Genomic DNA, 57,671 nt, shown 5'->3' with positions numbered 1-57,671 from the left:
TAATTGTTAGTTTATTCCTCGGCATTTTCATCGGCCAACAAATTGGATTCACCGTACCAATTATTTTAGCGGCCTTTATCATTGCCTTAATTAGTACTGGTATCTTCGTTTGGATTGAACAACATGTAGCACAGCCATTATTATCGTTTAGATTGTTTAAAAATATCGATTTTAGTTTAAGTTTACTTTGTGCGTTCTTAATTTTTATCGTTAACTTCTTCTTCAATGTCATTTCACCATTTTATTTGGAAAATGCGCTAGGCTTAGCGCCTAATCTTGCCGGTTACAGCTTAATGATTTTCCCAATTGTCCAAGTCGTGGTCGCCCCGATTGCTGGAGGCCTCTCAGATCGAGTTGGGCCGGAAAGGTTAACGTTTATCGGGTTAGTGTTGATTTCCATCAGTCAGATTGGTTATATGTTGATGAATCTGCACACTCCCATCTGGTTATTCATGTTCTTCGTTGGGTTAGTTGGACTTGGTAATGGGATTTTCCAAGCACCGAATAACACGATTGTGATGAGTTCAGTTGGTGTTGAAGACTTAGGCATCGCGGGTGGGATTAACGCCCTCGCGCGCAACCTCGGGATGGTCTTTGGGATTTCATTATCAACGACGGTTTTATACGCCGCAATGAGTCGCAATTATGGGCAAAAAGTGACGGGCTATCTTCCAGGTCACGCGAATGTTTTCATTGCTGGGATGCATGTAGCCTTCATGGTGGCCTTAGTGATTTGTTTAATCGCAACGGCTTTAACCGGTTGGCGGATGTTGAAACATCGCAAAACAGCTTAACTGGCCAAAAATAGCGCCGCTCATCAAACGAGATGGCGGTTAAAAGTAAAATAATTTAATATGATATTGTGCGGGCTTGATTCCTAATATTGATCGGAACCAGGTCCTTTTTTGCTTAGAATAAAATTATTTAGTTTATGGTATAAACTTTTGGTGCGATAAAATAGATAATATACATTTTATGGTTAAGGGATACGTATATAAAGACGGTTTATAAAAAAGAATCGAGTCAGTTGAAGAAGCTTTGATTGCGAATATGTATGTAAACTAAAACTGCTAAATCATCTTAATAGGACGAATTGTCAATCGAAGTGCAATATTTTGTCAAAAAAGACCTCTTCTGGGGTTTGATAATCTAAAACTTTACGAGGACGTTGATTTAACTGCCGTCGACAGACTTCAATGTCCTTGTTTGTATATAGTTTGAGATTACGATTCCACTGATAGTAAGTGTTCCTTCTTTAGTCGATTGTCAATTTGTTTAGGTGACCGATGTTTATTCTGGGATTAAAGCAATAATTTTTTCGCATAAACTTGTATTCTGGGCAACAGTCTTGGTTTATGGCAATTACGGTGGCTTTTAAGATACTTTCACGTTACAATTATTGTAAGATGATAAAGCTCATAACGGGTACAATGTTTTTATTGGTCGTTAACCATTGTACCCGTTATGGACCTTTTTTATTCAGTTAGTGTTTGCTTAAATTGTAAATTCGCCGGATGAAATTTGGCGGCTTTTGATTAGATACTTTGCTATCGTTATGATAATTAAAACGTTACTAAACTGAAAGTGATAGCGCTGAAGTGGCAATCCGAGAATCAGAACTAATAAGAGGACTAAGTAACCTTTTTGTTGTGCAGATTGAGTAGGTTTAAGATTGATGAATGTCGCAATAATAAGTGTGAATCTAAACATGATTGTGATGAAGAAAAATAGATTAGAGTAAAATCTTGATGGAATAGCGTGGAGTAAGTAGTTGCTTAAGATTACGCCCCATAAATTGATAATCAAGTAAAGATGACGTTTAGAAAAGGGGGATTGGTTGACGGTCATTTCTGTGAAAAAGAACCGTCTAAAAAGCCAAATACCCCCAATACCGATTAAGATTTGGCTGAGATAAACAATCATTAATATAAAAGAAATTTGAGGATTGAATAATGTCGCTACTGATATTACTCCGGTACTTGAGTTGGTGAAAAAAGCAATTATAGTAAGTGTGATATCAAATAAGCCAAGGATCAACAGACTGATTAAACTGAGTGATGCGTTAATATGGCATCTTATCTGATAGATTAAAATAGCTAACAATAAACATAGTAGGATGGCTGTTATGTTTGCTACTAATATACCTTTTGTTCCCATAATGATGACGATTGAATAAGACCATTCAAAGAAAGGAATCCCCCAGAATAGATTTTCGTTCCCAGTTAGATTAATAAGACCGGTGTACAGCATACTGGTTAGCTGAATAATGCTCGTACTAATCTGACCTAGAAGAATAATAAATACAAACCAATAACTAACTCGCGGATAATTGATCATTGACTGTTTATTCTTTTTAAGCATCTATAAGGACCTACTTTCCTATATGAAAATTGAGTATAACATAAAAAAGCACTCATATGGGTGCTTTTAATTGACATCTTTAGGACTAGCATTGGTTGTTGTTTGGTCCTGGGTATAAGCCAATAAGTGTTCGCGTAGCTCGTTTTCCATGTGATTGAGTTCTTTTTCAGCGACTTGGCGTTTTTCGTGACCTTCTTGTTGAATCTTCAGCGTTTCTTGGAGGGTTTCAACAAGGTCGTTTTGTGTCTTTTGTAAGGTTTCGACATCAACGACACCGCGCTCGTTTTCTTTGGCGGTTTCAATTGAAGACATCTTCAACATCGCGCTGTTTTTCTTCAAGAGATCATTAGTAGTTTCAGACACCTGTCGTTGGGCAGTGACCGCGTCTTTTTGACGAAGAAGGGTGAGGGCGATCGCGACTTGGTTTTTCCAGAGTGGAATGGCGGTATTAATTGAAGCCTGAATCTTTTCAGCTAGTGCCTGGTTAGTGTTTTGAATCAGGCGAATCTGAGGGGCTTGTTGTAGCGTGATTTGCCGGGCTAATTCCAGATCATAGGTCCGCTTTTCCAAGCGATTCTTGAACTGATTGAGATCGTTGACTTCTTGCACGACCATCTGGTTATCGTCATTTTTAGCGCGTTTCATGGCTTCTGGAATGGTCGTTGTCTCTAATTCTTGAATCTTCAACTGACCAGCAGCGATGTAAATGTTGAGCGCATCAAAGTAGGCCTTGTTCTTCGCATACAATGTTTCGAGGGTCTCATTATCGCGCATTAATGCCTTTTTTTCTTTATCTAATTTAACGGCAATCCCGTCGATTTGAGCGCCGATTTTCTGATATTTGGCGGTAATTTCGTAGACTGATTTCTTAATCTTGCCAAACATCCGCTTGAAAACGTTGCTGTCTTCAGCACGTAATTCGTCAGGATTGGCTTCGTTTAAACGATACATCAATGAAGTCAGGGCGTCACCAATTTCGCCTGTTTCTTGGCTTTGGACTTGATTGAGCATTGTTTGCGAAAAAGCACCGAGTTTTTTTTGCGCTTGAGCGCCATAATTCAAGACGGCTTGTTGGTCACTGACGTCCAGTTGTTGTGCCAATTGTTCGGCCTGGGCTTGTTGTTCAGGAGAGAGCTTATTGATAATTGAGGTCTCTGCCTGGGGGGTTGTTTCCTCAGTAACAACTGGTGTACTTTGGTCGAAAGGATCTTTTAATAAATCGTTCATTAAATCGTTCGTTGGATTGGGCGTTTCAGACATTAGTCTTCCTCCTTAGAATCTGGGGTAATTTGGTGTCGGGCGACGGCGATTTCTGTGTCTAAGTCAGCGACGTCTTCGGCCACGAAGTCGGCATAGTCTTGTTGAATCTGTTGACTAAGGGCATCGATTGCCGCAGCCGATTTATCTAAAACGAGGTAGGTATCAGCTGTCTTGACTTCATGATGATTAATTTCGATGTATTTGCTAGTCAGTTCGTTGATTGAAGGTAAGTGTCGATATAAAAAGTCGCCAGCATTATGAAGCCGCTTTGGTTCTTTCACAATTGCGCGGAAAAGCAATTGGCTGACCTTGGTTGTGTCGTGATTCAGGTCGATTGCCCGTAATTTAGGGAGCGCCTGCATATTGTTTGCGAGTATCTTAATTTGTGTTTCAGCTTGTTGCATCGTTTGTCTAAAAAAGTCAATTTCATCATCACTCATGTTAGCATCTTGGTAATGTTTGAGCATTTGTGGTGAAATATGCGGATCTTTTTGGTAGTGTGGTTGTCGTTTAAGCCGTTTGAACCTGATCGTGACGTAGATGAGCCCCAATAATAAACTAAGAACAAACCAGAAGAAACTATCCCAATCACCTTGAATATCAAAGCATAATGCAAGGATAGGCATTGAGACAACTGTAATAAGCATACCGGTGCACCAAATTATTATTTTTTTGAACATAATTGTCAGCTCCTGATTTAATTGATACCTTCATTTTAACAGGAATGAAGGTAAAAGAGTATCCGCCTCAGGATGGATATTTAAGTCAGTCGTACACCTGAATTTAGCATTGACGATGGCAGACGATTTTAAATGCGCGTATAATAGCGATTAAACGGTAAAGGTGGCATTAGCAGATGGATTATACAGAGAAGGTTCTCGCGGAAGAAACACTATTCAAAGGACAAATCATTGATCTAGCCGTTCAACAAGTCGCGCTGCCAAATGGGCAAACTGCTAGTCGTGAGATTGTCTATCATCATGGTGCAGTTGGCATTATCCCGATTACGGCGGATAATCGCCTGATTTTAGTACGGCAATGGCGGGCACCCATGCAACGTGAAACGTTAGAGATTCCGGCCGGTAAAATTGATCCGGGTGAAAAGAACTTAGAACAGGTCGCATTACGTGAATTAAATGAAGAAACTGGTTTAACAACGAACCAGTTAGTCCATGTGACGAATTTTTTTTCATCACCGGGTTTTTCAAATGAATTAATGAATTTATATTACAGTGATGCTTTAACACCAGTCATGCATAAACGTTCATTAGACGCCGACGAATTTTTGAATGTTGAAAAGTTAACGCTAGAAGAGGCACAAGCAGCGGTCGCAGCTGGTTTAATCTGTGACGCAAAAACGATCATGGCGTTGTATTACTGGCAATTACAAGCAAAATAGGAGCGGGATAGATGACGAACGAACCCAAGACGCGCGAAACATATCGACAACAAAAAGTGGCTGAAGAAGCTGCTTTTAAACGGCGCGATCAAGAGCGCCTCAGGGCCGAGCGCGAATATGCGCGTGAACAGCAAAAAGAAGCCCTTAAAGCGGTGACCGAAGACGAACCAGAAATGGTAACGCGTCGGACTAAGAAAAGTGATCCACCAGCCGTTAAACGAATGAAGAAACGATTGAATTGGGCGATTGGGATTACCTTTGGCTTAATTATTATCGTTTACTTGATCCTTTTTTTCCTATAGAATGATAAAGTTAATGTTTTTTTAGAATGGAGAGAATTAGTATGAAAATTAGTGTCATTTGCGCCATGGAAGAAGAAATACGGACGCTTTTAACAAAATTAGAAGATGTGCAACAACATACGGTGGCCGGGAATACTTTCTATAAAGGACAATTGTATGGGCATGAAGTGACGTTGGTTGAATCCGGAATTGGTAAAGTCCAAGCTGGAATGACAACGGCGATTTTACTGGCTGAAGAAAAACCGGATGTTGTGATTAATACCGGTTCAGCTGGTGGAATTGGTGAAGGCCTCCACATCGGCGACGTAGTGATTTCAAGCGAAGTCGCTTATCATGATGCTGAAGCAACGGCCTTTGGTTACTTACCAGGTCAATTACCCCAACAACCCCAGCGGTTTGAAAGTGACGCGGCGGTTGTTCGACAAATCGAAGCAGCTGCCAAAGCGGTTGACTTACAACCACGTGTTGGGTTAATTGTGACCGGCGATCAATTCGTTGCTAGCCAAGATAAAATCAAGGCAATCAAAGCAATCTATCCAGAAGCCCTTTCTTGTGAAATGGAAGGTGCTGCAATTGGGCAAGTTGCAACTCAATTCAAGATTCCATTCGTCGTTATTCGCGCCATGAGCGACGTCGGCGATGAAGAAGCCGGCGTTACGTTTGACGAATTCATCGTAGAAGCCGGTCAAAAATCAGCAGCAATGTTGCTTAACTTTTTGAAGAATATTAAATAAAATGAGTGCATTCAAAATTAAAAGCTATCCCATGATGCTCAAAAAGATGTGTCGGTGGGCATAAAATTAAAAAAGAAACTTTTCCTGATGGGGAAGTTTCTTTTTTTGGTTAAATGGCTAAAATTCTACTAAACTAACAACGGGGGAATGGCAATGACGCCAAAAGTGCAGTGGCATTGGTAACAATTTATGGAACAGTAACAGTTGCCACCTAACTCGCAACCAGCGGAGATCTATTTATTGGGGAATACAGAACAAATGGCCAATGAATTAGCACGATTGGAGATAATCGGTCAAAAAAGGCCACTACCTCGGCAATTGAGTTGTATGAACCCGATGAGCATGTCCCACAAGTTGGAGACTATAATGTTATTTTGGATGGACGAGACCGCCCGGTTGCGATTACGAAAACGACGATTATGTGTACGATTGTTAAAAGTATGATCAAGTTGACGTTGAACATGCCTTTTTAGAGGGGGACAATCGAACACTTAATTATTGGTGTTTGGTTTACGAGCCTTTTTTTAAAGCTCAGTATGCAGATGGAGGACGGGATTTACGCCGACAATTGCTTGTTTATGTAAGTGCTACGAAGTAGTGATGGGAAGAGTTGAGATGATTCCCAAACGATTGTTAGAAAGTGATGAAATTCGCTTTATCGCGCCCAGTGATAGCTTACAAAGTGTCGGGGCGTACGTTCACGCCAACTATAATACCATGTTTATGTGAATGACTTGTGATTGTGAAAGATTAAATGGATGCTCAAAATTGTTTTAATAGATTGATTGTTTCTTTAAAATTAATGGATATCAAAATACGATTGTCTTTTAAAAGACAGCCGTATTTTTTTAGAGTTTAAAAGTTGACAGAAATAAAATGCGTGATAACATGTAACTATTCAACGACTTCGTTGAATTGATTTTGACTTCAAAATGATATGGAGGAATACTAATGGAAAAATTATCAGTTATGAGTAAAATAGCGCTAGATACAAAATTAAAACAGGGTAAATATGTATTAGTTTTTATGGCGGATTGGTGTCCCGACTGCCATTTTATTAAGCCACACTTACCAGAAATTGAGGCTGATTTCTCAGATTATCACTTTATTCAGGTTGATCGTGATGAAAATATTGATTTGGCGCAGGACTTAAATGTCTTCGGTATTCCCAGTTTCATCGCTTATCAAGATGGTCAAGAAATCGGCCGACTAGTTAATAAAGAACGTAAAACAAAATCAGAAGTCGAACTATTTTTAAATAACGCTACTACTAAGGGAGGTACAGACAAATGATGGACTATGACGTTATTGTAATCGGTGCTGGACCTGGGGGTATGACTGCGGCGATGTATGCTGCACGGGCTAATTTGAAAGTAGCAATGCTGGATCGCGGTGTTTATGGTGGTCAAATGAATAATACAGATGATATTGAAAACTATCCGGGTTATCAGTCGATTAAAGGTCCCGAATTGGGAGAAAGAATGTATGAAACTGCTACTAATGCGGGGGTCGAATTTGTTTATGGCGATGTTCAAGAGGTGACAATCGATGCGCAACAGACCAAGCATATTCGTACTGATAGTGATGAAATCACAACCAAAGTAGTGATTATTGCGACAGGATCAACGAACCGTAAGTTGGGGGTCTTAGGGGAAGAAAAGTATTCTGGTAAAGGGATCTCGTATTGTGCAGTTTGTGATGGCGCCTTCTTTAAAAATAAAGAAGTGACAGTCATTGGTGGTGGTGATTCCGCTATTTCGGAAGGCTTATATTTAGCCAATATCACCAACAACGTTAATATTATTCATCGCCGGGATCAGTTACGCGCACAAAAGGTGCTTCAAAACCGTGCCTTTGCAAATGATAAGATGGCTTTTACATGGCATGCGAGCGTCACTGAGATTATAGGGGATGATCAACATGTGACGGGGATTAAGATGTTAGACAATCAAACTGGGGAAGAAAAAGTAGTCAATACTTCTGGTGTTTTCATTTATGTTGGGAATGTTCCTAACAGTCAAATGTTTAAAAATCTTGATATTACAGATGAAGCTGGTTGGATTGTGACAGATACCGAAATGGCAACGTCAGTTCCTGGAATTTACGCCGTTGGAGATGTTCGCCAGAAAAAATTACGCCAAATCACAACAGCAGTTGGGGACGGCGGAATCGCTGGTCAAAATGCTTTCGAATATATCGAACGGTTAAATTATGAGGTAATAATTAAACAATAGAGGATGGTTATTGAAATGGAAATTAAGTACTGGTCTGATATCGCGTGTCCCTTTTGTTATATCGGTTCAAACCGGATGAAGCGCGCAATGAAAGAAATTGGAATTTACGATGACACACAATTAGAATTTAAATCTTTTGAGTTAGACCCAACGGCTCCTAAAGAGACAACTGAAGGCTATATTAATCACTTTACGCAAGGCAATCAGGCGCTGGAAGCACAAGCAAAAGATCAAATGGCTTATATCGAACAAATGGCTAAGGATGATGGCTTACCAATGGCAATCAATCGCGTGGTCCCAACGAATACCGTTGATGCACACCGATTGATTAAGTTAGCGGAAAGTAAGGGGAATTCAACGTTGACGGAGAATGTCATCAAACGTTTCTATCAAGTCTACTTTAATGATGGGCAATCGATTGCGAATTATACCGTTTTATTAGCTGCCTCGATTGAAGTTGGACTGGATAAAAACGAAGTCGTACAGGTTTTAAATTCGGATGACTATCACCAAGCGGTACTGGATGATGAAAATGAAGCACAGCGGTTAGGCATTAATGCCGCCCCTTATTTTGTGATTAATAATAAATATGCGATTAGTGGCGCACAACCCTATGACGCTTTTGTAAAAGCACTTAAACAAATTCAATTAGAGGAGTAATATTAATGATTGATAATCAGTTTGAAACAATTGAAATTATCGGTAATAATTCTGAAGCGGGTATCTGTGGTCCGGATGGCTGCCTAATTGCCGATCACCAGGATAATGATAATCAAGAAAATGATAATAACCAAAAGGATTAGCTAAAATGGAGACCCTTGCTATTGAAAAATTGAATAGTAAGGGTCTTTATTTTGGCAAAATATAGGGTCTTATAGTAGTTTAAATTAGTATACTCAGGTAAACTAATTAAAATTGTTTGTTGAGAGTGGGGGAATTCAGATGATACCGAGTCGTTTAACAACCGGTGATGAAATTCGCGTTATCGCGCCAAGTAATAGTTTGCAAAGTGTTGGGGGATATGTTGCAAACCAACCGGCGAATGATCGGTTAAGTGCGCTTGGCTATCAGGTGACGTTTGGGCAGCATGTCTTGGCAATGGACCGATTCAACTCTAGTCCAATTGAAGCACGGATTGCCGATTTGCACGCTGCTTTCATCGATGACAATGTCAAAGCGATTTTAGCGGTGACTGGTGGCTATAACAGTAATGAGCTACTTCCCTATATCGATTTTGATTTGATTGCGAGCCATCCTAAAATAATCTGCGGTTATTCTGATTTTAGTGCTTTGGCGAATGCGATGACAGCTAAGACCGGTTTAGTGACATATTATGGACCGTCCTATATTTCGTTTAAATTAGCAGATCAATTGGGTGATTATCAGGAGCGTAATTGGCAAAAAGTCATGACGCAAGAGGCTGGACCAATTCGATTGACGGCTTCCAAAGAGTGGTCGAGTGATGCGTGGTACTTACCGAATGCAAAGCGGGATTATCGTACTAATCATTGGCAAAGTTATACGTCTGGCTGTGTAACTGGGACATTAGTGGGCGGTAATTTAAATACACTCTATACATTACAAGGGACCCCCTACCAACCAGATTATAATGATCAGATTTTGTTGATTGAGTGCTCAGATGGGTCAGATCGATTTGATTTTTCACGTAATTTAGCAGCGTTATTGCAGAGTATGAAGCAACCAAAGGCCCTGATTATCGGACGTATTCCAACCGATGTCATGCTGAGTGAGGTGGATTTAATCGCTATTTTGAATAAGTTTCCGATTTTGAAGACAATCCCCGTTTTGTACAACGTTAACGTTGGCCATACGCAGCCGACTTTAACATTGCCGATTGGACAGTCAATCACGGTCAATGCTACAGAAGAGTGGTTACAAATTGAAAGCGATTAATATAAAATGTAAAAGAGGCGGATGGCACAAAAATAGTTTTTGTGCCATCCGCCTCTTTTTAAAGTAATGCTAAAGTTTGTTGCAATACTGGTTTTTGCTTGAGTTTTGTAAGTGGTAAGTCATGAGTCACTTGGTGATTTTCATTAAACACTACCAAACGTTTGGCGACTTGTTTGACTTGAGCCAGGTTGTGACTCGCAATTAAAATCCCTTTGCCGGCTGCATTCAGTTGTTGCAATAAACGAATCAAGAGAGCTTGGTAGGCTGCTGATAGGCCATTAAACGGTTCATCAAGCACAATCATTTCAGGATTCATCGTTAGCACGCTGCCCAAAGCGACAAGTTTTTTTTCGCCACCTGAAAGTTGATAAGGAACGCGATCGGCAAGTTTTTCAATTTGCAATAGAGCTAAGCAATCGTTAACGCGCTGTTGAATAACATCTGGGGCAAGCCCCATCTGTTCGGGGCCAAAAGCGAGTTCGGCGCGGACCGTTTCGTTAAATAATTGAACATCACTATTTTGGAACACAAAACCGATTGCGCGGTGGAGGGCAGTGGCCTGTGTCGGCTTTTTGAGGAACCGGGTATCGACAAGTTGGTCTTTAAAATAGTATTGGCCAGCGCTAGGCTGAATTAGGCCATTAATTAATTTAAAAAGAGTTGATTTGCCTGAACCATTGGGCCCCATAAACGCAACAGCCTCCCCAGCATTGATGGTAAGGGAAATATCGCTAAGGCTGTCGCTTTGTGAATAGGCGTAGTGAATGTGTTGTAAGACCAACATCTAATTACCTCCGAATGAAACAGAATAGACAAAAGAGTGCTAAATCCCAACCGATTAACCGCCAATCGTAGCGATTGACAGTCAATGGCGGCTGACGCTTAATTTGGCCGGTATAGCCCCGTAGAATCATCGCGTCATATAGTGCAGCAATGTAATCGCGAGAACTCAAGTAGAGGCGACCAATCAGTGAACCAATTAAATTTTGCCGTTGGTGGCTTTTGCCGGTTGAACGTAAGCGAATTGCCCAGAGTGATTCTTGTAAAAATTGGGCAAGTAAGTGGCTATATTTCAGACTAATTTCGAGTGTTAAAATCAGCAGACTAGGGAGTCTTAATTGGCGTAAAGCAACAATAAAAGCGGGCCAAGTAATCGTCTCGAGAAAAAAGGCAATATTCAATAACATGATTTCAGTTCGTACGATAAACAAAAGCGTCGTGGTGACTTGGCCTAACCAAAAATTCGGTAGAATTAATAAAATCGCAATGATACTGATGTCACCAACGCGTTTAAAAAGCGGCCATAAATGCTGACTTGGTAAGCGGCAAATGCGGGTTAATGTTAATAAACCAATCAACCAAATCAAAAGCAGACTGTGGGTTAACACGAGAATAATGAGTGTCACCAATAAACTAATTAATTGAATACCAGGTGTTTGATGGATGGTTAAGGGTTGGAGTTTTGTTTGGTTAAAGCGGCGCAGTAAGCGATCGCTAAAGCGCAAATTTTGAATTAAAAAACGGTCGAACTGCGCGACCGTTTTGGGCGTAGCTTCCGTTGTTTGAAGCCAGGTTGGTAATTTAGGATTGGGTTGAATAATGATTCATCACCAGTTTTCCGATAAGATAAAAAATAATGACGGCTGTTACCGCTGATAAGATGTAGCCAAGTGATAATGGGATGCCAGCGACGGTGTAGTCACTAAAGATAGCGTTAAAGTTTAAACCATGGGCCATACCACTTGGCAGGCTGTGCCCTAGGTGGTCATGTTTTAGTTGGGCAACGAGTCCGCTTGCGCTCCATTCACCCCAAGCGGTCCCACTGGACAGTAAGCCGATTGGTGACAGAATAATTAAGCCGCCGATGAATAGGTAAAGGGCGTGCTGTAAACGGTGTGGGGTCTGTGGATCCACCGGTTGGACTGGTGTGGCATAGAGTTCACTGGGGGCAACACGGTAAATAAATTGATAAACGGCAAGGGTAAAGCCGGCTTCCACCCAACCAGCGACTAATAAATGAGCGAACAACATGGCTGGAATCGCAATGTGCAACGGATAAGGGGCATACAAAGGTTGGCCAGCTGCGTTATGTGCAACGAGCGGTTGTAGGCCAAGTTCGATACCGGCCATCAATGCGGCGGCATTAATTCCGAGATAAGCGCCAATCACGACCCCAATTTTGGAATGGTGTGCTTTTTGGAATAGCCGATATAGACCATAGCCGACAAACGGCATGATAATAGCCATGTTGAAAATATTGGCACCGAGTGCGAGAATCCCACCATCGCCGAATAAGAAGGCCTGCATGATGAGTGCAATCGTCACGGCTAGACTAGCGGCGTACGGTCCAATGAGAATCGCTAATAGGGTTGCGCCAACGGCATGAGCGGTGGTCCCACCAGGAACGGGGACATTAAACATCATGATTAAAAAAGAAAGCGAAGCGGAAATCCCTAACATCGGGACCGTTTCTTTTTTTTCGGCAACTTGGTATTTGACTTTCTTGAGGGCCAAACCAATGACTGGAACAGCGGCCGCTGCTAGCACGGCACATGTCTGGGGACTTAAATAATTATCAGGAATATGCATCGATAAATAACCTCCACTGAATAGTTTACACTTATTAAGCTTAGTCATCTCATGGGTGTTTACAATTACCAATGGTGTTGACAAATGTTAACGAATATTTAGTTGGCGATATTATCAAGTAAGTAACTAACGTTTTTAATTAAAAATTTATGGTCGGTCATTTCGATGACGCCGTCTTTTTTGAGATGGTTAAGCATGCGATTAACACTACTACGAGAGCTAATGCCACAAAAGCCAGCAATATCTTCATTAGTGATGACAAAATCAATGAGGATACCATTACGGCGCTGTTTGCCAAAAAGATCAATCAAACTATATAAAAAGGCGCACAGTCCACCGTTTTTACCATTCATCACCATTTTTTGTAATCGATAAATATTCTCAGATAATTTTTTTCGATAATAGTTTTTTACATAGTTTTGGAGTTCCGGAGTTGCATTTACATAGTTCCAGAAGGTCACTCGATCAATCTGATAAAAGGTTGCTTCATCAGTTTCAATGCGGACGTTAAACGGTTGATCAGTATATTTTGAAATTTCATCCCGTAAAAGTGAAATGACATCCGGTTGTGCGATGTATGAAAGATTAAATTCACGGCCATCTTGTAAAATAATCGAATTTTTGATGACTCCTTTTTTTAAAATGTAAGTGTAACGCTCTTCCAAACCGTGATATGTCAGGTATGTATGTTTCTTCTTAGTGATGATTGGGACGTGCCGTTCTTCTAAAAAGTTAATTAAAAATTCAATATCCGTTAAAACCATAATGTATCTGCCTACCCTTTGTAAATTCAGTTTAATTAATTTTGCTAATTGTTAAATAACTTTATCCTAATTATACGCGTAACAGTGAGTAAATTGTTAACATTTGTTGCATGCAAAAGTGATATTAAAATGTAGTCAATATAGTACATCGCACTCTTTTCAGAAAATCTGTATAACTATGAACGTAGCTTGAAAAAAGCGTTCAATCAGTATTGAGAAAGGAAGTCTTACAGTTTGGTAGCGATTAAATTACCTTACGATCAAAAAAGCATCACGGCTAACATTGCCGATGCTAATTTTGCTGGCAAGCTTGTTTCACAAGCTGCTACATATCAAAATCCAATGAGTGAGGTCGAAACGGTTGAAAAATCATTAGACAATCCCATTGATAGCCCGAAGTTAGAAGAGCTAGCTAAAGGGAAAAAGAATATTGTGATTATCAGTTCCGACCATACCCGGCCAGTCCCTTCACACATTATCACCCCCATCTTGTTACGGCGTATTCGGTCTGTCGCACCTGATGCACGGATCCGAATTTTGGTCGCAACCGGGTTTCATCGCCCTTCAACGCACGAAGAATTGGTTAATAAATATGGTGAAGACATTGTCGCCAACGAAGAAATTGTCATGCATGTTTCAACTGATGACAGCTCAGTTGTGAAAATTGGTCAATTGCCATCAGGTGGTGACTGTATCATCAATAAAGTCGCAGTTGAAGCAGATTTATTAATTTCAGAAGGTTTTATTGAGTCGCATTTCTTTGCTGGCTTTTCAGGCGGTCGGAAATCTGTTCTCCCTGGGGTGGCTTCATATAAAACAATCATGGCCAACCACTCAGGCGAATTCATTAACTCTCATTATTCAAGAACTGGGAATTTAATGCATAATCCAGTGCATAAGGATATGGTTTATGCAGCTAAAAAAGCCGGCTTAAAATTTATTTTGAATGTGGTCTTAGATGAAGACAAACATATTATTGGTTCCTTTGCTGGAAATCTAGAGACAGCGCATAAAAAAGGCTGTGATTTTGTAGAAAGTCTATCAAAAGTTGACAAAATTGATTGTGATATCGCGATTTCAACGAACGGGGGCTATCCACTTGATCAAAATATTTATCAAGCCGTTAAAGGGATGACTGCTGCTGAAGCAACTAACAAACAAGGCGGTGTGATTATCATGGTCGCTGGTGCTCGTGACGGTCACGGTGGTGATGGGTTCTATCACAATATTGCCGATGTTAAGGATCCAAAAGAATTTTTGGAACAAGCCATTAATACACCACGACTTGAAACTGTCCCGGATCAATGGACGTCACAAATTTTAGCTCGTATTTTGGTCCAACATCATGTGATTTTCGTGTCTGATTTGGTTGATCCACAATTGATTAAGAAGATGCACATGGAATTGGCAACCAGTTTAGATGCTGCGTTAGAACGGGCCTACGAAATTGAAGGGACAGACGCAAAAGTCACAGTTATCCCGGATGGTTTAGGGGTTATTGTGAAATAACAATAGAAAGAATGAGTAGTTTGGAGACAACAAATGACTTGCAACAGCTTTTAGAAGCCGTTGCCAATCAAAAGATAAGTGTGTCAGCGGCTCAAACACAACTGACACGCGCCCAAAATATCGATGATTTAGGCTTTGCTAAGGTTGATTTAAGCCGGTCAAAACGGAATGGCTATCCAGAAGTTATTTATGGTGCTGGTAAGACTGCTACACAAATTATTGAGATTATTGGTTCCTTAAAACGACATGCTGAAAATATTTTATGTACACGAGTCTCGCCGGAAAAATATGCTTTAATTCATGCGGCGGAACCTGAGGCCGTGTACCATGAAATGGCGCAATGCGTTGCATTAACGGTTAAACCACTACCAACTACAGCACACTATATTGCGGTAGTGACGGCTGGAACGTCTGATATGGCTGTGGCCGAAGAAGCCGCCGTGACCGCTGAAGTTTATGGTAATCAAGTCAAGCGAATTTATGATGTGGGTGTTGCTGGGATTCATCGCTTATTTGCTCATCTGGAAGAAATTCGGCAAGCTCAAGTTGTCATTGTCGTTGCTGGAATGGAAGGGGCCTTAGCCAGTGTTGTTGGTGGCCTGATTGAAAAGCCATTAATCGCAGTTCCAACGAGTATCGGTTACGGTACTAATTTCGGTGGTTTGACGGCGCTGATGACGATGCTCAATAGTTGTGCTTCCGGGATCACTGTCGTCAATGTCGACAACGGTTTTGGTGCCGGTTACTCAGCCAGTATGATTAATCATTTAAGTGACACGGAGGATGACAAATGAGGACGCTTTATTTAGATGCATTTTCAGGAATTAGTGGAGATATGTTTATCGGTGCATTGCTCGATTTGGGCATTGATTTCAAACAATTTAAAACAGAGTTGGCTAAACTGAATGTCCCAGGCTACCATCTACATGCCGAACGGATTGCCAAAAGTAGTATTTATGGTACCGATTTTGACGTGCATTTGCCAGACGCTGTGCATAAAGATGCAGGCTTTATTGAAGCAATACCAGCACAGCATCATGAACATTCACATATTCATGAAGCAGACCACGGGCATTCTCACAGTCATAGTGATGAAGTGCGGCATTTAAAAGAGGTTGAAGCTATCATTGATCACAGTGATTTAAGCGATTATGTTAAAACGAACGCCAAACGAGTTTTTACAGAAATTGCGCAATCAGAAGCAGTTGTTCATAACTTACCATTAAGTGATGTTCATTTTCATGAGGTTGGGGCGTTAGATTCAATCGTTGATATTGTTGGGGCATTTGTGGCGCTTGAATTATTAGGAGTCGACCAAGTGTATTCATCGGAATTAACAGATGGGAGCGGGTTTATCAAAGTTGCCCATGGCCTGATGCCCGTGCCGGTCCCTGCCGTTATGCAAATGCGAGTGGGCAGCAGTATTCCAATTAAACAAAATCGCAACTTGAATACTGAATTGATTACGCCAACTGGGATGGGGATTGTCAAGACAATTGTTGACCAATTCTGTCCAATCCCAAACGATCAAACGATTATGCAAGTTGGCTATGGTTTTGGTAATCGAGAAACACCACAACTTAATGCACTGCGCGTGATGTTGTGCGAAAAAAAAAACTAAGCCAACAGATTGTTAAAGCCAGTGCTGATCAGATTTTAGTGTTGGAAGCGAACATTGATGATCAGTCAGCTGAAAGTTTAGCACCGGTCTTAGAATTGTTGATGGACAATGGGGCGCTCGATGCCTTTTTCAGTCCAATTCAGATGAAGAAGAATCGGCCAGCCACTAAGTTGACGGTCATGATTCATCCAGCCGACCAACAAGCGATGACCTATTTGATCTTGAAACATACATCAACTGTTGGTGTGCGTTATCAGACAATGGAGCGCACCATCATGTCACGACATTTTATGACCGTCACGACTGGTTACGGTGAGATTCGGGTCAAAGTCGTGAACTATGACGATATTGAAAAATGTACGCCAGAGTTTGACGATTGTTTAGCCGCCGCTAAGACCTTCGATGTGGCGCTCAATCAAGTTTATCGTGCTGTTTATCAGCAACTAAAATAAGCGTGTGCCATCGCTAACCGCAGCAACATGTCTGAAAAGAGCACGTTTATGCTATAAAAATTTAGATATTAAAATAGTTATTATTTGGAGGAAATTATTCATGATTCATCAGTTATTAGCAGAATTTATGGGAACTGCGCTCATGATCGTTTTTGGGGTCGGAGTTCACAGTGACGAGGTTTTAAAGGGTTCTAAATATCGTGGTTCAGGTCACCTATTTGCGATTACCACCTGGGGTTTTGGGATTACAGTCTCATTATTCATCTTCGGGGATGTTTCAATTAATCCCGCTATGGTGCTAGCACAATGTATCTTAGGTAATATTTCATGGGCAATGTTCATCCCTTACTCAGTCGCAGAAGTTTTGGGCGGAGTGGTCGGTGCAGTCATCGTCTATATCATGTATGCCGATGAATTTAAAGCATCAGAAGGCAATGTCGATCCCGTTGCAATCCGTAACATCTTTTCAACGGCACCTGGTATCCGTAATTTACCCCGTAATTTTTTCGTTGAATTTTTTGCAACATTCGTCTTTATTGCATCCATTTTAGCAATTACTCAAGTAAAGACACCTGGGATTGCTCCAATCGCAGTTGGTCTACTTGTTTGGGCGATTGGGATGGGAATGGGCGGTCCAACCGGCTTTGCGATGAACTTAGCGCGTGATATGGGCCCTAGAATTGCCCATGCTATCTTACCAATTAAAAATAAAGCCAACTCAGATTGGCAATATGGGATTATCGTTCCCGGAATTGCACCATTTGTAGGTGGCTTATGTGCTGCCCTCTTTATGCGGAGCTTCTTTGGGCTTTAATTCAATCGGAGGAAAAAACGATGCGTGAACAAATTAAACAAACTCAAAGCATGATGCTCGACTTATTTGAAGTTGCTACGCATGCTTCACAGCAAAGCACTATTACGACCAGTTTAATTGAGGCCCAACAGGCACTATTAACAGCCCAACAGCTCTATAGTGACTCAGAAGGGACTCAACAAACGCCCAATCAATCAACCTTCAAGCACTTCGTTGAGTGTGCCACTCATTTAAACTTGATGATTGTTAAGAGCTTGGATAATCATGATTTAGCTGAGGCTGATCATATTCAAAATGAATTATCAGAATTAAAACAATTAATTTAAAAATTGAGAAAGAAGTCTTTAACAATGAATACATTATCTGAAAAAAAAGCTATGCTAATTGCCAGTTTACAACAAATGGAAAAAGTGATTGTTGCCTTTTCTGGTGGGATTGATAGCACATTAGTTTTAAAAATGGCTTTAGAGACACTTGGCAAAGAAAACGTCTTAGCAGTCGTTGCTAACTCAGAATTATTCACAGACGAAGAATTTAACAAAGCCATCGAACTAGCCACAGAAATGGGTGCTAATGTCGCAACCACAACCTTGAACTATTTAGCCGACGAACACATCGCCAATAACACACCTGAAACATGGTATTATAGTAAGCAGATGTTTTACAACCAGTTGAATCAAATCGCTGCTGAAAATGGCTTTGATCATGTTTTAGATGGGATGATTATGGATGATAACAGTGACTTCCGTCCAGGTTTACGGGCTCGTGACGAAGCTGGTGCGGAAAGTGTCCTTCAAACAGCTGGGTTCTATAAGATTGATGTCCGTCAATTGGCTAAAAAATTGAACTTGAACAACTGGAACAAGGTCGCTAGTTGCTCAGTTTCTTCGCGCTTCCCATACAATACAGCTTTAACGGAAGCAAAAATTGCCCAAGTGATGCAATCTGAAAAATTCTTGCGTGATTTAGGTTTTGCAACGGTCCGCGTACGCTACCACGGCTCAATCGCCCGGGTTGAAGTTCCAGAAGCACAAATTGCTGAGTTTTTAACCCACAGCGAACAAATCAATCAAGCATTACAACAAGCTGGTTTTGAATTTGTGACCGTTGATTTAGCTGGATTCAAGAGCGGCCGGATGAATGAAACATTAACGACCGCCCAAAAAGCAGCTTTAATGACTGCTTAATCTGGAATCAAGTGTTTTAAAGGCTGGGACAGGGTTTCTTTGTCCGGGCCTTTTTTGGTAGCTAAAAGTGTTTATCCGTGCTTTAAAAGGGAACTATGGTAAACTATTATAGATACTTTTTTAAAATGAGGCGAAAAATTGTGAAACATATTTATCTAGATAACGCGGCAACGACGCCTATGGCACCAGAGGTCATCGCGACGATGACCGAACAGATGCAAGCCGATTTTGGGAATGCATCAAGCACCCATTATTTTGGCCGACAAGCGCATACAGTGTTGGATACGAGCCGTCACACCTTGGCCCAGAGCATTCATGCTAAGGATAACGAGATTATCTTAACGAGTGGGGCAACGGAAAGTAATAATACGGCAATCTTACAGACAGCCAAGCTGCGTGCTAAAGAAGGCAAGCGGATTATTACAACGGCAATTGAACATCATTCCGTTTTAAAACCCATGGCTTATTTAGAATCTCAAGGCTTTGACGTGGTCTACTTGCCCGTTAACGAACAAGGGGTCATTGATTTAAACGACTTGAAAGCAGCTTTGACCCCCGAAACGATTTTAGTATCCATTATGATGGGTAATAACGAAGTCGGCAGTCACATGCCAATTCACGAAATTGGGGAACTTGTCCGTGAATCAAATGCCTGGTTCCACACAGATGCCACCCAAACATATGGCTTATTAGATATCGATGTACAAGCTGATAACATCGATTTACTGGCAGTCTCGGCCCACAAGATTAATGGGCCCAAGCAAATCGGATTTCTCTACGTCAATGATGCGGTTCACTTACCATCATTTGTCTTAGGCGGCGAACAAGAAAAGAAACGTCGGGCAGGAACTGAAAATGTGCCCGCAGTGGCTGGTTTTGCTAAGGCGGTTGAATTACTGACACCGGCGGTTAAAGCTGATATTCAAGCACGATATGCTGGGTTCAGACAGCAATTACTGGCGACTTTAGCGGCAAACGACATTGATTTTGCGCTGAACGCAGAAGGTGCTGATCAAGTCGGCCACGTTGTGAACCTTTGGATTAAAGGTGTTTCAACCTATGTCTTACAGATGAATCTTGATTTAGCTGGTTTTGCGATTTCAGGTGGTTCGGCATGTACGGCTGGTGATTTGGAGCCATCACACGTGTTGATTGCGATGTATGGTGAAGATAGCCCCCGCGTTGCTGAAAGCATCCGGATTAGTTTTGGTCACGAAACGACTAGTGAAGAGGTTGCCGCTTTTGCCGAAGCACTCACGAAGATTGTGAAACGCAATTTGGCAAAGCAAGTAGCTAAGGGGTAGGCAGCGTTTACGTGCTTGTGCTAAAATAGACTTATTCAGTGTATGGAGGTTAGGCAGATGGCTTTATTAAAAACAACAGCAACAATTCTTGGGAGTACGGTTTTATATCGACTAAACCCCGCTGTTAAAAAGTATACCTTAAGAGATGTTGGCTTTGTGCCCACAAATAATGGTAATTTTCAAATGGAACGACCATTAGATCCGAATTCACCATTTAACAATGCGATTAAGTTAAAGATAACGATTGCCAAAGATTTGCAGACATTGAAGATGTCGGTGACTTCACCAGATGGCTTACATCCAGTCGATATTTTTAAGAGTGAAAAAAATGCTGAGAATGTTGAACAGTTTGATTTTGTGATTAATAATCTGGTTGCACGTGAGGTGCTACTTAAAGAAGAATAAATGTTATTTCAAATGCGGTTTACCAAAGACTGATTGGTAAACCGTTTTTTTGATTAACTTATGAAAAGTGAGTGTTATAATTTGAAATATTAACCAAGATTGCTATAATGGTAAGTACTGGAATTCACGACCTTCAAATCGTAGAAAACTAGAATCTATTTGAAATGATGGTGATATTGTGGTTGACCACAGTAATACACGAGTCGTCGTTGGAATGAGCGGCGGGGTGGATTCATCGGTCACAGCCTTATTGTTAAAGCAACAAGGTTATGATGTGATTGGTGTTTTCATGAAAAATTGGGACGATACAGATGAAAATGGTGTCTGTACCGCAACGGAAGATTACGAGGATGTTGCCAAAGTTGCTTCTAAAATTGGAATTCCTTATTATTCCGTGAACTTCGAAAAAGAATATTGGGATCGTGTATTCGAATATTTCTTAGACGAGTACAAGCACGGCAGAACGCCTAATCCAGACGTCATGTGTAACAAAGAAGTGAAATTCAAGGCCTTCTTAGACTACGCAATGGAATTAGACGCCGATTTCATCGCCATGGGCCACTACGCTCAGATTGAGCGCGACGATAACGGCATCGCCCACATGTTACGTGGCGGTGATAGCAATAAAGATCAAACTTACTTTTTAAGTGCCCTCTCGCAAGATCAATTACAAAAATCAATGTTTCCAATCGGCCATATGCAAAAGGCGGAAGTGCGCCGAATCGCTGAAGAAGCTGGTTTAGCAACTGCTAAGAAAAAAGATTCCATGGGGATTTGCTTTATCGGCGAACGCAATTTCAAGCAGTTTTTAGGCGAGTATTTACCCGCCCAACCTGGTAAGATGATGACCGTCGATGGTCTTGAAAAAGGGACACACGACGGTTTAATGTACTATACGATCGGTCAACGCTCTGGTCTTGGTATCGGTGGCGGTGGTCAATCAAACGATCCTTGGTTTGTGGTTGGTAAAGATTTGGATCAGAATATTTTATATGTTGGCCAAGGTTACCATAATGAATTACTTTATGCAGATCAATTAGATGCAAGTAATATTTCTTGGATTACACCAGTTGATCACGGGACAGATTTTCATTGCACCGCTAAGTTCCGCTATCGTCAACAAGACGTTGGCGTAACGGTTCATATGACTTCAGCAACAGCTGCAACAGTTGTTTTCGATGCACCAGTACGGGCGATTACACCTGGTCAAGCAGTTGTTTTCTATGACGGTGCAGAGTGTTTAGGCGGCGGAACAATCGACGTGGCCTATAAAGCGGCAGCCGATAATGCTGATATGAAGGCTTTACAATACGTTTAAATAAATCATTAAAGAGCTGATAAAATAAATTTTATCAGCTCTTTTTTTGCCATAAGTTCTTCAAAATAATAAGCTTTTAGAATAAAATCACAAACAACGACTAAATCATAAGATACTACACATTTTTGATTGTGAAATAATTTTAATGGGTTGCTAAGATTGACTTTTCAAAACTAAATAGCGTACAATACGGTTATGCAAGATATGTGTTGTTATTCACAATTCGAGCGATGAATCGATTATTAAGATATTTCTAGGAGGTCATATGATGAAAGTAGCAGTTATTGGTTGTACACATGCAGGGACTTTTGCAACACAAGCAACATTGGCAGAACATCCTGATTGGGATGTAACGGTTTATGAAACGCATGATAATCTATCGTTCTTATCATGTGGGATTGCTCTTTGGGTGGGCGGCCATGTAGCGGATCCTAAGAAAATGTTCTATTCAAATCCAGAAATGTTAGCTCAAGCAGGTGCTCATATGAAGATGCAGCACACTGTTTTGGAAGCTGATTTAGATCATAAAAAATTACGTGTTAAAAACTTAGTGACTAAAGAAGAAACAACCGAAAAATTTGATAAAATTATTGTTACAACGGGTTCAGCACCCGTAATTCCGCCAATTGACGGTATCGATAATTCGAACGTTAAATTATGTAAAGACTGGGGTCATGCCAACGAATTAAAGAAGACTGCCTCAAGCGTAAAGAGTGTCATCGTGATTGGTTCAGGTTACATCGGTGCTGAATTGGCAGAAGCTTACGCAACAACTGATAAGCAAGTGACATTAATTGATGCGTTACCACACGCCCTCGGCAAGAACTTTGATCCTAATATCTCCGAAATTGTGGAACAGGATTACCGTGATCATGGCGTGACGCTTGCACTCAATGAAAAAGTGGTCAGCTTCTCAGGCATTGATCAAGTGACGGTTAAGACGGATAAAAATGAATATACAGCGGACATCGCAATTTTATGTGTTGGTTTCCGCCCCAATACAGGGCTTTTTAAAGAGCAAGTTGATATGTTAGCCAACGGTGCCATTTTAACGGATGAGTACATGCAAACCACTGTTAAAGATGTTTATGCAGCGGGGGATTCAGCAGCAGTTTTCTATAATCCAACGCAAAAGGCCGATTATATTCCTTTAGCAACTAATGCGGTACGTCAAGGCCTATTAATTGGCCGTAATATCGAAACACCAACTGAAAAATATATGGGGACCCAAGCAACATCTGCCGTTGAATTATTTGGTCGCACCTACTCAGGTAGTGGCCTAACAGTTGAAGGGGCCAAAGCACGTGGGATAGAGGTCGCTACAACCACCTTAGAACAAGATTATCGTCCGGATTTTATGCCATCAACGACACCGGTATTGATGAACTTGACGTGGGATCCGAAGACGCGGCAAGTATTGGGCGGCTCATTCACAAGTATGTATGACATTGCCCAAGCTGCTAACATCATCTCAATGGCGATTCAAACAAAGATGACGATTGACCAATTGGCGATGGTGGATATGTTTTTCCAACCGAACTACGACCAACCCGTCAACTATGTCAATGCAATTGCGATGCAAGCTGTTACTGAAAGCAAATAAAAGTGGGTCATTAAACGAAAAGAGATAGCTGATAGAAAACGATTAGATTGGTTAATATATGAAGTCGCTAGGATAAAAAACACTTTTATCCTAGCGTTTTTTTTAATGGTGGAATGTGTGCTTTATTAGTCGATTGACTTGAATTTAGGACGTAACTCTTTCATAATGAAAAGTAAGTTATTTTAAGGAGCGAGCGCATGACAACCTTATATTTTATCCGCCATGGTAAGACTGAATGGAATTTAGAAGGCCGCTATCAAGGAGCGCGGGGGGATTCACCATTATTAACCAGTAGTTACGTTGAAATTGAGGAATTGGCCCATTTTTTAAAACCGATTCATTTTGACCATTTATACACGAGTCCGTTAAAACGTACACAGGTAACGTCTGTAGCGCTAAAACGCGATTTAGGGCAGGATTTTCCGATTACGGTTGTTGAGGCGCTCCATGAATTTAATCTGGGTTTAATGGAAGGAATGCGCTTTACGGAAGTAGAAAAACAATACCCCGCAATCGTGAAGGCCTTTCGGGAGTCACCAGCTGACTATGATCCAACTGAAATTAAAGGAGAAACCTTTGAACAAGTGATTGCACGGACGACACAGGCAATTGATACGATTGTTAAGGCGGCTCAGCCGAATGCGCATATTTTAATTGTTAGTCATGGGGCCGCAATGGTCGCAATGATGCAATCCCTTTTGAAGACTCCTCTTGCACAAGTTCGCAAAGACGGTGGGGTAACGAATTCATCAGTGACAACGATGACGACCAATGATCAAGGCGCATCATTTAACTTAATAAAATGGAATGATACACACTTTTTGAGTAAGCAATTATCCGCCACGGATACAATATAGGAGATGATCACGTGCAAGCAATTCTAAAAAAATGGGCTGCTGGCGAGCATGAAGTCGCTGTTAAAGAACTCGTCCAATATTTACAAGAGCAACCGGATGATATAGAAGCCTACGTTACTTTAGCGACGTTTTTAACAACACTCAAGGATTTCGAACAGGCAGAAGTTCTTTTACAAAAGGCACTCACTCAATTTCCAAAGGAAAATGCGTTAATTTATGCCTTGGGCACACTGTACTATCAAGCGGAGGCTTATCAACAAGCAGCACCATTATTTATGCAATTGGTCCAAGACTCACAAGCAATTGATGCTCAATATATGCTTGCACAGACGTATCATCAACTCGAACAAAATTCGCGGGCACTAGTGTTTGCTTTGACGGTTCAAGAGCAACAACCAGATCAACTTGACGTCAATCTTTTAGTTGGGGATATCTTGACTAGTTTGGGTGATTTTGATCAAGCACAAACTTATTTAAAAAATGCATTGACCATTGATCCGCGAAATGGTGAAGTGTTGTTCAAGTACGGCCTAACACAGTTAGTTTTAGGGGCCACTAGTGATATATATTTCGAGCAAGCAAAGCAGTATGCACCGGATTATTTCCAGAAGAATAAGCAACAATTAATCGATATAGAAGGCTTCATGCAGGCCCAAGCACATAAAGAATAAGGAATGGCAATTGTGGAAATAGTAAAGACAAATGAAACGAAGCCAACTGTCACCGGAACTGTCCAGAATATTTTTTATGAGAGTCCGGACAACTTTTTTAAAATCCTGCTCGTCAAGGTGGCACATCAGACGATTGACTGGCACGAAACAGAAATCGTGGTGACCGGGAGTTTTGGTGACATCAAAGAAGATGAACGCTACACTTTCTATGGGAAAGTCGTCACGCATCCTAAGTATGGCAAGCAGTTCCAAGCTGATAATTATCAAGTGGACCAACCAACGACTAAGGCCGGCTTAGTCGCTTATTTATCTGGCGAAAAATTTACGAGGATTGGACAAAAAACGGCCGAAAAAATCGTGGATGCCCTTGGAATTGACGCGATTGACAAAATATTAGATGATCCGACGGTATTGGCACCTTTGGGACTAAATGCGAAGAAACAAGCACAACTCGTTGAAACACTGACGATTAACAATGGCATGGAACAGATTATTATCGGCTTAAATAACTACGGTTTTGGTAGTTCGATGGCCTATAACATCTATCAGACCTACCATGAAGACACGCTGAAGGTTATCCAAGAAAATCCGTACCAACTCGTAGCTGACATTGCTGGGATTGGCTTTAAACGTGCGGATAATTTAGCGGAGACGCTTGGGTTTGCCGCTGATTCAGCCGTACGGGTGCAAGGGGCGTTAATGCAAGCGTTAAATGAGCTAACCAATCAAGCAGGGGATACCTATACCCAGGCTAAGCCATTATTGGCGGCTAGTATTGAGCTGATGGAAAAAGCCCGCAATGTCGCAATTGACCCGAACCTAGTCGCTGAACAACTGATGGCCCTCGCGCACGATGGGAAAGTTGTTGGCGATGAGAATCGTATCTATCCGAATGGGTTATTTAATGCGGAGTGGCAAATTGCGAACCATTTAATGCGAATTGAAAATGAACGCGATCAGCTCAGCTACCCCAAACATGATTTAGATCAAGAAATCCGCCACCTTGAAAAACGTTTCAAGATGACATACGATGATGTGCAACAAGAAGCGATTAAACTCGCAATGACCCACCGGACGTTCTTATTAACTGGGGGTCCCGGTACTGGGAAAACAACGATTATTAACGGGATTGTGACGTTGTATGCTGAATTAAATGGTCTATCATTGGACATTAGCGAATATAAAGACACCCCGTTTCCGATTCTATTGGCCGCGCCAACAGGTCGTGCCGCCAAGCGAATGAGTGAAACGACGGGGTTGCCTGCTAGTACAATCCATCGCTTACTCGGGATTACCGGCCGCGAGAATAATCCCGATGTTTCGGGCAATAAAGAACTTGAAGGTGGCTTGTTAATTATCGATGAAATGTCGATGGTCGATACTTACTTGTTCCGTTCATTACTACGGGCTGTGCCAAGTCATATGCAAGTTGTATTAGTTGGGGACAAGGATCAATTGCCGTCAGTCGGGGCCGGGCAAGTCTTTTTTGATTTATTGCAAAGTAACGTTATTCCGGCAGTTGAGTTACAACGGATTTACCGACAAGACGATCAGTCAACGATTATTCCGTTGGCCCATGAGATTAATCAGGGGCAACTTCCAGCAGATCTATTAAAGCCGCAAAAAGACCGTAGTTTTATCCAATGCAATCCTTACCAGATTGAATCGGTGATTGAACAAATTGTCACCAAAGCGAAGGCGCGTGGCTTCGAAACAAAGGACATTCAAGTGTTAGCACCAATGTATAAGGGGGCAGCCGGAATTGATCAATTGAATCCGATGATTCAAAATATCATGAATCCGAAACTAGATGATCGTAAAAAACAAGTCAGCATTGGCAACGTCCATTACCGAATTGGCGATAAAGTGTTACATCTGGTCAATAGTCCAGAGCAAAATGTGTTCAACGGTGAAATCGGACAGATTACGGGGATTACTTATGCTAAAAAAAGTGTGGACAAGGTTGATGAGATTACAATTGCTTTTGACAGCACAGAAGTCACTTATAAGCGGAGTGAATGGCATAAAATTACCCTAGCTTACTGTACCTCAATTCATAAGGCCCAGGGCTCTGAATTTGAAATGGTGATTTTGCCATTAGTAAATCAATATCAACGGATGCTTAAGCGGAACTTGCTTTATACGGCAGTTACGCGTGCTAAATCATTATTGATCTTAGTTGGTGAACCGAGTGCCTTCCAAAAAGCAGCGCACGAGCTGTCCGCTAATCGGCAAACGACGTTAAAAGAACGCATAAAGAGCGTCTTTACTGGTGAACAACTGACGCCAGCGATTAAAACGGCGAGTGTCGGACAAAATGAAGCACACCCAGTTGCCCAACCGGTGTCACCCAGTACGCCGTCAGTCGCAGTCGATGAAACCATTCAAGAAGCGCCAGTTAGTTATGTCTTAACACCTACTCTTTTGGCACGACAATCTGTTGATCCCATGATTGGGATGACTGAGGTAACACCGTACGATTTTATGCCGAAAACAAAATAGTGTATAATAAAATAAATGACTAACAAAAAATGAGGCGAAACAATGGTTGACCAGCGAGCTAATTTAGAGATTAGACCCGTGACAATTGAACATTTAGAACAGTTTAATGACTTATTACGGTATGTTTTCCAAGTAACTGATCAGGAAGTTTCTGACAGTGGTTATGAAGAAGGCGAATTAGAGCGGGCTAAACGGCCGGTATTAGAGGAATCTGATGTCATCGGGTGGTTCAATGGTGATGAATTGGTTTCACAATTAGCAATCTATCACTGCCGTGTGAATATTCACGGTCGGCTCTTTAATATGGGGGGACTAACGGGGGTCGGGACGTATCCAGAATATGCTGGACATGGCTTAATGCATGACTTAGTGAAGGTTGGTTTGCATAAAATGCGTGAAAACAAGCAATGGATTTCATATCTTTACCCATACAGTATTCCGTTTTATCGGAAAAAAGGGTGGGAGATTATGTCTGATCATTTAACTTATGATATTCGCGATAACCAGTTACCTAAACAACGACCAGTGAATGGCCATGTTGAACGTCTTGATATTGATGATGAAGACGTGATTAAAACTTATGACCGCTTTGCCGTTAAAAATCACGGCGCGATGATTCGTAATGCATTAAATTGGGATGAATATTGGCGTTGGGAAAATGAAGAAGAACGGATTGCCGGTGTTTATTATGATGAACATGAACAACCAACTGGTTACGTGTTATATTGGATTGCTAATGAAGTTTTTCATATCAAAGAAATGATCTACCTAAATCAAGAAGCCCGTATTGGTCTGTGGAACTTTATTGGGGCGCATTATTCGATGATTGAACATGTGAAGGGTAATTTATATCAGGATGAACCCATTTCCTTCTTACTGGAAGACGGTGATATAGAGCAAATGATCAAACCGTATTTTATGGCCCGCATTGTCGATGTCCGTGAGTTTCTGCGAGTGTACCCATTTGAAACGGATGGACAAGCTTTTCATATTGAATTGACCGATCCATTAGCTGAATGGAACAACGGAACTTTTGGGGTCTATTGGGATGAGCAAGGAAAGGTGCAAGTCACCAATCGACCCGTCGGTGAACGGATTAAATGTGATATTCAAACGCTGACCACAATGTTGATGAGTTACCGGCGTCCATCATATTTGGCGAAGATTGAACGACTCCAAGCCGATCGTCAAGCATTAAAAAATCTCGAAAACATTATTCCAATGGATCAACCGTACTTTTCAGATTATTTTTAGTAGTTTCTGGTTTATAATGACTGTAAAAAAGCGTTGCCGCTTATATTTAAGCGGCAACGCTTTTGTTTATCTAATGTGCTATTCACGGTTAAGCCAAAATGCTTGGGATTGGACGCTGAAATGTACATCAAAGGTTCGACTACCGAGTTCTTCGCCGTCCATTTGACCAAATTCCAATGTTCTTGTTTGAACGGTTAACTCGGGACCTTCAAAGTGATGGACCGCCCGATAACGAGTATGACGACCGCAAAGCATCATGATAAAAAGATAACAGAAGAAAAAAGGGTTTAGCTTTTCAATTACAATTAAATCAAGTTGATGATTATTTACTGTTGCACTTGGCATGATTGGGACTCCGCCACCAAAATAGGGATGATTGGTAGTTGTTACCAAGAATCCATGCTTAAAATGGTGGTAGTTGGGCCCGGCGTGCACAAGGACATCAAAGGCATCCTGATGCATGAAGACCTTAATTAACGAGCTGACATAGGCCAATTTTCCTAAGTGCAAGCGATTTAAAAGGTACTTATTGCGTGAATGATTGGTCGTGCTAACGACATTCGCATCAAAACCAATTCCGACGTTATTGACAAAGTAACCATGATCATGTTTGATGGCGTCATAGTAGTAACCGAGATCAATTTCAGTTGGTGTGCTTGCTGCCAGAATTTGCTCAAGTGCTTTTATAGGATCATGACTGATACCGACTCCGCGCGCAAAATCATTACCAGAACCACATGGAATGTAAGCGATGGGAATATCCCCACGATGAGCATTATAAAGACCATTAAGCGCTTGATTTAGGGTACCATCTCCGCCAATAATGAGCAATAGTTGATCATGATATTTGAATTTTGCAAATTGATAGGCGAGTTGATAGGTGTGACCTGCATAGCGAGAGAGTTGGAGATCATATTGGATTTTTTTTTGGTTTAATTGAGCTTTGATTTTAGGCCAAACATGTGCTCCTTGGCCGGTACCGGCAACTTGATTTAAGATGATATAAAAGTGGGGATTAGAGGGCATGAACAAGCCGCCTTTCCGAAAAAAGTAATCTATTGTACATTATAGCGGGTTTTAACATAGCTTGACAATAAAAACTTGTATTTAACAATAAAAAAGCGCCAAGTCGCGATTGACTTGGTGCAAAATAATTATTCCGTACTTTGAATAATCATGGGAAGAATTACTGGACGGCGTTCTGTTTTTTCAAACAAGAAGTCTTGTAAACCGTCGATAATGACTTCACGAATTTGGTTTTCTGTAACTTTAGCATTTGCATTAAACGTATTCACAATCATTCGAAAAACGCGGCGCTGGGCTTCGCTAATCAGTTCACCAGATTCACGCATATAAACAAAGCCACGTGAAAGAATATCGGGTCCAGCAAGAATATTTTTCTCACCAAGGTTAATGGTTGCAACCACAACGACTAAGCCTTCTTCGGAGAGCATTTTCCGATCACGTAAAACGACATTTCCGATATCGCCAATCCCGTTGCCATCAACGTAAACATCTTCGGCACTAAAATGACCTGCAACGCGTGCTGAATCCGAAGTTAATGCTAAGACATCACCGTTTTCGAGAATGAAACAATTATCTGGTTCGACACCACATTGTTGAGCCAATTCGGTATGAATTTTTTGCATCCGGTATTCACCATGACAAGGCATAAAATATTTTGGCTTCATTAAGCGGAGCATTAATTTTTGTTCTTCTTGACCACCGTGACCAGAAGTGTGAATGTTATTCACTTTACCATGAATCACTTCAGCACCAGCTTCTGAAAGCTTATTAATCACGTGATTGACACTCATTGTGTTCCCAGGAATCGGGTTGCTTGAGAAGACCACAGTGTCACCAGGTTGAATAGAAATCTGGCGATGAGTTCCATTTGCAATGCGACTTAAAGCTGCCATAGGTTCGCCTTGGGAACCGGTACAGAGAATCATCACTTTATCAGCTGGTAACGAATTTAACTCATTCGCATCGACTAAGGCTTCATCAGGAATGTTTAAATAACCAAGCTCTCGACCATTAACCACGGCAGCTTCCATACTTCGGCCAAAGACAGCAATTTTGCGGCCATTAGCAATCGCAGCATCCGCAGCCTGTGAGACCCGTGAAATATTTGAAGCAAATGTTGCAAAGATGATCCGTCCTTCAATCCGTTCCATGATATGACGAATTGACGTACCAACAAATCGTTCCGACTTAGTAAAGTTAGGAACTTCTGCGTTAGTACTATCAGACATCAAACACAAGACGCCTTCCTCACCTAAGCGCGCCATTCTTTGAAGATTAGGTGAAGGTTGATTGCCAACCGGGGTCAAATCAAATTTAAAATCACCAGTTTCGACGATGACACCTTGTGGAGTATGCACTGCCACGCCTAAGGTGTCAGGAATTGAGTGCGTGGTACGAAAGAAATCAACACTTGTTTTGCGGAATTTAAGGACGGTATCTTCGTTTAATTCATGTAGTTCAGTTGACCGCAAAAGGCCGTGTTCTTCTAATTTACCGCGAATAAGGGCTAGTGCTAGTGGACCAGCATAAACGGGTACATTCGGTACTTGCTGTAAGAAGTAAGGTAGGCCACCAATATGGTCTTCATGCCCATGAGTAATGACAAGGGCTTTAATCTTTTGTTGGTTCTTCTGAAGATATTGGTAGTCTGAAATAACATAATCGATCCCTAAAAGTTCATCTTCTGGGAATTTAATCCCAGCATCAATGACAATAATTTCATCTTGAAATTGAACACCATACATATTTTTACCGATTTCACCAAGTCCCCCTACAGCGAAAACGGCGGTTTCATTATTTTTAATATCGAGTTTCATTTAATTAAAACTCCGTTAACTTAAAATCTTCTGATTCTTCTTCAAAAGCGAGATGCTTACCAGATAATTCTTGTACAAATTCAATATTGTAGGGAGTATTGTCTTCAACAAGTTGGCGCGCTGCAACAGCGCTGTCTGCTTCTAAATAGATTGATTTGGTTGCCTCGCGACGAGGACTTTGGTTTTTGTCTGCTTGGAAAAGTACTTTATAAATCAATTGTAAAACTCCTTTATTATTCAGCGTAATTTTAAACGCAAGATTAACCGTCCAGGGGTTGATTACTCAACATTTAAGAATATTTTAGCATAACTTTTCATTAAAGTATACATTGAGCAACGTGCTCTAAATAGCGTGATTGCTCTGATTCGGTTATAATTATCTTAATCAGACATCAACAAAGAGGAGGATTGCTATGATTATTTGGTTATCGGCTGTTACTGGGATTGCGTTAGCGTTTTTTTTAATTTGGATGATTAGTCGATTACGGCGTCAAAAAGCGATGCGTATTTTACAGCACAGTAGCCAAGCAATTGCGGATGAAATCGTAACTGTCGCTTATCAAAAATTGCAAGTGAACCAGCCGGATTTTTATGCACCGCAAGCCAAACTGATTTCAAACTTACCAACTGAAGTTTGGGGCAACAACGTGATGGTCTTTGAATATCAAGTTCCGATCCGCCAAACGTCTGAAGCCTTGAAGACTGTCGCAGCTGCTATTGAAAAGCAACTTAATGCGGTGGCATATGAGCGAAGGATTGCTTCTGTTAGTCCCCGCTATCCGGCTTTATTGGTAACGGATGTGTGGTTTTTGGAGGAACGATTACATTTTGATGTTGCTTTTATTGTTAATCGCGAAACAATCGAGTATGTTAAAGATATGGCACAAGTCGAAATTTAAATTTGAAGTTATAAGGAGTTTGCACCTATGAAACTAATGTGGCGCTATACGATCCGCTATAAGAAATTATTATTTTGGAACTTTATCTGTGTATTTGGTTTTATTTTAATCGAATTAGGCTTACCAACTTTACTGGGTCAAATTATTGACAAGGGAATCAATCAACATATCTTTGGACCAGTGTGGCAATTTGGTCTGTTAATGGTCGGAATTTGTTTAATTGGGCTCATTGGATTGATTGGTTTAGCATACACTGGGAGCCGATTAACGACCAATATTGTGCGAGATATGCGCAATGATATCTTTAAACAAATCATGCAATTTTCACATAGTGAATATGGCGAGTTTGGTGTGTCTTCGTTAATTACGCGGACCACCAATGATGCGTTTCAAGTGATGCAATTTATGACACAAGTTTTGCGGACTGGCTTTATGACGCCGATGATGATTGTGGCAAGTGCGTTTATGATCGTACGTACCAGTCAATCATTATCATGGATTGTCTTTGCAGCGATTCCAATTTTACTAGCCGGAGTAGTGCTAATTGGGCGCATTTCAGAACCCATGTCAGCAGAGCAACAACGTAATTTAGATGCGATTAACTTAAATCTTCGTGAGAATTTAACCGGGATTCGTGTGATTCGAGCGTTTGTCCGTGAACAATTTCAAAAATTACGTTTTAGAAAAGTTAATGATGATTATAGTCAAAGCTCAGTACGGCTGTTTACACTGGTTGCTTTAGCCCAACCTGGTTTTTCATTTATTTTTAACATTGTGTTTGTTTTAATCATTTGGCAAGGGGCCGTTCAGATTGATACTGGTAATTTAGCTGTCGGGACGTTAATTGCTTTTATTGAATATATATTTCATGTACTATTTTCATTCATGCTATTTGCTAGTGTTTTTATGATGTACCCACGGGCTGCCGTTTCGGCTAATCGAATTGAAAAAATTCTAAATGCACCAATTAATATTTCAGAAAAAGAAGATAGCGTGACGATCACTGAAACCCAAGGGGAATTAGTGTTTGATAACGTTTCATTTGCCTATCCTGGGCCGACTGAAAGTCCGGTAATTCGGGATGTCTCCTTTCAGGCTCATCCTGGTGAAACCGTGGCCTTCATTGGCAGTACCGGGAGTGGCAAATCGACTTTAATTCAATTAATTCCACGCTTTTTTGATGTAACGCGTGGTGCGATTAAGCTTGATGGATATGATGTCCGCGACTACCAGCTCAAAGCATTGCGACAAAAAATCGGTTTTATTCCACAAAAAGCAGTCTTGTTTACGGGCACAATTGCCGAAAATTTGCGATATGGTAATCCCAATGCGACCGATGCAGAATTATGGGCAGCTTTAAAGATTGCCCAGGCAGACACTTTCGTGGCTGAAAAACCAGATGGCCTACAAACTTATTTAGCGGAAGGCGGGAGTAATTTATCTGGGGGACAAAAACAACGGTTAGCGATTGCCAGAGCGATTGTACGGCGTCCTGCACTTTACATCTTTGATGATAGTTTTTCGGCATTGGATTATAAAACGGATGCTACCTTGCGAAGTGCGTTAAAACCAATTACCAAAGCGGTAACCGTCTTAATTGTAGCTCAGCGCGTAGGGACGATTCGGAGTGCTGATCGAATAGTGGTCTTGAATGAAGGACAAGTTGTCGGAATTGGCACGCACCAGACATTATTAAAAGATAACGAGATTTATCGGGCGATTGCGGCATCACAGTTATCACAGGAGGAACTCGATGAAAAATATTAGGGAACTTAAGCGTCTAATGCGTTACATTGGGCCATATCAAGTGACGTTTTGGCTTGCGATTGTCGCAACTGTTATTTCAGTACTCGCTAATGCCTTGTGGCCAGTGATTATGGGGCTTGCTGTAACTGAAATTAGTCGTAATTTAGCACAACATGTTGCCATTAATTTTAGTTACATTACCAAAGTAATTGCGATGATTCTTAGTTTTGCATTACTCTATCAAGTAACCATGTTTTTAGGCTCGTTTTGGATGACCCGAGCGGTTCAGCGTGCGATGCGGGATCTACGGCGGGATATTGATTTGCAAATTAATGCGCTACCAGTCCGTTTTTTTGATGCGCAACAACAAGGTAATATTTTGTCGCGTGTTACAAATGATGTGGACGCAATTACCAATGCTTTGCAGCAGAGCCTAATCCAAGTCGTTACCTCCATTTTGGGGATTATTACGGCCGTGATTATGATGGTGACTATTAATATTTGGATGGCGTTATTATCACTGATTATGATTCCAACATCTTTGTTAATCTCAAGACACGTGATTCAAAAATCGCAGCCGTATTTTCGAGGTCAACAAAACACATTGGGTGAAATGAACGGGTTTGTACAAGAACACTATGGTGGTTTCAGTGTTTTGAAACTTTACGGGCAAGAAGAACGGGCGATTGACGATTTTGCCAAAATTACTGATCGACTCACCGAATTTGGGTTTAAGGCCGCTTTTGTTTCAGGATTAATGATGCCACTAGTTGGGTTGACGACTAATATGACCTATGCGGCAATGGCGACGTTGGGTGGTTATTATGTTTTACATGGTGTAATTTCAGTTGGTAATTTACAAGCTTTTATTCAATATATTTGGCAAGTGAACCAGCCAATTTCACAAATTACACAGTTATCTGGAGTGATTCAATCCGCCGCTGCTGCAACTGGCCGAGTTTTCGAAATTCTCGACGAACCAGTTGAAGTTACTGATCAGGAAACGGCTGTTCTGCCTCAAAAAGTCCAAGGAAAAGTCGAATTTAATGATGTTAGTTTTAGTTATAATCCGGACAAGCCACTGATTCGGCATTTAAGTTTCACTGCTAATCCAGGTGATAAAATTGCGATTGTTGGTCCGACTGGTGCAGGGAAGACTACTATGATTAATTTATTGATGCGTTTTTATGATGTTACCTCAGGGACAATTCGTATTGACGGTGTTGATACGAAGCAATTAAGTAAGCAACAAGTTCGTAGGCAATTTGGGATGGTACTTCAGGATGCTTGGCTATATCACGCTTCAATTACCGATAATATTCGATTCGGTAAGTTAGATGCGACGGAATATGAGGTGGTTGATGCCGCCAAAACTGCCAATGTTGATCATTTCATTCATACTTTACCCAATGGCTACCAAATGGTTATTGATGAAGAGGCAAGTAATGTTTCGCTTGGGCAAAAGCAACTACTCACGATTGCCCGGGCGGTGATTGCCAACCCCAACGTTTTGATTCTGGATGAGGCCACTAGCTCAGTTGATACGCGATTGGAAGGCTTATTGCAAAAAGCAATGGAAAAAGTCATGCAAGGCCGAACCAGCTTTGTGATTGCACATCGGCTATCAACGATTCGTGATGCGGATTTGATTTTAGTGATGGATCAAGGACAGATTGTAGAACAAGGCACGCACGATTCACTATTAGCAGCTAGCGGGGTCTATGCTAATTTATATAATAGTCAATTTGCTGTAACTCAAACAGCGAGTCAAACATAAAAAGGTTGCCATCTCTTCATGAGATGGCAACCTTTTTATGAATTTAGCTGGAGCAACCCGAATTTAAACCCAAGGCGCGTTACTATTCAATAATTAACAGATCATCAGGTGCTGCAAATGGGTCTTGTTTATTAATGTGATCAAAAAATAAGATTCCATTTAAATGATCAATTTCGTGTTGACATACGATTGCAGGGTAGTTCTTTAAACGAATTTTGTGGGTGGTTCCCTCTAAATCTTGATAGCGAAGCGTGATACGATCAGGACGTGGCACAAACCCTGGGACTTCGCGATCAACTGATAAGCAGCCTTCGCCTTCAGCAAGCGCGGCATTTTGAACAGAATGGCTAATAATCTTTGGGTTGATAATTACATCTTTAAAGATGGGCCCATCAGGTCCGGGGACCAAGACGGCCGACATTTGTTTAGAAACATCAACTTGTGGGGCGGCTAAACCGACGCCTGCGCGTAAATGATATTTTTCAGCAAGTTCAGGATTTTGGCTATTTTCTAGAAATGCCATCATATCTGCAGCTAATTGACGTTCTTTATCTGATAATGGAAAAGTGAGCGGTGCAGCAACTTCTCTAAGCGTTGGGTTACCCTCGCGGATAATATCTTTCATTAATATCACAATTAAGACCTCCGATTAATTCATCACAGTTTATTCTAGCACAAATCATAAAAAAACGGAATGAACCGCTTGACCTCTTACTGTGAAACCGGTACTATAGAGTTATAGATATATCGCTTTTCCGTTAGGTGAGGCTCCTATATGAACAAACGCTGCTACTCAGAAACATCGAGAGATGCCAATTGAGTCAACTGAAACTGCCAATGAAGGCTTTTTCTAACGTAGCTGAACATGTTTTCTACGTCATATAGTGCTAAAACTGAACGATTGGGAACGCCATGATGAATGGATGACGCTCAATTGTTGTGCGTCTTTTTTTATGTGTGGAAGCGATAAACTAAATTTAAACAATTGAAAGTCTGGTGAGTAAAATGATAAACACAGCTGAAGGACCTGTAAATAGTAGCGATGATGATCATTCGAGGTGGTCTGTCATTTTACTGCCAGCAATTAGCTAGCGGTATACGACGACTTCCTTTAGAGGAAGGAGTGTCGAAGACGATGCAAAAAAAATTAAGAAAAGACATTAATTTCAACGAGACTATCAGTAGTGGGATGTTAATGCGCTTACTAGGAACGCGGCCAAGTGGCTTAACGTCATTGGAAGCTGCTAAAAGATTAACCGTATTAGATAATTCACAGGTATACGTCAGCGTTATGCGAGACGGTTTTTTACGGATAGTTGGGGCTGATCAAATTGTTTCCGGTGACATCTTGGTCTTAGCGGCGAGTGAAGTAACACCTGTAGCAGTTGCAACGATCGACAAAGCTGTAAATTTAATTGAAGCCAATCAAGTGGTGACTGAAGCGACTCATGGCGTTGTATTAGACGCATCTCCAAACAAAACGCAAGCGCCCAAAATTAAAATCAGAAATACTTTCATGGTGGCCCTGATAGCACTTGTTTTATTTAGTACAGTCTTAGCCGTTAATCAATTTGTATTCATGGGTTTGGCAGCCTTGGTTGTTGGGACAATATTTTTGACAATGATTAAATTAGTGAATCTTGGAAATCTTAAAGTTGTCATTAATGCTGCCAATTGGCACGGCAGCCAAGTGTCAAGATCAGGTGGGCAACAAGTTAAGCCAGTAATTAGAGTTGTGCGTAAGCTCTTAGTACATGCTGGTAATGCTGAGATACCCCAACCGGTTTTGGCATAGAACTATCTTAATTTAAATAACATTTAGAGTCTGCTGATGCAGACTCTTTTTTTACGTATTTTCAGCGCTATTATATAACAGATCTATCGATTGTGATATAACAGTGTTGAAATTAATTTTTTGGTGAATTATTAATGGGATCGATACAACGAAAATCAGGAAGCATAATGTTGATTAATAAAATGTGTAAAACGCTTGCATTTTATAATGTGAAATGCTAAATTAATCTTGTAAAGATGCATAATTAATACAGATATACATCGATATTAAAACAGTTTTCGAAAGAGGAGATATGGATACTATGGCCAATCATAAAGCTGCGGTTAATTTTGAAAAACTATTGAGTGACGAAAGTAAAGATTTTAAAACCATTCAAATTTTAGATGCGGCTGGACAAGTCACTCAGCCGGAATTGATGCCCAATCTTAGTGATGATCAATTAGTTGAATTGATGCAACAAATGGTTTGGTCGCGCGTGCTTGATCAACGAGCAACTGCTTTAAACCGCCAAGGTCGGTTAGGATTTTATGCACCAACCGCAGGACAAGAAGCGAGTCAATTAGCAAGTAATTTTGCAATGACTAAAGACGACTTTTTATTCCCTGGATACCGGGATGTGCCACAATTAGTGCAACATGGACTACCGTTGTCACAGGCATTTCTATGGTCCCGTGGTCATATTGATGGTAATAAGTATCCCGAATCTTTGAAAGCTATGCCACCACAAATCATTATTGGTGCACAATATATTCAAGCCATGGGCGTTGCAGTCGGGATGAAGAAACGCCAATCAGCTAATGCTGTTTACGTTTATACCGGTGATGGTGGGACTTCGCAGGGGGATTTCTATGAAGGCTTGAACTTTGCGGGCGCTTTTAAAGCACCAGCCATTTTCGTTGTTCAAAATAACGGCTTTGCCATTTCGGTCCCACGCGAAAAGCAAACAGCTGCTGTCACATTGGCTCAAAAAGGGGTTGCAGCTGGAATCCCTGCCATTCAAGTTGATGGAATGGACCCACTAGCAGTTTATGAAGTAATGAAAGAAGCGCGTGCTTTTACAACTGCCGGCAACGGACCTGTTTTAATTGAAACGTTAACCTATCGTTACGGACCACACACGTTATCAGGAGATGATCCAACCCGTTATCGGACTAAAGAAACGGACGACATTTGGTTGAAACGTGATCCACTGGTTAGAATGCGCCGTTTCTTGACCGATAAGGGACTTTGGTCACAAGATCAAGAAGATCAATTGATTGAACAAGTTAAAACAGATATTAAAGCAGCAATCAACGAAGCGGATGCTGCGCCTAAACAAAAAGTCACAGATTTCTTGAATGTCACGTTTGAAGATCAACCACAAAACATTAAAGAACAAATCGCAGAATACAGTGCAAAGGAGTCGAATTAAGATGGCACAAAAAACGATGATTCAAGCAATTACAAATGCGCTGGATTTAGAACTTGCAGATGATAAGAATGTCTTGATTTTTGGGGAAGATGTTGGTAAGAATGGTGGCGTCTTCCGGGCCACCGAAGGGCTCCAGACCAAGCATGGTGAAGAGCGCGTTTTCGATACACCGTTGGCTGAATCTGGGATTGGTGGTTTATCCATTGGATTAGCGCTAGAGGGCTTTCGACCAGTCCCAGAAATTCAATTCTTTGGTTTTGTTTTTGAGACGATGGATTCAATTGCTGGTCAGATGTCTCGAACGCGTTATCGGATGGGCAATACCCGTCAGATGCCAATCACAGTTCGGGCTCCATTTGGGGGTGGCGTGCATACTCCAGAAATGCATTCGGATAATTTTGAAGGGATGATTACGCAAATTCCAGGAATTCGGGTAGTTGTGCCAAGTAATCCATATGATGCCAAGGGTTTATTAATTGCTGCGATTCGTTCAAACGATCCTGTTTTATATCTTGAACACATGAAATTATACCGGTCGTTCCGTGAAGAAGTGCCTGATGAATCCTATACAGTACCACTTGACAAAGCGGCTGTGGTTACTGAAGGGACGGATGTTTCAATCATCACTTATGGTGCAATGGTGAGAGAAGCTGTTAAAGCGACCGAAAATCTAGCTAAAGAAAACATTAAAGCTGAAGTAATTGATTTACGGACAATTGCACCATTAGATGTTGAAACAATTGTCGCTTCAGTCGAAAAGACCGGGCGGGTAGTCATTGTTCAAGAAGCACAAAGACAAGCTGGTGTTGGGGCACAAGTTGCTTCTGAAATTTCAGAACGGGCTGTTCTCTCATTAGAAGCCCCAATTGCGCGTGTTTCAGCACCAGATACGCCATTCCCATTTGGACAAGCTGAAGCAACTTGGTTACCAAATGCAACTGATATTGAAAACAAGGTCAAAGAAGTTATTAACTTTTAGTCGATAACGAAAGAAGGGACGTTAGACGTATGGCATATCAATTTAAATTACCAGATATTGGTGAAGGGATTGCAGAAGGCGAAATTCAAAAATGGGCAGTTGCAGAAGGCGACGCCATTCAAGAAGACGATGTTTTACTTGAAGTTCAAAATGACAAATCCGTCGAAGAAATCCCATCACCGGTTAGTGGGAAAGTTGTTAAAATCCTAGTCGGCGAAGGTGAAGTGGCGACTGTCGGCCAAGTATTGGTCGAAATTGATGCTCCAGGTCACAATTCGGCAACAGCAACGGCAACATCTGCTGAACAAGCACCAGTTATGGCGTCAGAATCAACACCAGCTAAAACAACGGCTCCAAGTAGTCAAGCAGTAGTTGCGATTAGTGATCAAAATCGGACGATTTTAGCCATGCCATCCGTTCGACAATTCGCACGTGAAAACGATGTTGATATCAGTCAAGTGCCAGCCACTGGTAAACATGGCCGGATTACTAAAGAAGACGTGCAAAACTTCATGCAAAATGGCGCTGTAACGACAACACCTGCTGTAGAGACAGCAGAACAACCAACAATACCAGCTGCACAACCAGTTGCTGCGACACCATACACCTCAGCTACACCAGAACGGGAAACACGTGAAAAGATGTCACCAACGCGTAAAGCAATTGCCAAAGCAATGGTGACAAGCAAACACACTGCACCACACGTTACTTTGTTCGATGAAGTGGAAGTTTCTAAATTAATGACACATCGTAAGAAATTCAAGGATGTAGCGGCTAAAAAGGACATTAAGTTAACCTTCTTACCATACATCGTTAAAGCTTTGGTGACTGTCTTACGCGACTTCCCAACTTTGAACGCGTCAATTGATGATGCAACCAGCGAAATTATTTATAAACACTATATTAATATCGGGATTGCAACGGATACAGATCATGGCCTTTATGTGCCAAATATCAAGGATGCTCATAGCAAGAGTATTTTTGCCATCGCTAAAGAAATTGGCGAAAATACGCAAAAAGCATTGGATAACAAATTGAAACCAGCTGAAATGAGTGGCGGTTCAATGACGATCAGTAATATCGGCTCAATTGGTGGCGGTTGGTTTACACCGGTTGTCAACTACCCTGAAGTCGCAATCTTAGGGGTTGGCCGAATCGGGACAGAACCAATTGTCAACGCTGATGGTGAGTTGGCTGTTGGGAAAATCTTGAAATTATCACTATCATTTGATCATCGTTTAATTGATGGTGGGACTGCGCAACGTGCGATGAACGAATTAAAAGAATTATTAGCCGATCCAGAGCTATTATTGATGGAAGGATGATTTTAAAATGGTTGTAGGTGATTTTGCAATTGAATTAGATACCGTAGTCATCGGTTCGGGACCTGGGGGCTATGTTGCGGCAATTCGCGCGGCCGAAATGGGTCAAAAAGTAACCGTGATTGAACGTGAAACAATCGGCGGTGTGTGTTTAAACGTTGGCTGTATTCCTTCCAAGGCTTTGATTTCTGCTGGCCATCGATTACAAGCGGCGAAAGATTCATCTGTCTTTGGTGTGACGACTACTGGAGCGACGTTGGATTTTGCGAAGACGCAAGACTGGAAACAACATGAGGTTGTTGAAAAACTAACTGGTGGTATTTCAATGTTGTTCAAAAAACACAAGATTGATGTGTTAGACGGCGCAGCCTTTTTAGTGGACGAACATAGCTTACGCGTGATTAAAGAAGAGAGTGCACAAACGTACAGTTTTAAAAATTTAATCATTGCTACTGGTAGTCGTCCAATTGAAATTAAAGGCTTCAAATTTAATAAACGGGTCATTGATTCAACTGGTGGTTTAAGCTTAACGGAAGTACCAAAAGAATTAGTGGTCATCGGTGGTGGCTATATCGGCTCCGAATTAGCAGGGGCCTATGCCAACTTAGGTGCACATGTGACGATTCTCGAAGGGACGGATTCGATTTTACCTAACTTCGAAAAAGATATGGTGCAATTGGTGACAAAGAATTTTAAGGCAAAAGGCGTCGATGTGATTACTGGCGCTATGGCAAAAGAAGCTGTTGAAACTGATCAAAATGTGACGGTTAAGTATGAAGTCGGCGGCAAAGAAGAACAACTTGTTGCCGATTATGTGATGGTTACTGTTGGTCGTCGGCCAAATACCGACGAAATGGGACTTGAACAAGCCGGTATTAAGATGGCTGATCGTGGTTTGATCGAAGTCGATCAACAAGGCCAAACTAACGTTAAGGGCATCTATGCGATTGGTGATATCGTTGCTGGAGCAGCTTTGGCGCATAAAGCAAGTTATGAAGCTAAAGTGGCGGCAGAAGCTATTGCTGGAAAAAAAGTAACGGTTGATTATCATGCAATGCCGGCCGTTTGTTACACGGATCCTGAATTGGCGACGACAGGGTTAACAGTTACTGAAGCTAAAGCCAACGGGATTGACGCCAAAGGGTTCAAATTTCCATTTGCAGCCAATGGCCGTGCCTTATCATTAGCGGATACCGACGGTTTTGTACGGTTAGTTACGAACGCAGATGATAACACAGTACTTGGTGCTCAAGTTGCTGGGGCTGGTGCGAGTGATTTAATTTCTGAATTGACGTTAGCGGTTGAATCAGGAATGAACGCAGAAGACCTTGCTTTAACCATTCATCCTCATCCGACGTTAAGTGAAGCGATTATGGATGATGCCGAATTAGCATTAGGCTTACCAATTCATATTTAAAAAATAGTTAAAAAAACGACGCACCAGTTGAGTGCGTCGTTTTTTGATACCGCTATTTCTAAAAGGAATCGACAGCCGCTAAAAAAATGCGTTATAATATGGGAGATTAATGGCATCATTTAAATTGAAACTGGTGCAAATTTATGTAAAGTTTAGGAGCGTTTATGCAAACGAACTATAGCTACCCCATAGAACCCGACTGGACGTCCGCTGAAGTTGTCCAAGTCATGCGATTATATAATCTCGTTGAACAAGCTTATGAATTTGGGGCGAAAGTTGCTGATTTACAAGTTGCTTATCGTGATTTCAAAGTGGTCGTTCAAAGTAAGATGCAAGAAAAACAAATTGATAAGGCCTTTTCGGAAGCGTCAGGCTATTCAATCTATCGGTGTATGCAGGCTGCCAAACAAAGTAGTCGGCCCCAAATTAAAATGACGCTTAATTAGTGAAAGTGGATGAAAAAATGGAACAAGAAGCATTGTATCAGTTAAGCCGCTCGCTACAAAAGTGGATTCTTGAATCAGCTGCCTATACCCGCGCACAAATCAAACAGCCACTAACAGTCAACATCAAATCCGGACCTAATGATTTAGTGACTAATGTCGACTGTGCTAATCAAACTTTTTTAGCTGAAAAGATTAAGACGGCTTATCCGAACGCACAATTAGTGGGTGAAGAAGGTGCTGGTGAGGTACCTGATGATTGGCAACAGGGGCTGACTTTTTTTATTGATCCGATTGATGGCACCATGAATTTTGTGAAACAACGGGCGAATTTCGCCATTATGGTTGGTGTTTATGAAGATGGACAGCCACTATTTGGAATTATTTACGATGTGATGGCAGATCAACTATTCTGGGGTGGTACACAACTCGGTGTTTTTGAAAATGAGACGGCCCTCAAAGATGCCATCGATAATCCGTTACAAGAGGGTTTGATTTGTGTAAATACACAGATGATGGTTACTAATGAGTTGCATTTACAAGATATACTCCGTCAATCTTCGGGTGTACGGATATATGGTAGTGCCGGGATTACATTTGCGCACTTAGTCAAAGGACAGGTACTAGCTTATATCTCGAAATTGGCACCATGGGATATTGCTGCAGGTCGTGTTTTGGCCGAGACGTTAGGTTTTCAAGTTTTACAGTTTAACGGTCAACCGGTTTCCATGATGCAAAAAGAAGGGATGATTATCGCGCCAAAGCAAGCAATACATGAAATTATTACGATTATGAATGATTTAAACCCGTAAAAAATAATTAAATTTTCATGAAAAAAGCTTGTGTATTTTCAAAAAAAAGCTAATATATAAAGCACAACCCATTTTTTTGTGGTAAAATAATAGCTTGTATACATGAGACAAACAACACTAGTCAAGTCACTAGCGAGAGGAAGCTGAAACACTTGAAAAAAAGAGAAGACATTCGTAATATTGCAATTATCGCCCACGTTGACCACGGTAAAACAACTTTAGTTAACGAAATGTTAAAACAATCAGATACATTGGATGGTCATGCAGAAATTTCTGACCGTGCAATGGATACAAATGATATCGAAAAAGAACGTGGTATCACAATTCTTTCAAAAAACACTGCCGTTAAATATAATGGTAAACAAATTAATATTTTAGATACACCAGGCCATGCCGATTTTGGTGGTGAAGTGGAACGGATTATGAAAATGGTTGATGGTGTATTGTTAGTCGTTGATGCTTTTGAAGGGACAATGCCTCAAACTCGTTTTGTTTTGAAAAAAGCTTTAGATCAACACCTAACACCAATTGTCGTTATCAATAAAATTGACCGCCCAGGTGCTCGTCCTGAAGAAGTGGTTGATGAAGTACTTGAATTATTCATCGAACTTGGTGCAGACGAGGATCAACTTGAGTTCCCAGTTGTTTACGCAAGTGCGATTAATGGTACATCAAGCCTTAAAGCTGATATAGATTCACAAGAACATACAATGGTGCCAATTTTTGATACTATTTTAGAGACAATTCCAGCGCCAATTGACAATAGTGATGAACCACTTCAATTCCAAGTAGCTATGTTGGATTACAATGACTATGTTGGCCGGATTGGGATTGGCCGTGTGTCACGGGGGACAATCAAGATTGGTGATCAGGTTTCTGTTTTGAAACTTGATGGCTCTGCTAAAAATTTCCGAGTAACAAAGATTTTTGGTTTCATTGGTTTAGACCGTGTTGAAATTCAAGAAGCAAAAGCTGGTGATTTAATCGCTGTCTCTGGGATGGAAGATATCTATGTTGGGGAAACTGTCACACCAGTTGATCACCAGGAAGCATTACCAATTTTGCGTATTGATGAACCAACTTTACAAATGACTTTTGCTGCTAATGATTCACCATTTGTTGGCCGTGAAGGAGAATTTGTTACTGGTCGCAAAATTGAAGAACGTTTACGTCATCAATTACACACTGATGTCTCATTAAGAGTTGAAGACACAGACAAGGCTGGCGCATGGGTTGTTTCTGGCCGTGGAGAATTGCATCTTTCAATCTTAGTTGAAGAGATGCGTCGTGAAGGTTTTGAATTACAATTATCACGTCCAGAAGTTATTTATCGGGAGATTGATGGTGTAACTTGTGAACCTTTCGAAATGGTTCAAATCGACACCCCTGACCAATATACAGGTTCAGTAATCGACTCAATGGCCCAACGTAAAGGTGAAATGCAAAACATGGAAAGTGATGCCAATAACCAAACACGGATGACTTTCTTAGCACCTTCACGTGGGTTAATCGGCTATTCAACAGAATTCTTAACGATGACCGGTGGATACGGAATTATGAACCACACCTTCGAAAAATACATGCCAGTCATTAAAAATTGGGAACCAGGTCGCCGTAACGGTGCATTAGTTTCAATCAATGCTGGTTCATCAACAACTTATAGTTTACAATCAGTTGAAGATCGTGGCCAATTATTCATCGGTGCTGGCGTTGATGTTTATGAAGGGATGATTGTTGGGCAAAATAGCCGCGATACAGATATTGCTGTAAACGTTACTAAGGGTAAAAATTTAACGAATACGCGTGCTTCTGGTAAAGATCACTCAGCTGCTATCAAGACCCCTAAAGAAATGTCACTCGAAGAATCAATTGAATTCTTAAACGATGACGAATACTGTGAAGTAACACCTACTTCGGTTCGTTTACGTAAGAAGATTCTTGATACTGGGTTACGGACAAAAGCTGATAAGAAACGTAAAAGAGGTTAGTCATTAACTACAAAAACGGTAGCCATTAGGCTACCGTTTTTTGTGGTTAATTATGGTATAATAGTGCCCGGAGTATGCTTTTTAATAATGATTAAGTAGGCCTTGAATAATGATTGAAAAAAACAGTAACTTATCTCACTTTAGAAACAGATGCGCAGCGTACCTATCAGTTATTGTGCACGCAAATGGCATCTTTTTGTCGGAAGCAATGTCCGATTGTGGAGGAGGTTATTAATATCCAACTGTTTGGTTTTTCACGCGAAATCGATTTTGTTAAACGGCTACAATTAATTAGTGCCGCGCAAGGGACAACTTTGATACGTGATTTGGAAGAGTGCGTCAATCAAATTGGGCAAACCGAATACGAATGAAATAGAAATTAGGTGTAACTGTGTGGAAGAAGTTTCAAAAAAGTAAGATTCAATATTTAGACTATTGGTTATTAATTCCCTATATTGTTTTGTGTGCTTTCGGGGCTTTAATGGTCTATTCAGCGAGTTCAGATCTAATGTCGATTCGCGGCATGCAACCAGATGCGTATTTTACAAAACAGCTTGTATTTATTGTGCTGGGCTTCGTGCTGATGATGTTTACCTATTTTCTTAAATTAACTGTTTTAAGAAATCGATTTATCTTGTTTGGCGCGACGTTCATTATTTTTCTAGGGCTTCTTTTTCTATTGGGATTCGGTCGGACGATTAATGGAGCTGCGGCTTGGATTCCAATTGGGCCACTTTCAATTCAACCTTCAGAATTTGCGAAACTCTTGATAGTCTTGTACCTAGCTAATATGTTAGCACATAAAGAAAATGATTTAACAGAAGGGATGGTTGATAATTTAAAGTTGTTTTTTAAGCCGGTATTACTAGTAGCTGGAATTATTTTTTTGGTATTAATACAACCTGATTTAGGTGGTGCTAGTATTTTAGCGGCAGTAATGATTGTGATGTTTTTTGGAACGGGCATGTCCTATTGGTATGGTTTTTCGGCAATCACATTGGTTACAGGAGCTGTGACGTTGCTTTCTAATGTTTTACGACATGTTAGAATTTCAACTAAAGTTACTTCTTATAAACTTAACCGGATTTTGGCTTTTTTACATCCGTTTAAATTGGAAAATATGGGTGGCAGTCAATTAGTAAATTCCTACTATGCGATTAATAATGGTCGTTGGTTTGGTTTGGGACTTGGTAATAGTATCCAAAAACGTGGCTATCTACCTGAACCCTATACTGATTTTATTCTGTCGATTACCACTGAAGAACTAGGGGTTATAGGTACTTTAGTTATTCTTGGCTTGTTATTTGTATTGTTGGCGCGAATTTTTTATCTTGGAATCCACACCGATAAAATGTACTATACCCTACTATGCTATGGTATCGGAACTATTATATTTGTCCAAACGTTATTCAATGTAGGTGGATTATTAGGAATCCTACCAATTACTGGGGTGACGTTACCATTTATCAGTTACGGCGGTTCAAGTATGTTAGTGCTTGCGATTGCCTTAGGAATAGTCCTTAATATTAGTGCACAAGAAAAGAAAGCTAAGACGGCTACAACAAGTTAATAATGAGGTGAAGTCATGATTAGAGGAGGTCGTCGCTTTATTGTGGCACTGATTGGCTGGTTGGTGTTACTATATGGCTGGCCAATTACACAGCAATCGACTACTAATCAGCCCAGCAATAGGCAGATACTATCAACTAAAAAGTTGCATCAACAAATGGCACCAACGACAGTCCAAGGACCTGCGAAGTTGATTAATCAATCAAGTAGTGCCCTGATTGCTGCCTATGGCCCACCGGTTGAACAACAATTGAATAATGGTAACCAGTGCCGGTATTTGTTTCACTTAGATAGTCGTCAATATGTCGAAGCGTTGATTGATAATCAAACGGATCAAACCCAACAAATTACAGTAATTGGGGCGGATAGCGATGTGACGCCGTTTCATTTTTTTCAAAAAAGGGCAGCGCTCGAAAAAAAAGTGAATTTACCAACTACTTTCTTAGTAACATTACACGAACAACAATTTAAACTACAACTAACAGCGGCACAACAACAGGAAAACCCATTGGTAATGTTTAAGAACCAAACTTTTGCAATACTGATGCTACAACAGGCGCACTTAACGGCTGTTGTTTATTTGAATGCAAACCGCCTATTACAAATCGATCAATACCAAGTGGTCTCAAAAACGCCAGTGCCAGTTGATGAGCTTGCTAAGTCACAGCAATCAGCGACTGATGCGCAACGTCAATTGATACTGAGCCAAACCGTCCAGACATTACGGCAAAATAAGGGACAAATAGCGCTGGACATTAATCAAGGACTAAGACAACCAGCAGCAGCTTTGGTACAGGATTTAGCGGATATACCAACACGACCACTGACCAAAATAGGTCAACAGCATTTACATCAAATTCAAAATCAGTCAGAACATGGAGCTGGCCGGTTTTTAACGGCAACTGATTTTAAACAGAGACCGTTAAAAAAGGCTGGATTACCTAGGCGTGAGCAAATTTTCTATTGGCCACAAGGTTTGAATGCACAGACGCTATTGTATGCACAGCAGCAAAATTTAGCTTTCCAGTTAGCAATTAACAATATGCATTATCAGCGATTAACTTTGATTTGTACTGCTGAGCAAACACTGATAATTTTTGAATAATAACGGATAAAGGACTGAATTAAATGACATTGGAAATTACACAACGTCAAGGGATTGTCGTCTGGCTCTATTCTTTACGACAAGTAAAACAATTACGACGCTATGGCTTGGTGTATTACACCTCTAAACGAATGAAATATGTTTATTTATATGTTGATATGGTTGACACTGAAGTCGTGGTCGAGCGGTTAAAAAAATTACACTATGTCAAACGGGTAACGCTTTCTGAACGGCCAACTATCGATATGAATTTCAATAATCGGGTTGGTCGGCTAGACCAAGAAATTACTGAAGCGGCAAAAATGGAGGAGTAAGATAGATGCGTATTATTGCAGGCGAGTTTGGTGGTCGTCGGTTGAAAGCCGTCCCCGGAACGAAAACACGACCAACAACGGATAAAGTAAAAGAAGCGATGTTTAGTATGCTGGGCCAATTTTTTGATGGCGGGCAAGTACTTGATTTGTATGCTGGTAGTGGTGGTTTGGCGATTGAAGCAGTTTCGCGTGGGATGGACCACGCTTATTTAGTCGATCGGCAATATGCTGCCATTCAAACAATTGAAGAGAACATCGCCGTTACTAAAATGCCAGAATGTTTTACAATCTGGAAGACGTCAGCTGAAAAAGCGTTGGTTAAATTGGCTGAGAATGGCGTCCAATTTAATTTAATTTTATTAGACCCTCCGTACAGGGAACAGCAAATGTTGCTTCAATTACAACAGTTTGTTGATCTGGGACTATTGGCTCCGGATGCAACAATTCTTTGCGAGACGGATACGACAGTTGATTATCCAACTGCTATTCCCCACTACCGATTGAAGCGACAGCAGAATTATGGCATCACGGAAGTCACCATCTTTAAATTTATTGATTAGGAGACAGTGAAATGACGAAAATCGCATTATTCCCAGGGAGTTTTGACCCCTTCACGAATGGTCATATGGATACAGTTGAACGGGCTAGCCGTTTATTTGATCAAGTGATTATTGCAGTGATGACCAACGCTGCTAAACAACCTTTATTTGACGCTACGACTAAAGTTAAACTGATTGAAGCGGCAACACAGCAGCTCGAAAATGTGGAAGTTGTTGCACAACCCAAGACATTAACGGCTACTTTTGCCAAAGAAGTGGGCGCACATTATCTAATTCGTGGAATTCGTAATGCGAATGACTTTGAATATGAACGCGATATTGCGGCATTGAATCAGACACAAGCGGCGGATCTAGAGACAGTATTACTGTTGGCAAAACAAGAATTTGCGTTCATCTCATCAAGCATGGTGAAAGAAATTGCAACGTTTGGTGGTCAGATTGAGCAGTTAGTACCGCCTGTCGTAGCGACGGCTTTAATCCAAAAATTACGAACTGAAAGTGATTAATATGAATAAGAATAAACGGCTATTGCGACACCTAATTTTGGTAATGATTTTGATTATCGGGTTGGCCTTTTGCTTGGTTCCAACCCATTATTATGTTGAAGGAGTGGGTTCGGCCGAAAATACCAGCCAGTTTGTGAAAGTTGGTGGTCAACGTGATCGGCACCAAGGGCATTTTATGTTAACAACGGTCGGTATTCAAGGACCCGTGACTGGATTGCAACTTTTATTGTCTAAGGCCCAACCGTTTACAGAAATAATTAGTCATGATGAACTAATGGGTGATGACGATACAGCAGCTTATGATCAGATTCAAAAATACTACATGGAAAGCTCAATTAATGCTGCAATTGAGGCGGCTTATCAAAAAGCACACCAAGCGTATCATACGAAATATTTGGGCGTGTACGTGATGTCAATTTTAGAGCAGTCGACTTTTAAAAAAGATCTGTCAATTGGGGATACCATTACCGCAATTGATCAGCACCAATTCAAGAGTGCTAATAAGTTCGTGAAGTATGTTCAGGGACTAAAAGTTAATCAGCCGGTAACCATCAGCTATGAACATCGTGGGCACCATCAGACGGCAACCCACCGACTGATTAAATTGCCTAAGTCGCGGTATGCGGGATTGGGGATTACCCTAACGGATCATTCTAAAGTTGTGACCAAAATCCCTGTGAAGATTAATGCCGGCGAAATTGGTGGTCCTTCCGCCGGATTGATGTTTACCTTGCAAGTTTATAACCAATTGACGCAACGCAATTTGACAAGTGGTCGTAAGATTGCCGGGACTGGAACGATGGATTCAGGCGGTAACGTGGGCCCCATCGGTGGGATTGATAAAAAGGTCCTGATTGCTAGTCGAGAAGGGGCTAAAGTATTCTTTGCACCTGATGATCCTGTCACAAAAGCGATCTTAAAGGTGGAACCGCATTATCAGAATAACTATGCAATTGCCAAGGCAGCTGCTAAAAAAATCGGGACTAAGATGAAAATTGTCCCGGTAAAAACATTGGATGATGCGCTGAATTATTTGATGACGAATTAAAGATTTGACGATTCATGAGAATCGGCAAATCTTTTTTGCGTTTTTGGGGTAATTATGAATAAGGAGGTGACTAAAAATGTGGCGTGATTATTGGCTACGATATCGACGGTTCTGGTGGGTACTATGTTTATTGATCATCATACTTGGAGGTGGAATAGGTTGGCAGCACAAGCGGCAACGACAGTTTTTGGTGGCTAATCAACAGTTAATGACACGAACGAGTAAGAAAAAGACGAAGACGGTGAAACAAACTCAGCCGGTTATCAAAGGAGGGTTCGTTGATTTAAAAGGGGCAGTCGCCCATCCGGGGATTTATCCGATTCATGTTTCGCAGACACGACTATTCGAAGTACTTAAACAAGCTGGTGATGTGACAGAAGCGGCAGATACTAGTCAGCTAAACTTAGCACAAACATTAGTTGATCAATTAATCATCTATGTGCCAACTAATGGCGAAGCAGTTAGCGCCCAAGAGCTTGTCAAAATAGCCGAAAAGCCAACCATAGCAAGTATTGCTAATAATGCTGATCATGAGCAGGAAACCGATCAGGATACGACTACGACCAAAATTAATCTGAATCAAGCAGATGTGACTCAATTACAGACTTTAAATGGGATTGGGCCAAAAAAAGCTGAACAAATAATTACGTATCGGGATGAACAAGGGCAGTTTAAACAAATTGAAGATTTACAAAAAGTTGGTGGGATTGGACCAAAAACGTTTGAACAATTGCGGACACAAATTTGTGTTAATTAGTTTGTGAAGAGCATTTTTTTGCTATACTAAAGCTAGCTTAACTTTGAAGGGGGGAATTCGTGTGTCAGAAAAAAGAATGCCGTGGAATCAATATTTCATGTTGCAATCGGTCTTGTTATCAATGCGCAGCACGTGCCCTAGATTATTTGTTGGGGCCCTAGTAGTTCGTAATCGGCGGATTATTGCTGGTGGCTATAACGGATCAGTGGCGCATGAAAGTCATTGTATCGATGTAGGATGTTTATTGCGCGATGGGCATTGTCTACGGACAATCCATGCTGAGATGAATGCTTTAACGCAGTGTGCTAAATTTGGTGTTCAAACAGAAGGAGCCGAAATTTACGTAACTCATTTTCCATGTCTACAATGTACTAAATTAATTATTCAAGCTGGCATTAGCAAAATTCACTATCAGAAGGACTACCGTAATGATACGTATGCCTGCGAACTAATTAAAAAATCCGGCATTGAATTGGACCAAGTTGATTTAACGGCTGATGATGCCAATACCCTCGTGAACTTTTTGGAGAATGAACAAACTGCCGAGTGATTAAGAATAACTGGTGTTATCCAGTTATTTGTTTAGCAAGTTTAAATGCATTAATCCTGGGATCAGCTCCGTTCTTTTTTGGATGTCTTTTTCTAGGCTGTTTGATTCGTCTGTGTCGGCTTCGTCAACCATTAATATTGATCGTTAGTCTGTTAGTCATGTGTTTTGGTGGATGGCGGTGTTGGTTGGCACGATGTACTTATATACAACCGGTTACACCGCATAATCAGATTTACAAAATTCAACCAGATACGATAAAGGTTGCTGGAAATCAAATTCAGTTAATCGCACAAGGGCAAACTGACGGGCAGCTCATTATTGGTTATTACCGCTGCAAAAACCAAATTGAGCAACATCGTTGGCAAACAGAGAGCTGGCCGCTATTGTTAATTGGTGATATTGAGCTGGAACGAATTGAAGGAGCGACTAATCGTCATGAATTCGATTATGCTCAATTTATGGGGCAACAGAAACAGTGCTTTTATCAGACCCGGATGGCAGATAACACAATCATCAAGCAAATTCAGCCGCAGGGTTGGTTGGACACGTTGCATCATTGGCGGCAAAAGGGGCTTATTTATTTACACCGACTACCGCCAGCTTTACGGTTTCACGCAGGGGCTTTATTGTTAGGTGTCCGTGAGACGGATGGGAAGGTTTATCAAAACGTTCTAGGGCAACTAGGCATTATCCATTTATTGAGTTTGTCAGGGATTCACGTTTTCTATCTAGTAACAATCATTCGACGAGTAGCAACTCTTTGTCGAGTGCCACGAGAATGGGTAAATGGCGGTCTGTGTTGTTTATTGCCTATCTATGCGCTGTTTGTAGGAGGCGGTACAAGTATCGTTCGTGCCATTGGGTTAATTTTATTAAGGCTAGTATGCGAAATGGGTCATTTGCATCAGTCGCGCTTAGATAGTTGGAGTTGGGTATTATTAGTTAATTTACTGTGGCAACCTTATTTATTATTAAGTATGGGTGGGTTATTAAGTTATCTGATGGCGTTTGCTCTTATCTATCAATGGCGTAATGGTACTTTTGCGACCACCTTTTGGTTAGGGTTGTTGAGCTTGCCAGTCTGTTTACGATTTAATTATCGTTGGCATATGTTGACGATTTTAATCAATGGCTTGATAGCCCCCATTTTTTTACCAATAACATTGGGGCTAGTTATCGTTGCTATTTTATTGCTGCCCTTTAGTTATCCATTAGTTTTATTAGGAGAGGGATTTCTTAATAACCTCTATCAGGGACTTGCTTGGATAGCAGGCTTGCCGCATGCCACAGTTACCTTCGGCAAAATACAACTAGTACCACTATTTTTGATTGTGGTAGGTACACTATGGCTAATGGCAGAGCCCACTAATAAACAGCGGGTTAAATGGATTGGGAGTAGTATTGTTAGTTTGTATATGTTAAGTTTTATCATTATTCACTTTAATCCAGTTGGACGGGTGATTATGTTTGATATTGGCCAGGGTGATAGCCTACTCATTCAACAGCCGTTTAACCGGCATAATTTATTGATTGATACTGGGGGGCGACTTTCCTTACCGCAAAAAAAATGGCAGCGGCGTGTGATTACTAGCCGTGCCGAAAAAGTAACGATTAATTATCTCTATAGTTGTGGAATCGATCACTTAGATGCAATTGCGTTGTCGCACCAGGATGCGGATCATATTGGTGATTTGGGTCAAATCATGCAACGAATTCGGGTCAAACGCTTAATCTGTGCGGCGGGCTTACCCCAAAACCAGCAATTTAAACGACAAGTTCGTCCTTACCTGAAAACAGTCATCATTGAGCCTTATCTGGCCGGTCAGCACTTTACTGTAGGGCAGCAACAAATTAATGTTTTAGCACCGGTGATAGCTGGAACAGGGACAAATGCTGATTCATTAGTTTTACAGGCTCAAATTGGTGATGCAAGTTGGTTATTTACGGGGGATTTAGAACGCGTGGGCGAAATTGACATTACCCATCGTTACCCACAATTACGGGTCGATTATTTAAAGGTGGGGCACCATGGTAGTCAAACGGCGAGTGCGCCACAAGCAATTGCAGCTTGGCATGTAAAGGGGGCCTTGATTTCCGCGGGCCGCCATAATCGCTATGGTCATCCGCATCCGCAAACTATTCAAACTTTACAGCAGGCTAACGTTCCATTTTGGAATACCGCGGAATGCGGGATGCTGGAATGGCAATACGGTTGGGGATTACGTACAACAATTAAAACAACTTTAAAGGATTGTGACTAAATGAGGACAGAGCAACTTAAAACAGCACTTAAGCAACAATCATTTGCCCCAATTTATCTTGTATTGGGGCAGGAATCCGCATTAATTGAACAAGTACAAACATTATTTAAAGCAACTCTTTCAGCAGAAGAAATGACAATGAACTTCGCCAGTTATGATTTAGCACAGGTCGAAGTTGCACAGGCTTTAGATGATGCAGAATCGGCCCCCTTTTTTGGGGAGCGTAGAATCGTTTTTATGCAAAATCCAGTTTTTTTAACAAGTGAGAAAGCTAAACCAAAACTTGACCATGACTTAAAAGGGTTCCAAGGTTATCTGGAACAGCCACCATCAACTACTGCACTTGTTATTTTCGCGCCATATTCGAAACTCGATGAACGAAAAAAAATCGTTAAGCTGCTTAAGAAAGTCGCGACTCTGATTGATGTTCAGAAAATTAATGAGCGGCAAGTACCAAAGTTGGTTACTGAGTTTTTACAGTCTGCTGATGTTACGATTGAACCGGCGGCAATGGAGTTGTTGTTGAATAAGACTAATGGTGATTACAGTCAGATAACGGCTGAGTTACCAAAGTTGATGTTGTATGCGCAAAAAACGCGCGTTATCACCGCAGACGCTGTTGAGGCACTAGTTTCAACCAGCCTTGAAGATAATGTTTTTGAGATTGTTCCATTGGTATTGCAAAGAAAAGTTGGACCTGTGTTAGAAATGTATCGTAGTTTACTATTACAAAAGGAAGAACCACTCAAAATCAATGCGATTCTATTAGGACAATTTCGGTTACTTTTACAAGTAAAAATATTATTTGAAAAAGGTTACAGTCAGGGCGATTTAGCCGGTGTCTTAAAAATCCATCCATATCGAATTAAATTAGCGCTACAACAAATTCGGCAATTTTCTAAAGCTGCGCTTACCCAAGCTTATTTGGGGTTAGAAGCAATTGAAGAGAAAATTAAGACTGGTCAAGGTGAAGGACGGTTGTTATTTGAGCTGTTTATGTTGCAGTTCGCAGCGGAAGATATTGCTTAGGATAGCCAAAAGGCTATTACTAAGGTGAATCTTAATATTGGTTGAAATTTTAAATAGCTATCTGAATTGTAAAATTTTGGTATTTAAGCGGGCAATTAGAGCTCGGTTCGGCTTTAATTGTTGAAAAATAATGATCACTTACCGAAACCGATATTTGTGAAACGTTCGTTTCACAAATATCGGTTTCTTTTGATAGAGCGTTAAGCTTGCATAACATGAACCTAATCTTGCTATTGAAAGTGTTGGTTTGAGTGGACTGAGGTGGTAGACAATAGGTAATCGTGAACAACTTTTGATTCCAGTATTTTGGAATATTTGGCCAATATAAAACCCCCGATATTGGATTTTAGTCCAATATCGGGGGCTCATTTCACATAATCAAATAGTTATGTGTTCTTTTTGGTGGTTAAATTACTTAGCCATCATTTTGTTTAAGCGTGACTTGTCACGGCCAGCTTTATTGGCATGGATTAAGCCTTTTGTTGAGGCCATATCGATTGCGCGTGTAGCAACTTTCAATAGGTCTGCAGCTTCTTCGTTACCTGCTGTTTTAGCAGCTTTGAACTTTTTGATTGCTGAACGCATTGTGCTTAATTGAGAAGCGTTACGTTTATTGGCTTTTTCAATTGTTTTCACACGTTTCATAGCAGATTTAATTTGTGGCATGTTGTTCACCTCCGATAGGTTTCACTATCTTTATAAAAAAGATTTTAATTTCAACAGTCGTTATTATACCAAAATAGTAAGAGTGATTGCAATAAAAACTTGTAAAGTATTTCAACTTGACTGCTGTGACATTATAAAACTGTATCTTGCTTTTGGGACGAATATTTAGTAAACTTAAAGGGTACTTATTGTGCAGGCCTCTTACTCTGTTTAGCGACGTTCACCCGACGCTTCACGTTGTTTTGGGCTATTATATCAGAAGGGTGGAAATTAGCATGGCTATTTCACAAGAGAAAAAGAACGAAATTATTAACCAATTTGCTCGTCACGAAGGCGACACAGGTTCTGCAGAAGTCCAAATCGCTGTTTTAACTGCAGAAATCAATGCATTAAACGAACATCTATCTGTTCATAAGAAAGATCACCATTCATATGTTGGTCAAATGAAGAAGATTGGTCATCGTCGTAATTTATTACGTTACTTACGTGAAAATGATGTTCAACGTTACCGTGAATTAATTAAGAGCCTTGGCTTACGTCGTTAATTCATTTTTTAAAAGTGGGTCCGTTATGCGGGCCCACTTTTTTTGTGGACAAATTGCTTTTAGCAATCAAAAGCTGTTTGTTTGTTTAATTTGTGATAAAATATGAGATAGACTTTAAGGCGGATGAGTTTTAAATGAAAGAACGACTAAAACAAATAAAACGGTTTGAGGGATTAACCCTTAGATTACTAGAGGTGAAAGCATGAGTAACATTAAAATTATGCCACTTGGCGGTGTTCGTGAAAATGGTAAGAATTTGAACATTGTCGAAGTGG

The 57,671-nt window shown here is 40.9% G+C and carries 60 protein-coding genes, 2 pseudogenes and 1 riboswitch (2 of these 63 cut by a window edge); of the genes and pseudogenes, 49 read left to right on the top strand and 13 right to left on the bottom strand.

Annotation, left to right across the window (positions count from 1 at the left end; genetic code table 11):
* Positions 1 to 794, top strand: partial view of an MFS transporter gene (locus tag FC90_RS03570; protein WP_057907940.1) — the 3' portion only. It extends 640 nt beyond the left edge of the window; 794 of the gene's 1,434 nt are visible here — the last part of the coding sequence; its start codon lies off the left edge, out of view; it ends in the stop codon at positions 792 to 794.
* Between the two features lie 302 nt (positions 795 to 1,096).
* Here FC90_RS03570 and FC90_RS09585 read toward each other — a convergent pair.
* The 4 genes and pseudogenes from FC90_RS09585 to FC90_RS03555 all read right to left on the bottom strand — a co-directional run.
* Positions 1,097 to 1,213: pseudogene (locus FC90_RS09585) on the bottom strand (IS30 family transposase); the annotation flags it as partial.
* A 281-nt stretch (positions 1,214 to 1,494) separates the two neighbouring features.
* Entirely contained in the window at positions 1,495 to 2,361 is an 867-nt protein-coding gene (locus tag FC90_RS03565; protein WP_057907939.1) for a hypothetical protein, read from the bottom strand.
* Positions 2,362 to 2,427: 66 nt separating this feature from the next.
* On the bottom strand, positions 2,428 to 3,621 hold the full coding sequence (locus tag FC90_RS03560; protein WP_057907938.1) for a toxic anion resistance protein: 1,194 nt from the start codon (positions 3,619 to 3,621) through the stop codon (positions 2,428 to 2,430).
* Positions 3,621 to 4,301, bottom strand: coding sequence for a 5-bromo-4-chloroindolyl phosphate hydrolysis family protein (locus tag FC90_RS03555; RefSeq protein ID WP_057907937.1), 681 nt, complete (start codon positions 4,299 to 4,301; stop codon positions 3,621 to 3,623). Before FC90_RS03555 ends, FC90_RS03560 begins: the two co-directional genes overlap by 1 nt.
* Positions 4,302 to 4,477: 176 nt before the next feature.
* Between FC90_RS03555 and FC90_RS03550 the strand changes: the two genes are divergently transcribed.
* The 9 genes and pseudogenes from FC90_RS03550 to FC90_RS03520 all read left to right on the top strand — a co-directional run bounded on the left by FC90_RS03550 (position 4,478) and on the right by FC90_RS03520 (position 10,204).
* Entirely contained in the window at positions 4,478 to 5,020 is a 543-nt protein-coding gene (locus FC90_RS03550; RefSeq protein WP_057907936.1) for an NUDIX hydrolase, read from the top strand.
* A gap of 11 nt (positions 5,021 to 5,031) precedes the next feature.
* Positions 5,032 to 5,322, top strand: a complete 291-nt coding sequence (locus tag FC90_RS03545; RefSeq protein WP_057907935.1) for a hypothetical protein — start codon at positions 5,032 to 5,034, stop codon at positions 5,320 to 5,322.
* Positions 5,323 to 5,363: 41 nt separating this feature from the next.
* Positions 5,364 to 6,056, top strand: coding sequence for a 5'-methylthioadenosine/adenosylhomocysteine nucleosidase (locus FC90_RS03540; RefSeq protein ID WP_057907934.1), 693 nt, complete (start codon positions 5,364 to 5,366; stop codon positions 6,054 to 6,056).
* A 481-nt stretch (positions 6,057 to 6,537) separates the two neighbouring features.
* Positions 6,538 to 6,654 (top strand): annotated as a pseudogene (locus tag FC90_RS09630) (hypothetical protein); the annotation flags it as partial.
* Positions 6,655 to 7,007: 353 nt separating this feature from the next.
* Positions 7,008 to 7,349 (top strand): thioredoxin family protein, encoded by a 342-nt coding sequence (locus tag FC90_RS03535; RefSeq protein WP_057907933.1) that lies wholly within the window; start codon positions 7,008 to 7,010, stop codon positions 7,347 to 7,349.
* Complete coding sequence (gene trxB / locus FC90_RS03530) at positions 7,346 to 8,290, top strand: thioredoxin-disulfide reductase (RefSeq protein WP_057907932.1); 945 nt, start codon at positions 7,346 to 7,348, stop codon at positions 8,288 to 8,290. The genes FC90_RS03535 and trxB overlap by 4 nt, the downstream gene beginning before the upstream one ends.
* Before the next feature lie 15 nt (positions 8,291 to 8,305).
* Positions 8,306 to 8,950 carry a DsbA family oxidoreductase gene (locus tag FC90_RS03525; protein WP_057907931.1) on the top strand — a complete coding sequence of 215 codons (645 nt, stop codon included), beginning with the start codon at positions 8,306 to 8,308 and terminating at the stop codon, positions 8,948 to 8,950.
* A gap of 5 nt (positions 8,951 to 8,955) precedes the next feature.
* The gene (locus FC90_RS09415; RefSeq protein ID WP_164477409.1) at positions 8,956 to 9,093 is read left to right on the top strand and encodes a hypothetical protein; all 138 of its coding nucleotides are present in this window, start codon (positions 8,956 to 8,958) and stop codon (positions 9,091 to 9,093) included.
* A gap of 139 nt (positions 9,094 to 9,232) precedes the next feature.
* Positions 9,233 to 10,204, top strand: coding sequence for a S66 family peptidase (locus tag FC90_RS03520; protein WP_057907930.1), 972 nt, complete (start codon positions 9,233 to 9,235; stop codon positions 10,202 to 10,204).
* A 58-nt stretch (positions 10,205 to 10,262) separates the two neighbouring features.
* Here the strand turns inward: FC90_RS03520 and FC90_RS03515 are convergent, their stop codons facing one another.
* The 4 genes from FC90_RS03515 to FC90_RS03500 all read right to left on the bottom strand — a co-directional run bounded on the left by FC90_RS03515 (position 10,263) and on the right by FC90_RS03500 (position 13,557).
* Complete coding sequence (locus FC90_RS03515; protein WP_057907929.1) at positions 10,263 to 10,988, bottom strand: energy-coupling factor ABC transporter ATP-binding protein; 726 nt, start codon at positions 10,986 to 10,988, stop codon at positions 10,263 to 10,265.
* A 4-nt stretch (positions 10,989 to 10,992) separates the two neighbouring features.
* The gene (locus tag FC90_RS03510) at positions 10,993 to 11,709 is read right to left on the bottom strand and encodes an energy-coupling factor transporter transmembrane component T (protein ID WP_057907928.1); all 717 of its coding nucleotides are present in this window, start codon (positions 11,707 to 11,709) and stop codon (positions 10,993 to 10,995) included.
* A 76-nt stretch (positions 11,710 to 11,785) separates the two neighbouring features.
* Positions 11,786 to 12,793, bottom strand: coding sequence for a cobalt transporter CbiM (gene cbiM / locus FC90_RS03505; RefSeq protein ID WP_057907927.1), 1,008 nt, complete (start codon positions 12,791 to 12,793; stop codon positions 11,786 to 11,788).
* Between the two features lie 98 nt (positions 12,794 to 12,891).
* Positions 12,892 to 13,557, bottom strand: coding sequence for a Crp/Fnr family transcriptional regulator (locus FC90_RS03500; protein ID WP_057907926.1), 666 nt, complete (start codon positions 13,555 to 13,557; stop codon positions 12,892 to 12,894).
* Between the two features lie 234 nt (positions 13,558 to 13,791).
* Between FC90_RS03500 and larA the strand changes: the two genes are divergently transcribed.
* The 15 genes from larA (at position 13,792) to FC90_RS03425 (ending at position 29,054) form a co-directional block, all read left to right on the top strand.
* Complete coding sequence (gene larA / locus FC90_RS03495; RefSeq protein WP_057907925.1) at positions 13,792 to 15,066, top strand: nickel-dependent lactate racemase; 1,275 nt, start codon at positions 13,792 to 13,794, stop codon at positions 15,064 to 15,066.
* An 11-nt stretch (positions 15,067 to 15,077) separates the two neighbouring features.
* Complete coding sequence (gene larB, locus FC90_RS03490; protein WP_057907924.1) at positions 15,078 to 15,860, top strand: nickel pincer cofactor biosynthesis protein LarB; 783 nt, start codon at positions 15,078 to 15,080, stop codon at positions 15,858 to 15,860.
* Positions 15,857 to 16,687: a nickel pincer cofactor biosynthesis protein LarC gene (gene larC, locus FC90_RS09555; RefSeq protein WP_057907923.1), complete on the top strand. Its 831-nt coding sequence runs from the start codon at positions 15,857 to 15,859 to the stop codon at positions 16,685 to 16,687. Before larB ends, larC begins: the two co-directional genes overlap by 4 nt.
* Positions 16,669 to 17,139, top strand: coding sequence for a nickel pincer cofactor biosynthesis protein LarC2 (gene larC2 / locus FC90_RS09550; protein ID WP_083482003.1), 471 nt, complete (start codon positions 16,669 to 16,671; stop codon positions 17,137 to 17,139). The genes larC and larC2 overlap by 19 nt, the downstream gene beginning before the upstream one ends.
* 100 nt (positions 17,140 to 17,239) lie before the next feature.
* On the top strand, positions 17,240 to 17,953 hold the full coding sequence (gene larD, locus FC90_RS03475; RefSeq protein ID WP_057907922.1) for a D/L-lactic acid transporter LarD: 714 nt from the start codon (positions 17,240 to 17,242) through the stop codon (positions 17,951 to 17,953).
* Positions 17,954 to 17,973: 20 nt separating this feature from the next.
* Positions 17,974 to 18,279 (top strand): hypothetical protein, encoded by a 306-nt coding sequence (locus FC90_RS03470; protein ID WP_057907921.1) that lies wholly within the window; start codon positions 17,974 to 17,976, stop codon positions 18,277 to 18,279.
* A gap of 24 nt (positions 18,280 to 18,303) precedes the next feature.
* A complete protein-coding gene (larE, locus tag FC90_RS03465; protein ID WP_057907920.1) occupies positions 18,304 to 19,140 on the top strand; it encodes an ATP-dependent sacrificial sulfur transferase LarE in 837 nt (278 codons plus the stop codon).
* A 140-nt stretch (positions 19,141 to 19,280) separates the two neighbouring features.
* Positions 19,281 to 20,444 carry a cysteine desulfurase family protein gene (locus FC90_RS03460; protein WP_057907919.1) on the top strand — a complete coding sequence of 388 codons (1,164 nt, stop codon included), beginning with the start codon at positions 19,281 to 19,283 and terminating at the stop codon, positions 20,442 to 20,444.
* 57 nt (positions 20,445 to 20,501) lie between these two features.
* Positions 20,502 to 20,849 (top strand): DUF1831 domain-containing protein, encoded by a 348-nt coding sequence (locus FC90_RS03455; protein ID WP_057907918.1) that lies wholly within the window; start codon positions 20,502 to 20,504, stop codon positions 20,847 to 20,849.
* Positions 20,850 to 21,027: 178 nt separating this feature from the next.
* Positions 21,028 to 22,167, top strand: a complete 1,140-nt coding sequence (gene mnmA, locus FC90_RS03450; RefSeq protein ID WP_151886750.1) for a tRNA 2-thiouridine(34) synthase MnmA — start codon at positions 21,028 to 21,030, stop codon at positions 22,165 to 22,167.
* A gap of 268 nt (positions 22,168 to 22,435) precedes the next feature.
* Positions 22,436 to 23,770, top strand: coding sequence for an FAD-dependent oxidoreductase (locus FC90_RS03445; protein ID WP_057907916.1), 1,335 nt, complete (start codon positions 22,436 to 22,438; stop codon positions 23,768 to 23,770).
* A gap of 197 nt (positions 23,771 to 23,967) precedes the next feature.
* A complete protein-coding gene (locus tag FC90_RS03440; RefSeq protein ID WP_057907915.1) occupies positions 23,968 to 24,627 on the top strand; it encodes a histidine phosphatase family protein in 660 nt (219 codons plus the stop codon).
* Between the two features lie 11 nt (positions 24,628 to 24,638).
* Complete coding sequence (locus FC90_RS03435; protein ID WP_057907914.1) at positions 24,639 to 25,298, top strand: tetratricopeptide repeat protein; 660 nt, start codon at positions 24,639 to 24,641, stop codon at positions 25,296 to 25,298.
* 9 nt (positions 25,299 to 25,307) lie between these two features.
* On the top strand, positions 25,308 to 27,800 hold the full coding sequence (gene recD2, locus FC90_RS03430; protein WP_404804636.1) for an SF1B family DNA helicase RecD2: 2,493 nt from the start codon (positions 25,308 to 25,310) through the stop codon (positions 27,798 to 27,800).
* A gap of 42 nt (positions 27,801 to 27,842) precedes the next feature.
* The gene (locus FC90_RS03425) at positions 27,843 to 29,054 is read left to right on the top strand and encodes a GNAT family N-acetyltransferase (protein WP_057907912.1); all 1,212 of its coding nucleotides are present in this window, start codon (positions 27,843 to 27,845) and stop codon (positions 29,052 to 29,054) included.
* A gap of 78 nt (positions 29,055 to 29,132) precedes the next feature.
* Here FC90_RS03425 and FC90_RS03420 read toward each other — a convergent pair whose 3' ends face one another.
* The 3 genes from FC90_RS03420 to FC90_RS03410 all read right to left on the bottom strand — a co-directional run bounded on the left by FC90_RS03420 (position 29,133) and on the right by FC90_RS03410 (position 32,114).
* A complete protein-coding gene (locus FC90_RS03420; RefSeq protein ID WP_057907911.1) occupies positions 29,133 to 30,080 on the bottom strand; it encodes a diacylglycerol/lipid kinase family protein in 948 nt (315 codons plus the stop codon).
* Between the two features lie 128 nt (positions 30,081 to 30,208).
* Complete coding sequence (rnjA, locus tag FC90_RS03415; RefSeq protein ID WP_057907910.1) at positions 30,209 to 31,897, bottom strand: ribonuclease J1; 1,689 nt, start codon at positions 31,895 to 31,897, stop codon at positions 30,209 to 30,211.
* Between the two features lie 4 nt (positions 31,898 to 31,901).
* On the bottom strand, positions 31,902 to 32,114 hold the full coding sequence (locus tag FC90_RS03410) for a DNA-directed RNA polymerase subunit epsilon (protein WP_057907909.1): 213 nt from the start codon (positions 32,112 to 32,114) through the stop codon (positions 31,902 to 31,904).
* A gap of 196 nt (positions 32,115 to 32,310) precedes the next feature.
* On the opposite strand from FC90_RS03410, the gene FC90_RS03405 reads away from it, so the two are divergent.
* Genes FC90_RS03405 through FC90_RS03395 form a run of 3 tightly spaced genes read left to right on the top strand, consistent with a single transcriptional unit; the run spans position 32,311 to position 36,319 of the window.
* Positions 32,311 to 32,796: a hypothetical protein gene (locus tag FC90_RS03405; protein WP_057907908.1), complete on the top strand. Its 486-nt coding sequence runs from the start codon at positions 32,311 to 32,313 to the stop codon at positions 32,794 to 32,796.
* Positions 32,797 to 32,823: 27 nt separating this feature from the next.
* The gene (locus FC90_RS03400; protein WP_057907907.1) at positions 32,824 to 34,563 is read left to right on the top strand and encodes an ABC transporter ATP-binding protein; all 1,740 of its coding nucleotides are present in this window, start codon (positions 32,824 to 32,826) and stop codon (positions 34,561 to 34,563) included.
* The gene (locus FC90_RS03395) at positions 34,550 to 36,319 is read left to right on the top strand and encodes an ABC transporter ATP-binding protein (RefSeq protein ID WP_057907906.1); all 1,770 of its coding nucleotides are present in this window, start codon (positions 34,550 to 34,552) and stop codon (positions 36,317 to 36,319) included. Before FC90_RS03400 ends, FC90_RS03395 begins: the two co-directional genes overlap by 14 nt.
* Before the next feature lie 82 nt (positions 36,320 to 36,401).
* Here FC90_RS03395 and def read toward each other — a convergent pair whose 3' ends face one another.
* A complete protein-coding gene (def, locus tag FC90_RS03390) occupies positions 36,402 to 36,953 on the bottom strand; it encodes a peptide deformylase (protein ID WP_057907905.1) in 552 nt (183 codons plus the stop codon).
* 113 nt (positions 36,954 to 37,066) lie between these two features.
* A riboswitch (M-box (ykoK) riboswitch) is annotated at positions 37,067 to 37,232 on the top strand.
* Between the two features lie 222 nt (positions 37,233 to 37,454).
* Here def and FC90_RS03385 point away from each other — a divergent pair.
* The 19 genes from FC90_RS03385 (at position 37,455) to holA (ending at position 56,185) form a co-directional block, all read left to right on the top strand.
* Positions 37,455 to 38,114, top strand: coding sequence for a hypothetical protein (locus FC90_RS03385; RefSeq protein WP_057907904.1), 660 nt, complete (start codon positions 37,455 to 37,457; stop codon positions 38,112 to 38,114).
* Between the two features lie 301 nt (positions 38,115 to 38,415).
* Positions 38,416 to 39,525, top strand: coding sequence for a pyruvate dehydrogenase (acetyl-transferring) E1 component subunit alpha (pdhA, locus tag FC90_RS03380; RefSeq protein WP_057907903.1), 1,110 nt, complete (start codon positions 38,416 to 38,418; stop codon positions 39,523 to 39,525).
* 1 nt (position 39,526) lies between these two features.
* A complete protein-coding gene (locus FC90_RS03375; protein WP_057907902.1) occupies positions 39,527 to 40,504 on the top strand; it encodes an alpha-ketoacid dehydrogenase subunit beta in 978 nt (325 codons plus the stop codon).
* Positions 40,505 to 40,533: 29 nt separating this feature from the next.
* The gene (locus FC90_RS03370) at positions 40,534 to 41,829 is read left to right on the top strand and encodes a 2-oxo acid dehydrogenase subunit E2 (RefSeq protein ID WP_057907901.1); all 1,296 of its coding nucleotides are present in this window, start codon (positions 40,534 to 40,536) and stop codon (positions 41,827 to 41,829) included.
* 7 nt (positions 41,830 to 41,836) lie between these two features.
* Entirely contained in the window at positions 41,837 to 43,243 is a 1,407-nt protein-coding gene (gene lpdA, locus FC90_RS03365) for a dihydrolipoyl dehydrogenase (protein WP_057907900.1), read from the top strand.
* A 164-nt stretch (positions 43,244 to 43,407) separates the two neighbouring features.
* Positions 43,408 to 43,689 carry a UPF0223 family protein gene (locus FC90_RS03360; protein WP_057907899.1) on the top strand — a complete coding sequence of 94 codons (282 nt, stop codon included), beginning with the start codon at positions 43,408 to 43,410 and terminating at the stop codon, positions 43,687 to 43,689.
* A 17-nt stretch (positions 43,690 to 43,706) separates the two neighbouring features.
* Entirely contained in the window at positions 43,707 to 44,498 is a 792-nt protein-coding gene (locus FC90_RS03355) for an inositol monophosphatase family protein (RefSeq protein ID WP_057907898.1), read from the top strand.
* A 152-nt stretch (positions 44,499 to 44,650) separates the two neighbouring features.
* A complete protein-coding gene (gene typA / locus FC90_RS03350; RefSeq protein ID WP_057907897.1) occupies positions 44,651 to 46,486 on the top strand; it encodes a translational GTPase TypA in 1,836 nt (611 codons plus the stop codon).
* Between the two features lie 113 nt (positions 46,487 to 46,599).
* Complete coding sequence (locus FC90_RS03345; RefSeq protein ID WP_057907896.1) at positions 46,600 to 46,857, top strand: DUF1507 family protein; 258 nt, start codon at positions 46,600 to 46,602, stop codon at positions 46,855 to 46,857.
* Between the two features lie 20 nt (positions 46,858 to 46,877).
* On the top strand, positions 46,878 to 48,056 hold the full coding sequence (locus FC90_RS03340; protein ID WP_057907895.1) for an FtsW/RodA/SpoVE family cell cycle protein: 1,179 nt from the start codon (positions 46,878 to 46,880) through the stop codon (positions 48,054 to 48,056).
* A 15-nt stretch (positions 48,057 to 48,071) separates the two neighbouring features.
* Complete coding sequence (locus FC90_RS03335; RefSeq protein ID WP_057907894.1) at positions 48,072 to 49,160, top strand: CAP-associated domain-containing protein; 1,089 nt, start codon at positions 48,072 to 48,074, stop codon at positions 49,158 to 49,160.
* 23 nt (positions 49,161 to 49,183) lie between these two features.
* Positions 49,184 to 49,474: a YlbG family protein gene (locus tag FC90_RS03330; RefSeq protein ID WP_057907893.1), complete on the top strand. Its 291-nt coding sequence runs from the start codon at positions 49,184 to 49,186 to the stop codon at positions 49,472 to 49,474.
* A 5-nt stretch (positions 49,475 to 49,479) separates the two neighbouring features.
* A complete protein-coding gene (gene rsmD / locus FC90_RS03325) occupies positions 49,480 to 50,034 on the top strand; it encodes a 16S rRNA (guanine(966)-N(2))-methyltransferase RsmD (protein WP_057907892.1) in 555 nt (184 codons plus the stop codon).
* Between the two features lie 11 nt (positions 50,035 to 50,045).
* Positions 50,046 to 50,540 carry a pantetheine-phosphate adenylyltransferase gene (coaD, locus tag FC90_RS03320; RefSeq protein ID WP_057907891.1) on the top strand — a complete coding sequence of 165 codons (495 nt, stop codon included), beginning with the start codon at positions 50,046 to 50,048 and terminating at the stop codon, positions 50,538 to 50,540.
* Position 50,541: 1 nt separating this feature from the next.
* Complete coding sequence (locus FC90_RS03315) at positions 50,542 to 51,588, top strand: SepM family pheromone-processing serine protease (protein WP_057907890.1); 1,047 nt, start codon at positions 50,542 to 50,544, stop codon at positions 51,586 to 51,588.
* A 76-nt stretch (positions 51,589 to 51,664) separates the two neighbouring features.
* On the top strand, positions 51,665 to 52,345 hold the full coding sequence (locus FC90_RS03310) for a helix-hairpin-helix domain-containing protein (RefSeq protein WP_057907889.1): 681 nt from the start codon (positions 51,665 to 51,667) through the stop codon (positions 52,343 to 52,345).
* A gap of 61 nt (positions 52,346 to 52,406) precedes the next feature.
* Positions 52,407 to 52,895, top strand: coding sequence for a ComE operon protein 2 (locus tag FC90_RS03305; protein ID WP_057907888.1), 489 nt, complete (start codon positions 52,407 to 52,409; stop codon positions 52,893 to 52,895).
* Positions 52,896 to 53,080: 185 nt separating this feature from the next.
* The gene (locus tag FC90_RS03300; RefSeq protein ID WP_226789452.1) at positions 53,081 to 55,156 is read left to right on the top strand and encodes a DNA internalization-related competence protein ComEC/Rec2; all 2,076 of its coding nucleotides are present in this window, start codon (positions 53,081 to 53,083) and stop codon (positions 55,154 to 55,156) included.
* Positions 55,157 to 56,185: a DNA polymerase III subunit delta gene (holA, locus tag FC90_RS03295; protein WP_057907886.1), complete on the top strand. Its 1,029-nt coding sequence runs from the start codon at positions 55,157 to 55,159 to the stop codon at positions 56,183 to 56,185.
* Positions 56,186 to 56,596: 411 nt separating this feature from the next.
* On the opposite strand, the gene rpsT is transcribed toward holA, so the two are convergent.
* Positions 56,597 to 56,851 carry a 30S ribosomal protein S20 gene (gene rpsT, locus FC90_RS03290; protein WP_057907885.1) on the bottom strand — a complete coding sequence of 85 codons (255 nt, stop codon included), beginning with the start codon at positions 56,849 to 56,851 and terminating at the stop codon, positions 56,597 to 56,599.
* A gap of 275 nt (positions 56,852 to 57,126) precedes the next feature.
* Between rpsT and rpsO the strand changes: the two genes are divergently transcribed.
* On the top strand, positions 57,127 to 57,396 hold the full coding sequence (rpsO, locus tag FC90_RS03285) for a 30S ribosomal protein S15 (protein WP_057907884.1): 270 nt from the start codon (positions 57,127 to 57,129) through the stop codon (positions 57,394 to 57,396).
* 202 nt (positions 57,397 to 57,598) lie between these two features.
* Positions 57,599 to 57,671: the start of a ribonuclease J gene (locus FC90_RS03280; RefSeq protein WP_057907883.1), read on the top strand. The gene runs 1,646 nt beyond the window's last position; only the first 73 of its 1,719 coding nucleotides appear in the window; its start codon is at positions 57,599 to 57,601; the stop codon falls past the right edge of the window.

This window comes from Latilactobacillus graminis DSM 20719 (assembly GCF_001436415.1).
Lineage (GTDB): Bacteria > Bacillota > Bacilli > Lactobacillales > Lactobacillaceae > Latilactobacillus > Latilactobacillus graminis.
This window is presented reverse-complemented; position numbering and strand designations above follow the sequence as displayed.

Bases quoted from the DNA above. Each gene is read 5' to 3' on its own strand.
- FC90_RS03565 (WP_057907939.1), bottom strand. From the start codon at position 2,361: ATGCTTAAAAAGAATAAACAGTCAATGATCAATTATCCGCGAGTTAGT.
- FC90_RS03560 (WP_057907938.1), bottom strand. From the start codon at position 3,621: ATGTCTGAAACGCCCAATCCAACGAACGATTTAATGAACGATTTATTA.
- FC90_RS03555 (WP_057907937.1), bottom strand. From the start codon at position 4,301: ATGTTCAAAAAAATAATAATTTGGTGCACCGGTATGCTTATTACAGTT.
- FC90_RS03550 (WP_057907936.1), top strand. From the start codon at position 4,478: ATGGATTATACAGAGAAGGTTCTCGCGGAAGAAACACTATTCAAAGGA.
- FC90_RS03545 (WP_057907935.1), top strand. From the start codon at position 5,032: ATGACGAACGAACCCAAGACGCGCGAAACATATCGACAACAAAAAGTG.
- FC90_RS03540 (WP_057907934.1), top strand. From the start codon at position 5,364: ATGAAAATTAGTGTCATTTGCGCCATGGAAGAAGAAATACGGACGCTT.
- FC90_RS03535 (WP_057907933.1), top strand. From the start codon at position 7,008: ATGGAAAAATTATCAGTTATGAGTAAAATAGCGCTAGATACAAAATTA.
- trxB (WP_057907932.1), top strand. From the start codon at position 7,346: ATGATGGACTATGACGTTATTGTAATCGGTGCTGGACCTGGGGGTATG.
- FC90_RS03525 (WP_057907931.1), top strand. From the start codon at position 8,306: ATGGAAATTAAGTACTGGTCTGATATCGCGTGTCCCTTTTGTTATATC.
- FC90_RS09415 (WP_164477409.1), top strand. From the start codon at position 8,956: ATGATTGATAATCAGTTTGAAACAATTGAAATTATCGGTAATAATTCT.
- FC90_RS03520 (WP_057907930.1), top strand. From the start codon at position 9,233: ATGATACCGAGTCGTTTAACAACCGGTGATGAAATTCGCGTTATCGCG.
- FC90_RS03515 (WP_057907929.1), bottom strand. From the start codon at position 10,988: ATGTTGGTCTTACAACACATTCACTACGCCTATTCACAAAGCGACAGC.
- cbiM (WP_057907927.1), bottom strand. From the start codon at position 12,793: ATGCATATTCCTGATAATTATTTAAGTCCCCAGACATGTGCCGTGCTA.
- FC90_RS03500 (WP_057907926.1), bottom strand. From the start codon at position 13,557: ATGGTTTTAACGGATATTGAATTTTTAATTAACTTTTTAGAAGAACGG.
- larB (WP_057907924.1), top strand. From the start codon at position 15,078: ATGAGTAGTTTGGAGACAACAAATGACTTGCAACAGCTTTTAGAAGCC.
- larC (WP_057907923.1), top strand. From the start codon at position 15,857: ATGAGGACGCTTTATTTAGATGCATTTTCAGGAATTAGTGGAGATATG.
- larD (WP_057907922.1), top strand. From the start codon at position 17,240: ATGATTCATCAGTTATTAGCAGAATTTATGGGAACTGCGCTCATGATC.
- FC90_RS03470 (WP_057907921.1), top strand. From the start codon at position 17,974: ATGCGTGAACAAATTAAACAAACTCAAAGCATGATGCTCGACTTATTT.
- larE (WP_057907920.1), top strand. From the start codon at position 18,304: ATGAATACATTATCTGAAAAAAAAGCTATGCTAATTGCCAGTTTACAA.
- FC90_RS03455 (WP_057907918.1), top strand. From the start codon at position 20,502: ATGGCTTTATTAAAAACAACAGCAACAATTCTTGGGAGTACGGTTTTA.
- FC90_RS03445 (WP_057907916.1), top strand. From the start codon at position 22,436: ATGAAAGTAGCAGTTATTGGTTGTACACATGCAGGGACTTTTGCAACA.
- FC90_RS03440 (WP_057907915.1), top strand. From the start codon at position 23,968: ATGACAACCTTATATTTTATCCGCCATGGTAAGACTGAATGGAATTTA.
- FC90_RS03425 (WP_057907912.1), top strand. From the start codon at position 27,843: ATGGTTGACCAGCGAGCTAATTTAGAGATTAGACCCGTGACAATTGAA.
- FC90_RS03420 (WP_057907911.1), bottom strand. From the start codon at position 30,080: ATGCCCTCTAATCCCCACTTTTATATCATCTTAAATCAAGTTGCCGGT.
- rnjA (WP_057907910.1), bottom strand. From the start codon at position 31,897: ATGAAACTCGATATTAAAAATAATGAAACCGCCGTTTTCGCTGTAGGG.
- FC90_RS03405 (WP_057907908.1), top strand. From the start codon at position 32,311: ATGATTATTTGGTTATCGGCTGTTACTGGGATTGCGTTAGCGTTTTTT.
- FC90_RS03400 (WP_057907907.1), top strand. From the start codon at position 32,824: ATGAAACTAATGTGGCGCTATACGATCCGCTATAAGAAATTATTATTT.
- FC90_RS03395 (WP_057907906.1), top strand. From the start codon at position 34,550: ATGAAAAATATTAGGGAACTTAAGCGTCTAATGCGTTACATTGGGCCA.
- FC90_RS03385 (WP_057907904.1), top strand. From the start codon at position 37,455: ATGCAAAAAAAATTAAGAAAAGACATTAATTTCAACGAGACTATCAGT.
- pdhA (WP_057907903.1), top strand. From the start codon at position 38,416: ATGGCCAATCATAAAGCTGCGGTTAATTTTGAAAAACTATTGAGTGAC.
- FC90_RS03375 (WP_057907902.1), top strand. From the start codon at position 39,527: ATGGCACAAAAAACGATGATTCAAGCAATTACAAATGCGCTGGATTTA.
- FC90_RS03370 (WP_057907901.1), top strand. From the start codon at position 40,534: ATGGCATATCAATTTAAATTACCAGATATTGGTGAAGGGATTGCAGAA.
- lpdA (WP_057907900.1), top strand. From the start codon at position 41,837: ATGGTTGTAGGTGATTTTGCAATTGAATTAGATACCGTAGTCATCGGT.
- FC90_RS03360 (WP_057907899.1), top strand. From the start codon at position 43,408: ATGCAAACGAACTATAGCTACCCCATAGAACCCGACTGGACGTCCGCT.
- FC90_RS03355 (WP_057907898.1), top strand. From the start codon at position 43,707: ATGGAACAAGAAGCATTGTATCAGTTAAGCCGCTCGCTACAAAAGTGG.
- FC90_RS03335 (WP_057907894.1), top strand. From the start codon at position 48,072: ATGATTAGAGGAGGTCGTCGCTTTATTGTGGCACTGATTGGCTGGTTG.
- FC90_RS03330 (WP_057907893.1), top strand. From the start codon at position 49,184: ATGACATTGGAAATTACACAACGTCAAGGGATTGTCGTCTGGCTCTAT.
- rsmD (WP_057907892.1), top strand. From the start codon at position 49,480: ATGCGTATTATTGCAGGCGAGTTTGGTGGTCGTCGGTTGAAAGCCGTC.
- coaD (WP_057907891.1), top strand. From the start codon at position 50,046: ATGACGAAAATCGCATTATTCCCAGGGAGTTTTGACCCCTTCACGAAT.
- FC90_RS03315 (WP_057907890.1), top strand. From the start codon at position 50,542: ATGAATAAGAATAAACGGCTATTGCGACACCTAATTTTGGTAATGATT.
- FC90_RS03310 (WP_057907889.1), top strand. From the start codon at position 51,665: ATGTGGCGTGATTATTGGCTACGATATCGACGGTTCTGGTGGGTACTA.
- holA (WP_057907886.1), top strand. From the start codon at position 55,157: ATGAGGACAGAGCAACTTAAAACAGCACTTAAGCAACAATCATTTGCC.
- rpsT (WP_057907885.1), bottom strand. From the start codon at position 56,851: ATGCCACAAATTAAATCTGCTATGAAACGTGTGAAAACAATTGAAAAA.
- rpsO (WP_057907884.1), top strand. From the start codon at position 57,127: ATGGCTATTTCACAAGAGAAAAAGAACGAAATTATTAACCAATTTGCT.